The sequence below is a fragment of the Micromonospora sp. NPDC004540 genome (assembly GCF_040610095.1).
Classification (GTDB): domain Bacteria; phylum Actinomycetota; class Actinomycetes; order Mycobacteriales; family Micromonosporaceae; genus Micromonospora.
In genome coordinates, this window is sequence record NZ_JBEXLR010000037.1 from 1 (window position 1) to 51,996 (window position 51,996).

General features: G+C 74.4%; 53 protein-coding genes and 1 pseudogene. 23 read left to right on the forward strand and 31 right to left on the reverse strand.

The features are described from left to right. Positions 1-1,504: cation:dicarboxylase symporter family transporter (locus tag ABZV78_RS14925; RefSeq protein ID WP_355638808.1), on the reverse strand; the 1,504-nt coding region annotated here is incomplete at its 3' end. A gap of 138 nt (positions 1,505-1,642) precedes the next feature. Between ABZV78_RS14925 and ABZV78_RS14930 the strand changes: the two genes are divergently transcribed. The 3 genes from ABZV78_RS14930 to ABZV78_RS14940 all read left to right on the forward strand — a co-directional run bounded on the left by ABZV78_RS14930 (position 1,643) and on the right by ABZV78_RS14940 (position 4,316). Beyond that, positions 1,643-3,229 carry a sensor histidine kinase gene (locus tag ABZV78_RS14930; RefSeq protein WP_355638810.1) on the forward strand — a complete coding sequence of 529 codons (1,587 nt, stop codon included), beginning with the start codon at positions 1,643-1,645 and terminating at the stop codon, positions 3,227-3,229. Continuing rightward, positions 3,226-3,906: a response regulator gene (locus tag ABZV78_RS14935; protein WP_355638812.1), complete on the forward strand. Its 681-nt coding sequence runs from the start codon at positions 3,226-3,228 to the stop codon at positions 3,904-3,906. The genes ABZV78_RS14930 and ABZV78_RS14935 overlap by 4 nt, the downstream gene beginning before the upstream one ends. 68 nt (positions 3,907-3,974) lie before the next feature. Further along, positions 3,975-4,316, forward strand: coding sequence for an NIPSNAP family protein (locus ABZV78_RS14940; protein WP_355638814.1), 342 nt, complete (start codon positions 3,975-3,977; stop codon positions 4,314-4,316). Positions 4,317-4,333: 17 nt separating this feature from the next. On the opposite strand, the gene dnaE is transcribed toward ABZV78_RS14940, so the two are convergent. Beyond that, complete coding sequence (gene dnaE / locus ABZV78_RS14945) at positions 4,334-7,867, reverse strand: DNA polymerase III subunit alpha (RefSeq protein WP_355638816.1); 3,534 nt, start codon at positions 7,865-7,867, stop codon at positions 4,334-4,336. Between the two features lie 186 nt (positions 7,868-8,053). Here dnaE and ABZV78_RS14950 point away from each other — a divergent pair, with 186 nt between their 5' ends. Next, positions 8,054-8,395, forward strand: coding sequence for a PadR family transcriptional regulator (locus tag ABZV78_RS14950; protein ID WP_355638818.1), 342 nt, complete (start codon positions 8,054-8,056; stop codon positions 8,393-8,395). Next, a complete protein-coding gene (locus ABZV78_RS14955; protein ID WP_355638820.1) occupies positions 8,392-9,336 on the forward strand; it encodes a permease prefix domain 1-containing protein in 945 nt (314 codons plus the stop codon). Before ABZV78_RS14950 ends, ABZV78_RS14955 begins: the two co-directional genes overlap by 4 nt. 61 nt (positions 9,337-9,397) lie before the next feature. Here ABZV78_RS14955 and ABZV78_RS14960 read toward each other — a convergent pair whose 3' ends face one another. Continuing rightward, a complete protein-coding gene (locus ABZV78_RS14960) occupies positions 9,398-9,967 on the reverse strand; it encodes a GNAT family protein (protein ID WP_355638822.1) in 570 nt (189 codons plus the stop codon). Positions 9,968-10,130: 163 nt separating this feature from the next. Here ABZV78_RS14960 and ABZV78_RS14965 point away from each other — a divergent pair, with 163 nt between their 5' ends. Together ABZV78_RS14965 and ABZV78_RS14970 are read left to right on the forward strand one after the other, a co-directional pair. Beyond that, positions 10,131-10,670 (forward strand): RNA polymerase sigma factor, encoded by a 540-nt coding sequence (locus ABZV78_RS14965; protein ID WP_355638824.1) that lies wholly within the window; start codon positions 10,131-10,133, stop codon positions 10,668-10,670. Further along, on the forward strand, positions 10,663-11,208 hold the full coding sequence (locus tag ABZV78_RS14970) for a hypothetical protein (RefSeq protein ID WP_355638826.1): 546 nt from the start codon (positions 10,663-10,665) through the stop codon (positions 11,206-11,208). The genes ABZV78_RS14965 and ABZV78_RS14970 overlap by 8 nt, the downstream gene beginning before the upstream one ends. An 8-nt stretch (positions 11,209-11,216) precedes the next feature. On the opposite strand, the gene ABZV78_RS14975 is transcribed toward ABZV78_RS14970, so the two are convergent. Beyond that, positions 11,217-12,626, reverse strand: a complete 1,410-nt coding sequence (locus ABZV78_RS14975) for a serine/threonine-protein kinase (protein WP_355638828.1) — start codon at positions 12,624-12,626, stop codon at positions 11,217-11,219. 186 nt (positions 12,627-12,812) lie between these two features. On the opposite strand from ABZV78_RS14975, the gene ABZV78_RS14980 reads away from it, so the two are divergent. Both ABZV78_RS14980 and ABZV78_RS14985 read left to right on the forward strand, forming a co-directional pair. Continuing rightward, positions 12,813-13,379: a hypothetical protein gene (locus tag ABZV78_RS14980; protein ID WP_355638830.1), complete on the forward strand. Its 567-nt coding sequence runs from the start codon at positions 12,813-12,815 to the stop codon at positions 13,377-13,379. A gap of 134 nt (positions 13,380-13,513) precedes the next feature. Next, positions 13,514-14,107 carry a hypothetical protein gene (locus tag ABZV78_RS14985; protein ID WP_355638832.1) on the forward strand — a complete coding sequence of 198 codons (594 nt, stop codon included), beginning with the start codon at positions 13,514-13,516 and terminating at the stop codon, positions 14,105-14,107. A gap of 61 nt (positions 14,108-14,168) precedes the next feature. On the opposite strand, the gene ABZV78_RS14990 is transcribed toward ABZV78_RS14985, so the two are convergent. From ABZV78_RS14990 to pgsA, 7 genes are all read right to left on the reverse strand, one after another. Continuing rightward, the gene (locus ABZV78_RS14990; protein ID WP_355638833.1) at positions 14,169-14,918 is read right to left on the reverse strand and encodes a YebC/PmpR family DNA-binding transcriptional regulator; all 750 of its coding nucleotides are present in this window, start codon (positions 14,916-14,918) and stop codon (positions 14,169-14,171) included. A gap of 261 nt (positions 14,919-15,179) precedes the next feature. Further along, positions 15,180-15,785, reverse strand: a complete 606-nt coding sequence (pdxT, locus tag ABZV78_RS14995) for a pyridoxal 5'-phosphate synthase glutaminase subunit PdxT (protein WP_355638835.1) — start codon at positions 15,783-15,785, stop codon at positions 15,180-15,182. A gap of 56 nt (positions 15,786-15,841) precedes the next feature. Next, positions 15,842-16,759 carry a pyridoxal 5'-phosphate synthase lyase subunit PdxS gene (gene pdxS, locus ABZV78_RS15000; RefSeq protein ID WP_355638837.1) on the reverse strand — a complete coding sequence of 306 codons (918 nt, stop codon included), beginning with the start codon at positions 16,757-16,759 and terminating at the stop codon, positions 15,842-15,844. Between the two features lie 136 nt (positions 16,760-16,895). Then, complete coding sequence (locus tag ABZV78_RS15005) at positions 16,896-17,399, reverse strand: hypothetical protein (RefSeq protein ID WP_355638902.1); 504 nt, start codon at positions 17,397-17,399, stop codon at positions 16,896-16,898. Positions 17,400-17,481: 82 nt separating this feature from the next. Beyond that, positions 17,482-18,642, reverse strand: a complete 1,161-nt coding sequence (locus ABZV78_RS15010; RefSeq protein WP_355638839.1) for a glycosyltransferase family 4 protein — start codon at positions 18,640-18,642, stop codon at positions 17,482-17,484. 14 nt (positions 18,643-18,656) lie between these two features. Next, a complete protein-coding gene (locus tag ABZV78_RS15015; RefSeq protein ID WP_355638841.1) occupies positions 18,657-19,583 on the reverse strand; it encodes a phosphatidylinositol mannoside acyltransferase in 927 nt (308 codons plus the stop codon). Next, entirely contained in the window at positions 19,580-20,200 is a 621-nt protein-coding gene (gene pgsA, locus ABZV78_RS15020; RefSeq protein WP_355638843.1) for a phosphatidylinositol phosphate synthase, read from the reverse strand. Before pgsA ends, ABZV78_RS15015 begins: the two co-directional genes overlap by 4 nt. Before the next feature lie 252 nt (positions 20,201-20,452). Here pgsA and ABZV78_RS15025 point away from each other — a divergent pair, with 252 nt between their 5' ends. Beyond that, complete coding sequence (locus ABZV78_RS15025) at positions 20,453-22,615, forward strand: elongation factor G-like protein EF-G2 (RefSeq protein WP_355638845.1); 2,163 nt, start codon at positions 20,453-20,455, stop codon at positions 22,613-22,615. A gap of 150 nt (positions 22,616-22,765) precedes the next feature. On the opposite strand, the gene ABZV78_RS15030 is transcribed toward ABZV78_RS15025, so the two are convergent. The 4 genes from ABZV78_RS15030 to thrS all read right to left on the reverse strand — a co-directional run bounded on the left by ABZV78_RS15030 (position 22,766) and on the right by thrS (position 27,222). Then, complete coding sequence (locus ABZV78_RS15030) at positions 22,766-23,824, reverse strand: aldo/keto reductase (protein WP_355638847.1); 1,059 nt, start codon at positions 23,822-23,824, stop codon at positions 22,766-22,768. A 74-nt stretch (positions 23,825-23,898) separates the two neighbouring features. Further along, positions 23,899-24,519 (reverse strand): hypothetical protein, encoded by a 621-nt coding sequence (locus ABZV78_RS15035; protein WP_355638849.1) that lies wholly within the window; start codon positions 24,517-24,519, stop codon positions 23,899-23,901. A gap of 47 nt (positions 24,520-24,566) precedes the next feature. Continuing rightward, a complete protein-coding gene (locus ABZV78_RS15040; RefSeq protein ID WP_355638904.1) occupies positions 24,567-25,079 on the reverse strand; it encodes an HIT domain-containing protein in 513 nt (170 codons plus the stop codon). Between the two features lie 118 nt (positions 25,080-25,197). Beyond that, a complete protein-coding gene (gene thrS / locus ABZV78_RS15045) occupies positions 25,198-27,222 on the reverse strand; it encodes a threonine--tRNA ligase (protein WP_355638850.1) in 2,025 nt (674 codons plus the stop codon). A gap of 205 nt (positions 27,223-27,427) precedes the next feature. On the opposite strand from thrS, the gene ABZV78_RS15050 reads away from it, so the two are divergent. Further along, entirely contained in the window at positions 27,428-28,264 is an 837-nt protein-coding gene (locus tag ABZV78_RS15050) for a DUF1775 domain-containing protein (protein ID WP_355638852.1), read from the forward strand. Positions 28,265-28,296: 32 nt separating this feature from the next. Here ABZV78_RS15050 and ABZV78_RS15055 read toward each other — a convergent pair whose 3' ends face one another. After that, complete coding sequence (locus tag ABZV78_RS15055; protein ID WP_355638854.1) at positions 28,297-29,226, reverse strand: ADP-ribosylglycohydrolase family protein; 930 nt, start codon at positions 29,224-29,226, stop codon at positions 28,297-28,299. Positions 29,227-29,299: 73 nt separating this feature from the next. Here ABZV78_RS15055 and ABZV78_RS15060 point away from each other — a divergent pair, with 73 nt between their 5' ends. The 3 genes from ABZV78_RS15060 to ABZV78_RS15070 all read left to right on the forward strand — a co-directional run bounded on the left by ABZV78_RS15060 (position 29,300) and on the right by ABZV78_RS15070 (position 31,918). Beyond that, a complete protein-coding gene (locus ABZV78_RS15060) occupies positions 29,300-29,989 on the forward strand; it encodes a response regulator transcription factor (protein WP_107160748.1) in 690 nt (229 codons plus the stop codon). 29 nt (positions 29,990-30,018) lie between these two features. Then, entirely contained in the window at positions 30,019-31,407 is a 1,389-nt protein-coding gene (locus tag ABZV78_RS15065; RefSeq protein WP_355638856.1) for a HAMP domain-containing sensor histidine kinase, read from the forward strand. 235 nt (positions 31,408-31,642) lie between these two features. Further along, entirely contained in the window at positions 31,643-31,918 is a 276-nt protein-coding gene (locus tag ABZV78_RS15070; protein ID WP_355638858.1) for a hypothetical protein, read from the forward strand. On the opposite strand, the gene ABZV78_RS15075 is transcribed toward ABZV78_RS15070, so the two are convergent. Continuing rightward, positions 31,875-32,900, reverse strand: a complete 1,026-nt coding sequence (locus ABZV78_RS15075) for an adenosine deaminase (RefSeq protein ID WP_355638860.1) — start codon at positions 32,898-32,900, stop codon at positions 31,875-31,877. The two genes, ABZV78_RS15070 and ABZV78_RS15075, sit on opposite strands and share 44 nt — an antisense overlap. After that, positions 32,897-33,724 (reverse strand): trans-aconitate 2-methyltransferase, encoded by an 828-nt coding sequence (locus tag ABZV78_RS15080; RefSeq protein WP_355638862.1) that lies wholly within the window; start codon positions 33,722-33,724, stop codon positions 32,897-32,899. Before ABZV78_RS15080 ends, ABZV78_RS15075 begins: the two co-directional genes overlap by 4 nt. Positions 33,725-33,808: 84 nt before the next feature. Here ABZV78_RS15080 and ABZV78_RS15085 point away from each other — a divergent pair, with 84 nt between their 5' ends. Then, positions 33,809-34,792 carry an aldo/keto reductase gene (locus ABZV78_RS15085; RefSeq protein ID WP_355638864.1) on the forward strand — a complete coding sequence of 328 codons (984 nt, stop codon included), beginning with the start codon at positions 33,809-33,811 and terminating at the stop codon, positions 34,790-34,792. 91 nt (positions 34,793-34,883) lie between these two features. Further along, a complete protein-coding gene (locus ABZV78_RS15090) occupies positions 34,884-35,081 on the forward strand; it encodes a hypothetical protein (RefSeq protein WP_355638866.1) in 198 nt (65 codons plus the stop codon). A gap of 92 nt (positions 35,082-35,173) precedes the next feature. Here ABZV78_RS15090 and ABZV78_RS15095 read toward each other — a convergent pair whose 3' ends face one another. The 7 genes from ABZV78_RS15095 to ABZV78_RS15125 form a co-directional block, all read right to left on the reverse strand. Further along, complete coding sequence (locus ABZV78_RS15095) at positions 35,174-35,377, reverse strand: cold-shock protein (protein ID WP_091424054.1); 204 nt, start codon at positions 35,375-35,377, stop codon at positions 35,174-35,176. A gap of 288 nt (positions 35,378-35,665) precedes the next feature. Beyond that, the gene (locus ABZV78_RS15100) at positions 35,666-35,938 is read right to left on the reverse strand and encodes a DUF4235 domain-containing protein (RefSeq protein ID WP_355638868.1); all 273 of its coding nucleotides are present in this window, start codon (positions 35,936-35,938) and stop codon (positions 35,666-35,668) included. Next, positions 35,935-36,276, reverse strand: a complete 342-nt coding sequence (locus ABZV78_RS15105; protein ID WP_355638870.1) for a DUF3618 domain-containing protein — start codon at positions 36,274-36,276, stop codon at positions 35,935-35,937. The genes ABZV78_RS15100 and ABZV78_RS15105 overlap by 4 nt, the downstream gene beginning before the upstream one ends. Continuing rightward, the gene (locus tag ABZV78_RS15110; protein ID WP_355638872.1) at positions 36,273-36,707 is read right to left on the reverse strand and encodes a phage holin family protein; all 435 of its coding nucleotides are present in this window, start codon (positions 36,705-36,707) and stop codon (positions 36,273-36,275) included. The genes ABZV78_RS15105 and ABZV78_RS15110 overlap by 4 nt, the downstream gene beginning before the upstream one ends. A 306-nt stretch (positions 36,708-37,013) precedes the next feature. Further along, positions 37,014-38,210 carry a mechanosensitive ion channel domain-containing protein gene (locus ABZV78_RS15115; RefSeq protein WP_355638874.1) on the reverse strand — a complete coding sequence of 399 codons (1,197 nt, stop codon included), beginning with the start codon at positions 38,208-38,210 and terminating at the stop codon, positions 37,014-37,016. A gap of 76 nt (positions 38,211-38,286) precedes the next feature. Next, positions 38,287-39,108 (reverse strand): DUF1206 domain-containing protein, encoded by an 822-nt coding sequence (locus ABZV78_RS15120; RefSeq protein ID WP_355638876.1) that lies wholly within the window; start codon positions 39,106-39,108, stop codon positions 38,287-38,289. A gap of 60 nt (positions 39,109-39,168) precedes the next feature. Beyond that, the gene (locus tag ABZV78_RS15125; protein ID WP_355638878.1) at positions 39,169-39,534 is read right to left on the reverse strand and encodes a hypothetical protein; all 366 of its coding nucleotides are present in this window, start codon (positions 39,532-39,534) and stop codon (positions 39,169-39,171) included. A 74-nt stretch (positions 39,535-39,608) separates the two neighbouring features. On the opposite strand from ABZV78_RS15125, the gene ABZV78_RS15130 reads away from it, so the two are divergent. Together ABZV78_RS15130 and ABZV78_RS15135 are read left to right on the forward strand one after the other, a co-directional pair. Further along, positions 39,609-40,835 carry a cysteine desulfurase-like protein gene (locus tag ABZV78_RS15130; RefSeq protein WP_355638880.1) on the forward strand — a complete coding sequence of 409 codons (1,227 nt, stop codon included), beginning with the start codon at positions 39,609-39,611 and terminating at the stop codon, positions 40,833-40,835. After that, positions 40,832-41,119: a GNAT family N-acetyltransferase gene (locus ABZV78_RS15135; RefSeq protein WP_355638882.1), complete on the forward strand. Its 288-nt coding sequence runs from the start codon at positions 40,832-40,834 to the stop codon at positions 41,117-41,119. The genes ABZV78_RS15130 and ABZV78_RS15135 overlap by 4 nt, the downstream gene beginning before the upstream one ends. 37 nt (positions 41,120-41,156) lie before the next feature. Here ABZV78_RS15135 and ABZV78_RS15140 read toward each other — a convergent pair whose 3' ends face one another. Then, positions 41,157-42,659, reverse strand: coding sequence for a glycoside hydrolase family 3 protein (locus tag ABZV78_RS15140; RefSeq protein ID WP_355638884.1), 1,503 nt, complete (start codon positions 42,657-42,659; stop codon positions 41,157-41,159). Positions 42,660-42,794: 135 nt separating this feature from the next. Here ABZV78_RS15140 and ABZV78_RS15145 point away from each other — a divergent pair, with 135 nt between their 5' ends. From ABZV78_RS15145 to ABZV78_RS15165, 5 genes are all read left to right on the forward strand, one after another. Further along, complete coding sequence (locus ABZV78_RS15145; protein ID WP_256566104.1) at positions 42,795-42,917, forward strand: hypothetical protein; 123 nt, start codon at positions 42,795-42,797, stop codon at positions 42,915-42,917. A gap of 88 nt (positions 42,918-43,005) precedes the next feature. Beyond that, positions 43,006-43,956, forward strand: a complete 951-nt coding sequence (locus ABZV78_RS15150) for a TIGR03557 family F420-dependent LLM class oxidoreductase (protein ID WP_355638886.1) — start codon at positions 43,006-43,008, stop codon at positions 43,954-43,956. Positions 43,957-44,009: 53 nt separating this feature from the next. Further along, positions 44,010-45,641 (forward strand): RecQ family ATP-dependent DNA helicase, encoded by a 1,632-nt coding sequence (locus ABZV78_RS15155; RefSeq protein ID WP_355638888.1) that lies wholly within the window; start codon positions 44,010-44,012, stop codon positions 45,639-45,641. Between the two features lie 65 nt (positions 45,642-45,706). Next, a complete protein-coding gene (locus ABZV78_RS15160) occupies positions 45,707-46,210 on the forward strand; it encodes a hypothetical protein (RefSeq protein ID WP_355638890.1) in 504 nt (167 codons plus the stop codon). 124 nt (positions 46,211-46,334) lie between these two features. Beyond that, on the forward strand, positions 46,335-47,375 hold the full coding sequence (locus ABZV78_RS15165) for a helix-turn-helix domain-containing protein (RefSeq protein ID WP_355638892.1): 1,041 nt from the start codon (positions 46,335-46,337) through the stop codon (positions 47,373-47,375). A 182-nt stretch (positions 47,376-47,557) separates the two neighbouring features. Here ABZV78_RS15165 and ABZV78_RS15170 read toward each other — a convergent pair whose 3' ends face one another. From ABZV78_RS15170 to ABZV78_RS15190, 5 genes and pseudogenes are all read right to left on the reverse strand, one after another. Then, positions 47,558-48,547, reverse strand: a complete 990-nt coding sequence (locus ABZV78_RS15170) for a DNA topoisomerase IB (RefSeq protein ID WP_355638894.1) — start codon at positions 48,545-48,547, stop codon at positions 47,558-47,560. Further along, on the reverse strand, positions 48,531-49,502 hold the full coding sequence (locus ABZV78_RS15175) for a glycosyltransferase family 9 protein (protein ID WP_355638896.1): 972 nt from the start codon (positions 49,500-49,502) through the stop codon (positions 48,531-48,533). Before ABZV78_RS15175 ends, ABZV78_RS15170 begins: the two co-directional genes overlap by 17 nt. Next, on the reverse strand, positions 49,499-50,200 hold the full coding sequence (locus tag ABZV78_RS15180) for an SDR family oxidoreductase (protein WP_355638898.1): 702 nt from the start codon (positions 50,198-50,200) through the stop codon (positions 49,499-49,501). Before ABZV78_RS15180 ends, ABZV78_RS15175 begins: the two co-directional genes overlap by 4 nt. Beyond that, on the reverse strand, positions 50,197-51,672 hold the full coding sequence (locus ABZV78_RS15185) for a PfkB family carbohydrate kinase (protein ID WP_355638900.1): 1,476 nt from the start codon (positions 51,670-51,672) through the stop codon (positions 50,197-50,199). Before ABZV78_RS15185 ends, ABZV78_RS15180 begins: the two co-directional genes overlap by 4 nt. A gap of 11 nt (positions 51,673-51,683) precedes the next feature. After that, positions 51,684-51,996: pseudogene (locus ABZV78_RS15190) on the reverse strand (phosphoheptose isomerase); the annotation flags it as partial.

A 51,996-nucleotide genomic window follows, 5' to 3' on the forward strand; every position in this document is an offset into this window, starting at 1 on the left:
CGCTGGCGGAGGACGCGATGGAGGCGGCCGCCCCGCAGGACGACGCCGACGACGAGGACTGGGAGTAGTTCCGCTCCGTCCGTGTTCGGGACGTTGGCCGGAAACCGCAGGCCGGTGCGTCGGCCAGCCTGGCGGGCTGGTGCGCCGGCGCCTCCGCGGTGTCCCCGCCGGCCGGCGGCTCGTCCTCGTCCAGCATGGTCGCCTCGTCGAACGGGCGCTGCCCGCTGAGCACGGCCTGGGCCTGGTCCCGGTCGAACTCGCCGGTCCAGGTGCCGACCAGCACGGTGGCCACCGCGTTGCCGGCGAAGTTGGTCAGCGCGCGGGCCTCGGACATGAACCGGTCGATGCCGACGATCAGCCCGACGCCGTCGACCAGGTCCGGGCGGTGCGACTGGAGACCGCCGGCCAGGGTGGCCAGGCCGGCGCCGGTGACCCCGGCCGCGCCCTTCGAGGCGATGATCATGAAGGCCAGCAGGCCGATCTGCTCGCCGATCGCCATCGGCTTGCCCAGCGCGTCGGCGATGAACAGCGCGGCCATGGTCAGGTAGATCGCCGTGCCGTCGAGGTTGAAGGAGTAGCCGGTGGGCACCGTGATGCCGACCACCGGCTTGCTCACGCCGAAGTGCTCCATCTTGGCGATCAGCCGGGGCAGCGCCGACTCCGACGACGAGGTGGACAGGATCAGCAGGAACTCCCGGCCCAGGTAGCGCAGCAGGGAGAAGATCGAGATCCCCGACACCAGCCGCAGCAGCGCGCCGAGCACCACGATCACGAAGATCAGGCAGGTGGCGTAGAAGCCGAGCATGATCTGCGCCAGGCTGGTCAGCGCGTCCACGCCGGTCGCGCCGACCACCGCGGCCATCGCGCCGAAGGCGCCGATCGGCGCCACCCACATGATCATCGAGAGCACCTTGAAGACGAGGCGCTGGATCACCTCCACGGCCCGCAGCACCGGCTCACCGCGCCGGCCCATGGCCTGGACGGCGAAGCCGACCAGCAGGGCGACGAGCAGCGTCTGGAGCACCGAGCCCTCGGTCAGCGCCGAGAGGAGCGAGGTCGGAATGACGCCGAGCAGGAACTCGACCGTGTCGCCGCTCTCGCCACCGGCCGCGGACTTGCCCGCGTCGGCCACCTCCGGGCCGAGGTTCAGGCCCGAGCCGGGGTGGATGATGTTGCCGACCACCAGGCCGATGGCGAGCGCCACCGTGGACATGATCAGGAAGTAGCCGAGCGCGAGGCCACCGACCTTGCCGACCCGGGCCGCCTGCCGGACGGAGCCGACGCCGAGGACGATCGTGCAGAAGATGACCGGGCTGATCATCATCTTGATCAGGTTCACGAAGCCGGTGCCCAGCGGCTTCAACTCCTTGCCGACCTCGGGCGCGACGAGGCCGACCACGATGCCGGCGACGACGGCCACGATGACCGCCAGGTAGAGGTACCGGGTCCGGTCCCGGCGGGCGGGCCGGGCGGCCTCGGGGGTGGGTGTGGTGGTGGTGTCCATGCCCACAATGTGAAGCGGGTCTCAGCGAACGGCACGCTTGCGTTCATTCTGTTCACCCCCGGGACTCGTGGCCGAAACCGGACCGGGCGGGTGCGCCAGACTTGCGGGACGACCGGGGCGAGAGGAGGGGATGGATCCGTGGCCCGACGGCAGTGGAGCATCGCGGGGCAGCTCTTCGCCCTCCAGGCGGTGGTGGTGACGCTGCTCGTGCTGGCCGGCGCGGCCGGCGCCGTCTGGCTGGCCCGCAGCGACTCCCACCAGGCCGCCAAGGACGAGGTGCTGGCCGTGGCGCAGGCCGTCGCCGGCTCCCCCAACGTCCGCGCGGGCCTCACCGCCGCCGACCCGTCGGCCACCCTCCAGCCGTACGCGGAGGCCACCCGGGTCGCCACCGGAACGGACTTCGTGGTGGTGATGGCCCCGGACCGGACCCGCTACTCGCACCCCAGCCCGGAACTCATCGGGCAGCCGTTCATCGGCGACATCGGCCCGGCGCTCTCCGGCGACCCGTTCACCGTCACCAACGTCGGCACGCTAGGCGAGTCGGTGCGCGCGGTCGTCCCGGTCTACGACGACGAGCACCGCATCATCGGGCTGGTCTCGGTGGGCATCACCACCCGGGCGATCAACCGGAAGCTGCTCGCCCAGGTGCCGGTGCTGCTCGGCGCCGCCGCACCCGCCCTGGCCCTCGCGGCCACCGGGTCCTGGCTGCTCAGCCGCCGGCTCCGCCGGCAGACCCACGGCCTCGGGCCGAGCGAGATGACCCGGATGTACGAGTACTACGACGCGGTCCTGCACTCCGTCCGCGAAGGGCTGCTGGTGCTGACCCGGGACCGCCGGGTGGCGCTGGTCAACGACGAGGGCCGGCGCCTGCTCGGGCTGGCCGACGACACCCCGGTGACCGACCGGCCGGTCACCGGGATCGACCTGCCCCCGGCGGTGGCCGAGCTGCTCGCCTCCGGCCGGGACGCGCACGACGAGCCGGTCCTGGCCGGCGACCGGGTGCTGGTCGCCAACCAGCGGACCACCCGCTTCGAGGGAGCGGCGCTCGGCACCGTGCTGACCCTGCGCGACCAGACCGACCTGCGCAACCTGGCCAGCGAACTGGACTCGGTCCGCGCCCTCACCGAGGCACTGCAGGCGCAGACCCACGAGTCGGCGAACCGGCTGCACACGGTGCTCACCCTGGTGGAGCTGGGCCGCTCCGACGAGGCGGTCCGCCTGGCCACCCGCGACCTGGCGCTCGCCCAGCAGCTCACCGACCGGGTGGTCGGGGCGGTGACCGAACCGGCGCTGGCCGCCCTGCTGCTCGGCAAGTCGGCGCGGGCCGGCGAGCGCGGCGTGGACCTGGTGATCGAGCCGGACTGCCGGCTCGACGACAGCCCGCTGCCCACCGACGACCTGCTCACCGTGGTCGGCAACCTGGTCGACAACGCCCTCGAGGCGGTCGCCGGCGCCCCGCTGCCGCGCCGCGTCCGGGTCTTCGTCGGCGCGTCCGAGGACGAGTTGGTGGTCCGGGTCGGCGACAGCGGTCCCGGGCTGGACGCGGACCGGGTGGCGGACGCGTTCCGGCGCGGCTGGTCCACCAAGAGCGCCGGCCGGGGGCTCGGCCTGGCACTGGTCGGGCAGGTGGTCCGGCGGCACGGCGGCGCCTCGGAGGTCGCCCGCACCGACGACGGGGAGACCGTGTTCACCGTCCGGCTGCCGGTCCAGCGGGTGGCCCGATGAGCGACGTCCGGGTGCTGGTGGTCGAGGACGAGCCGCTGCTGGCCGAGGCGCACAAGGCGTACACCGAACGGGTGCCCGGGTTCGTGGTGGTCGGGGTGGTGCACACCGCGCGGGACGCGATGGCGGCGCTGCGCCAGCGCGGCGGCGCGGACGTCGACCTGGTCCTGCTCGACTTCCGCCTCCCCGACCTGCACGGCCTGGACGTGTGCCGGGCCCTGCGGGCGGCGGGCAGCAGCGTGGACGTGCTGGCGGTGACCTCGGCCCGGGACCTCGCGGTGGTCCGCACCGCGGTGTCCCTCGGGGTGACCCACTACCTGCTCAAGCCGTTCACCTTCGCCGCCTTCCGCGACAAGCTCGAGCGGTACGCCGAGTACCGGCGGCAGGCTCTCGCCGACGGCGAGGTGGCCGCCCAGCACGAGGTGGACCGCATGTTCGCCACCCTGCGCGGGGCGGCCCGGCACACCCTGCCCAAGGGCCTGGACGAGCAGACCCTGCACACCGTGCTGGCCGCCCTGGGCGACGGCGGGCTCTCCGCCACCGAGGTCGGCCGGCGCACCGGCATCTCCCGGGTGACCGCCCGGCGCTACCTGGAATACCTGGTCTCCGCCGACCGCGCGGTCCGCGCGCCCCGCTACGGCACACCCGGCCGCCCCGAGGTCGAATACCGGCCGGTCTGACGATCGGGGTGGATCCGGCGGGGCGGGGACGGATAGCGTCAGCCTCGCAGCCACACCGGAGGTCGTCGATGATTCTCGAGATCCGCACCTATCGCCTGAAGCCCGGGACGGTCGACGAGTTCGTCCGGGTGATGCGGGAGGAGGCCGGGCCGCTGCTCGGCCGCTTCGGCATCCGGGTGGTGGCCGCCGGGGCGTCCCTGGCCCGGGAGGACGGCCACGAGGAGGCGTACCTGATCCGGGGTTTCCCGTCCCTGGCGGTGCGGGACGAGCAGGAGGCGGCCTTCTACGGCAGCGACGCCTGGCGGGACGGCCCCCGCGACGCGATCCTGTCGCGCATCGAGAGCTACCACACCGTGGTGCTGGAGACCTCCGACGCCGCCGCCGACGTCCTGGGCGGGCACCGGCTATGAGCTGAGCCGCCGGCGGCTCAGCTCACGTTGGCCGGGCCGAGGACGCTCTTCAGGTCGCCCATCAGCGCGGTGGTGGCCGCCACCCGGAACGGGCCGAGGCGCAGTGTGGTGACCTTGCCGCCGTTGAGCAGCTTGACGTGCACCTCGGTGTCGCCCGGGTGCAGCACCAGGGTCTCCTTGAGCTTCTCCACCAGTGGCGGCGTGCAGCGGTGCACCGGGATGGTGAGGGTGACCGGCTTGTTCGCCGGGTTGCTGCTGATGTCAGGCATCTGCATGTCCATGGCCATGATGCGCGGCGTGTCGTCGCGGCGGTCCACCCGCCCCTTCACCACCACGATGGCGTCCTCGGCGATGTACTGCCCGATCACCTCGTAGGTGTTGGGGAAGAAGAGCGTCTCCACCCCACCGGCCAGGTCCTCCAGGGTGGCCGAGGCCCAGGCCCGGCCCTGCTTGGTGACCCGGCGCTGCACGCCGGAGAGGATGCCGGCCAGGGTGACCACCGCGCCGTCGGGCACGGTGCCCTCCTCGGAGAGCGCCGGGATGGTGCAGTCGGCGGCCGCGCCGAGCACGTGCTCCAGGCCGAAGAGCGGGTGGTCGGAGACGTACAGGCCGAGCATCTCGCGCTCGAAGGCGAGCTTGTCCCGCTTGTCCCACTCCCCCTCGGCGATGACCGGCATCACCGTGGTGCTGCCGCCGGTGTCCACGTCACCGAAGCCGGCGCCGAACAGGTCGTACTGGCCGACGGCCTCCTTGCGCTTGACGTCGGCGTAGGCGTCGATGGCGTCGGCGTGCACGGCGAGCAGGCCCTTGCGACTGTGCCGCAGCGAGTCGAAGGCGCCCGCCTTGATGAGCGATTCGATGGTCTTCTTGTTGCAGGCCACCGCGTCCACCTTGGACAGGAAGTCGTAGAAGTCGGCGTACTCGCCCTTCTCCTCCCGGCACCGCATGATCGCCGCCACCACGTTCGCGCCGACGTTGCGCACCGCGGCCAGGCCGAACCGGATGTCCTCGCCGACCGGCGTGAACGGCCCGGCCGAGGTGTTGACGTCCGGCGGGAGGACCTGGATGCGCATCCGGCGGCACTCGGAGAGGTAGAGCGCCATCTTGTCCTTGTCGTCGCCCACCGAGGTGAGCAGCGCCGCCATGTACTCGGCCGGGTAGTGCGCCTTGAGGTACGCGGTCCAGTACGACACCAGGCCGTACGCGGCGGAGTGCGCCTTGTTGAACGCATAGCCGGCGAACGGGACGAGGACGTCCCACACCGCCTGGATGGCCTCGTCGGAGTAGCCGCGCTCGCGGCAGCCGTCGCGGAACGGGATGAACTCCTTGTCGAGGATCTCCTTCTTCTTCTTGCCCATCGCCCGGCGCAGCAGGTCGGCCTGGCCGAGCGTGTAGCCGGCGAGGATCTGCGCGGCGCGCTGCACCTGCTCCTGATAGACGATGAGGCCGTAGGTGGGCGCGAGGATCTCCCGCAGCGGCTCCTCCAACTCTGGGTGGATCGGGGTGATCTCCTGGAGGCCGTTCTTGCGCAGCGCGTAGTTGGTGTGCGAGTCCACGCCCATCGGGCCGGGCCGGTAGAGCGCCAGCACGGCGGAGATGTCCTCGAAGTTGTCCGGCTTCATGAGCCGCAGCAGCGAGCGCATCGGCCCGCCGTCGAGCTGGAACACGCCCAGCGTGTCGCCGCGGGCGAGCAGCTCGTAGGCCGCCTTGTCGTCCAGCGGCAGGCCCAGCAGGTCCAGCTCCTTGCTGTGGTTGAGCTGGATGTTCTTGACCGCGTCGTCGATGATCGTGAGGTTGCGCAGGCCGAGGAAGTCCATCTTCAGCAGCCCGAGCGACTCGCAGGTCGGGTAGTCGAACTGCGTGATGATGACGCCGTCGGAGTCCCGCCGCATCAGCGGGATGTGGTCGATGATCGGCTCGGCGGACATGATGACGCCGGCGGCGTGCACACCGGTCTGCCGGATCAGGCCCTCGATGCCCTTCGCGGTCTCGATGACCTTCTTGACGTCGGGGTCGGACTCGTAGAGGCCGCGGATCTCGCCCGCCTCGGCGTAGCGGGGGTGCTTCGGGTCGAAGATGCCGGAGAGCGGGATGTCCTTGCCCATCACCGCCGGCGGCATCGCCTTGGTGATCCGGTCGCCCACCGCGTACGGGTAGCCGAGCACCCGGGCCGAGTCCTTGATCGCGGCCTTCGCCTTGATGGTGCCGAAGGTGGCGATCTGCGCGACCTTGTCCTCGCCCCACTTGTCGGTGACGTAGCGGATCACCTCGCCGCGCCGGCGCTCGTCGAAGTCGATGTCGACGTCCGGCATCGAGATGCGCTCGGGGTTGAGGAACCGCTCGAAGATCAGGCCGTGCGGGATCGGGTCCAGGTCGGTGATGCCGAGGGCGTACGCGACCAGCGAGCCGGCGGCCGAGCCACGGCCCGGGCCGACCGCGATGCCCTGGCTCTTCGCCCACTGGATGAAGTCGGCGACCACGAGGAAGTAGGACGGGAAGCCCATCTGGATGATGACGCCCAGCTCGTACTCCGCCTGGACGACGTGCCCCTCCGGGATGCCGTTCGGGAAGCGGCGGGCCAGCCCGGCGAAGGCCTCCTTGCGGAACCAGGACTCCTCGGTCTCGCCCTCGGGGATCGGGAACCGCGGCATCAGGTTGTGGAACTCGAACATCCCGGCCGGGTCGACCTTCTCGGCGACCAGCAGGGTGTTGCGGCAACCCTGCTGCCAGAGCTCCGAGGTGTTGACCGCGCGCATCTGGTCGGCCGACTTGATGTAGTAGCCGCCGCCCTCGAGGCGGAACCGGTTGGGGTCGTCGATGTTGCTGGCGGTCTGCACGCAGAGCAGCACGTCGTGCGCCTCCGCCTGCTCCTCGCGCGTGTAGTGCGAGTCGTTGGTGACCACCGGCGGGATGGCGAGCTTCCGGCCGATCTCGGTCAGCCCGTCGCGGACCCGCTTCTCGATGTCGAGGCCGTGGTCCATCAGCTCGAGGAAGTAGTTCTCCCTGCCGAAGATGTCCTGGTACGCACCCGCGACCTTGAGCGCCTCGTCGAACTGGCCGAGCCGCAGCCGGGTCTGCACCGCGCCGGACGGGCAGCCCGTGGTCGCCATGATCCCCTCGGCGTACTCGGCGATCAGCTCCATGTCCATCCGGGGCCACTTGATGTAGTGACCCTCCATCGAGGCGCGGGAGTTGAGCTTGAAGAGGTTGTGCAGCCCGGCCTTGTTCTGCGCCCACATGGTCATGTGGGTGATCGCGCCGTTGCCGGAGACGTCGTCGCTCTTCTGCTCCGGGCGGCCCCACTTGACCCGCTGCTTGTGGAAGCGCGACTCCGGCGCCACGTACGCCTCGACGCCGAGGATCGGGGTGATCCCGACGGCCATCGCCTGCTTGTAGAAGTCGTTCGCGCCGTGCATGTTGCCGTGGTCGGTCATCGCCACCGCCGGCATGCCGAGCCGCTCCGCCTCGGCGAAGAGGTCCTTGAGCCGGGCCGCCCCGTCGAGCATCGAGTACTCGGTGTGTACGTGCAGATGCGCGAACGAATCGCCCATGCGTGGCGCCCCCCGGGGTGTGGATCAAGGCTGCGTCGGACTCGACCGACCCACCCTACCGAGGTGATCTGACCGGCTCCACCGTCCGCGCCGAGGGTGGCCGGGGTCTCTCCGCGCCGATGGTGCTGGCGCACACGATGCTGTGCGGCTTGCGTATAGTGTGTGGCACACAGTATCGTGTGATGCATGGTGAGCGAGGAGGTCCTGCGGACCCATCTCCAGGAGCTGCGGCGCGGCACGGTGGTGGTGGCCAGCCTGGTCGCCCTGCGCCGGCCCGACTACGGCTACGCGTTGCTGCAACGGCTGGCGGCGCACGGTTTTCCGGTCGACGCCAACACCCTCTATCCCCTGCTCCGGCGGCTGGAGGAACAGGGGCTGCTGACCAGCGAGTGGAACACCGAGGAGAGCCGGCCGCGCAAGTTCTACCGCACCAGTGACGAGGGCGAAGCGGTGCTGGGCCGCCTCCTCGACGACCTGACCGCGGTGCACACGTCCGTCACCCAGCTGATCGAAGGAGTGGGAAGATGAGCTCCCTGACCGACCGTTACCTCGCGGCCACCCTGCGGGCCGTGCCGACACAGCGCCGGACGGAGCTCGCCGACGAGCTGCGCGCCTCCATCGAGGACATGATCGACGACCGGGCCGGCGGCGGTCAGGACCGCGGCGCCGCCGAGCGGGAGGTGCTCACCGAGCTGGGCAACCCCGAGCAGCTCGCGGCCCGCTACACCGACCGCCGCCTCCAGCTCATCGGCCCGCGCTACTACCTGGTCTGGTGGCGGCTGCTGCGGGTGCTGCTCACCTTCATCCCGGCGATCGTCGGCGTGGTGACCGGCGTGGTCAAGGCGACGGTCGGCGGCGAGCCGGGCGCGGCGATCGGCGCGGGCGTCGCGAGCGGGTTGCAGACCGCGGTGCAGATCGCCTTCTGGGTCACCCTGTGCTTCGCCGTGCTGGAGCGCACCGACACCTCGCTGAACCTGCCCGCGTGGACGGTCGACCAGCTGCCCGAGGAGACCCGGGAGCGGCAGGTCACCCTGGTCGACAGCTGCGCCTCGATCGTGTTCCTGCTCATCGCCATCGCGTTCCTGCCCTGGCAGCACTTCCAGCCCTGGCTGTCCGGGGACGGCTCCCGGCTGGCGATGATCGACCCGGCGCTCTGGAACTTCTGGCTGCCGGCGCTGATCGTGGTGCTGGTCGCCACCATGGGGCTGGAGATCGCGAAGTACCGGGCCGGCCGGTGGACCTGGCCGCTGGTCGCGGTCAACGCCGTGCTCAACCTGTCGTTCGCGGTGCCGCTGGTCTGGCTGCTGCTCACCGACCGGCTGCTCAATCCGGCGCTGATCGAGCGCTTCGCCTGGCTGCGGGAGGGCGGTGCGGAGGACGTGGCCCAGATCGCCACCGTGGTGACCGCCGTGGTCGTGGTCTGGGACGTGATCGACAGCGCGGTCAAGGCCCGCAAGGCCGCCGACTGAACGCCGCCGGCCCGGCGCGCCCTCCCGACCGGGGGGCGCGCCGGCTGGCGTACGGCGGGGCTCAGACCCGCGCCACCAGGGCCCGCCACTCCCGGGCGAGCAGGGCGTACACGGCCTCGTCGGTCCACTCGCCCTTGACGAACTCGTTCTCCCGCAGGTGCGCCTCGCGGCGCATGCCGAGGCGCTCCAGCACCCGGGCCGAGGCGGCGTTGCGGGCGTCCAGCCGGCCGACGATCCGGTGCAGCCCGAGGCCGTCGAAGCCGAGCCGCAGCATCTCCCGGGCCGCCTCGGTGACGTAGCCCCGGCCGGTGTGGTCAGGGTGGGCGACATAGCCGATCTCGCCCTGCCGATGCTCGCCGCTGGTCCAGCTGAGCAGCACGTCGCCGACGAACTCACCGGTCTCCGGCAGCACCAGGGCCAGGTTGAGCACGTCACCCGGCGCGCGCAGCGCCGTCCGCCGCACCATCCGGTCCACGGCCGCCCGCGCGGCGGCGTCGTCGTAGGGCTCGTGGTAGAGGAACCGGCAGACCTCGGGCCGGCCGCGGTAGTCGCGGAGGACGGCCAGGTCGCCGGGGGTGAAGGCGCGCAGCAGCAGGCGTTCGGTGCGCAGCGGCAGGTCGGGGACGAGCATGCGGGCAGGGTACGGGCGCGGCGGCCGGCCGGTCAGCCCGGTTTCCCGGTGACAGGCGTCGAGCCAGGGTGGTCGGGTCGGCTGCCGGACTCGGCCGGTGCGTCCGGGCGGCGGCGGGCATAGCCTGGAATCCCGGCCCACCCGGCGAGCACTGGACGAGCTGATGCCTCTCCCGGACGGTACCGACGAGCTGGCCCGGTCGGCCGCGCGCGGCGATCGGGACGCCCTCGACGCGCTGCTGGTCGCCGTGCGGCCCGAGGTGCTGCGCCAGTGCGCCCGCCTGCTGCCCCACCGGCAGGACGCCGAGGACGCCTGCCAGGACGCGCTGCTGGCGCTGGCCCGGGGGATCACCCGGTTCGAGGAGCGGTCGTCGTTCCACACCTGGCTGTACCGGCTCACCGCGAACCGGGCGCGCTCCACCTACCGGGTGCTGCGCCGGCGCTGGCAGCTGGAGGCCGGCGGCGTGCCGCTGCCCGATCCGCCCGATCCCCGCCGGACCAGCGTGGTGGCCGGCACCCGGATCGACCTGCTCGACGCGCTCGACGCGGTCCCTCCCGACCTGGCCGAGGCGGTGACCCTGCGGGACGTGCTCGGGCTGAGCTATCGCGAGATCGCCGGCCTGCTCGACCTGCCGGAGGGGACCGTGAAGTCCCGGATCCACGAGGCCCGCCGGCAGGTCCGGCAGCGGATGTCCGATGGCTGACCCGCCCCGCCGGAGGCGTCGACGCGCCGCCCCCGCCCTCGCCGTCCTTGCCGTCCTGGCCGGGGCGTCGGCCTGCGCCGACCGCCCGGTCTCGCCGCTTCCGGTCCGGCCGCCGGCCCCGGCGGCCAGCACCGTCGGTGCCGCCGCGCCGCCCACCACCGCCACCGCCCCGGGGCCGTCGACGGCCACGCCGTCGAGCCGGAGCCCCGCGCCGCCCGCGCCGACCCGGAGCCGGACGGCCCGGCCCGCCGCGTCGGCGTCGACCGCGCTGCCGAGCGCCTGTCTCGGCGCGGTGCGCTACGACCTGGTCCTCGCCGAGACCGAGCTGGCCCTGGTGAAGTCGCTGTGTTTCGCCACCGGCGGCGTCCTGCGCATCCGGGGCATCGGGCCGGGCCTGGTCACCGTCGACCGGACGGACCTGGTCTCCCGCAGCTACGAGGCCGGCGTCGTGGACATCCGGTTCGTGCGGACCGGCACCGTCGTGGTGACGATCCCGCAGAACGGCCGGACCTACCCGATCACCGTGGTGGTGGTCTGACCGGGCGGCTACCGGACCCGCACCCCGGCGAGCAGGGCGTCGACGAAGTCCGGGCCGCTGCCCGGTGGCGGGGTGAGCTGCACGTAGAGCAGGCCGGCCGGGCCGGCGGCCCGCCCGGCGGCCTCGACGATCACCGGCCGGCCGCCGGGGCAGGCGAACGCGGCGACCACCCAGTCGACGCCGCCCTGCCGGGTGCGCCGCACCGGCGCCGCGGCGCAGTCCGCGTGCGGGCGTTCGGCGAGGAAGCCTTCCGGGGTGGTGCGGCGGGCTGTGCCGGCGGAGAGGCCGACGAAGGCGCCGGGCACGTCCGGGTCCGCCGCCCAGCGGCCCGGGTCCGGTGACACCACCAGCGCCGGCTCCAGCTCGCCGTCGTCGCCGTACTGCCCGGCCCAGCCGGTGCCGTCGGCCCGCCAGCCGGCCGGCAGAGCGACCGTGAGCGGGCCGCTGCGGCCCACCGCGCCGCTCGGGGAGCGGCCGGCCGCGTCGCCCGCGGTGGCGCCCAGGGCGACGAGCACCATCGCGACCGCCCCGGAGGCGGCGAGCCGCCGCCTCCGGGGCGGCTGCGAACCAGCGCCGCCGGGAGGCCCGGCGGGGGCAGTCGCCGCGTGCCCGGTGGCGGCCGTCGCGGCGTGCCGGAGGGCCGCCCGGAACGCCTCGGCGTCCGGGTAGCGGTCGGCCGGCCGGGCGGCGGTGGCCGTGCGGAGCACCGCGGCCACCCCGGGCGGCACGCCGGCCCGCAGCCGCGGCAGCGCCGGGCCGGCCCGTCGGTCCTCCCGGGCGCCGGCCGGCACCGTGGCGTCGCCGAGCAGCCGGAGGCCGAGGCGGCCCAGCCCGAACACGTCCGCGCGGGTGTCGACGACCGCGAGCGGGTCGTCCTGCTCCGGCGCCATGTAGCCGGGGGTCCCCGCCCGGGCGGTCAGCCCGGAGGCGGCGGCGAGCGCCTTGGCCAGCCCCAGGTCGGCGACGAGCACGCGCTCGGTGCCCGGCCCGGACCGGAAGAGGATGTTGCCGGGCGTCAGGTCGCGGTGCACCACCCCGTGCCGGTGCAGCACCGCGACCCCCGCCGCGATCTCGTCGAGCAGCGTCACGGCCGCGGCCGCCGGCAGCGGACCCCGCGCCAGCCGGTCCCGCAGGCTGCCGCCGTCCGCCCAGGCCAGCACGGCGTACGGGCGACCGTCGGGCAGTTCGCCCACGGTGTGCACCCGGACCAGGCGGTCGTGGTCCAGCCGGCGCAGCAGACGCGCCTCGTCCAGGAAGCGTTCCCGCACCCGCAGGTCGTGGCTCCAGTTCTCGGCCAGCACCTTGATCGCCACCCGGCCGTCGAGCACCGGGTCGTACGCGAGCCAGACCGTGGCGAAGGAGCCCGCCCCGAGCAGCCGCTCCACCCGGTAGGCCCCGATCCGAGTCGGCGCGGTCATCCCATCACCACCGCCGATCGTCACCCGGCCGCCCTTCCCTCGACGGTAGACGCCGCACCCGGCCGGCGGCTGTCCCGACGGCGTCGCCCCCTGGTCGCCCGGCCGGACGGTCGGCAATCCGACGAACCGAACCGGCCCGGCCGGAGACCAACAGGGCACGAGAAAGTTCACAGAAGGAGACTCGCCATGAACCGTCTCTCGTCCACCGCCCGCACCGGGCTGTGGCCGATGGGTGAGCCGCCCCACTGGAGCCGCCGGCGCGCCGCCGCCCTGACCACCCTCGCCGTCCTGGCCGTCCTGATCGGGGTGCCGGCCTGCGTCGATCGTCCGCTCTCGCCGCTGCCGGTCCGGCCGCCGAGCCCGGCGGCCAGCACCGTCGCCACCGCGCCGCCCACCACGGCCCCTGGGCCGTCGACGGCCACGCCGCCGAGCCGGAGTTCCGCGCCGTCCGCGTCCACGCGGAGCCGGACGGCCCGGCCCACCCCGCCGAGCGCGTGCCTCGGCCCGGTGCGCTACGACCTGGTCCTCGCCGAGACCGAACTGGCGCTGCTGAAGTCGCTGTGTCTCGCCACCGGCGGCGTCCTGCGCATCCGGGGCATCGGGCCGGGCCTGGTCACCGTCGACCGGACGGACCTGGTCTCCCGCAGCTACGAGGCCGGCGTCGTGGACATCCGGTTCGTGCGGACCGGCACCGTCGTGGTGACCATCCCGCAGAACGGCCGGACGTACCCGATCACCGTGGTGGTGGTCTGACCGGGCCTCCTACCGGCCCCCCGCATCCCGGCGTCGCCTCCGGTCGCCCGGCCGGACGGTCGGCAACCCGACGAACCGAACCGGCCCGGCCGGAGACCAACAGGGCAGGAAGAGCCCACGGAAGGAGATCCGCCATGAACCGTCTCTCGTCCACCATCCTCGCCGGACTGCTGGCCCTCACCGCCGCCGTCCCGATGACCGTGGCCGCCCCGGCCTCGGCCGGCGCCCCGGCGGCCCGGGCGACCGCCGACCGCGCGCCGTTGGGCGGCCCATCGGCCGCCACGCAGGTCGAGGTGCTCAGCGTCCGGGGCACCGGCCCGTACCGGATCGGCGCACGGCTGGACCGGCTCGCGGCGGCCGGCCTGATCGACTGGACCGTGCCGGGCTGCGCCGGGGTGCGGCACGCCGGCGCGACCGGGGCCTGGGCCGGGGTGATCCTCCTGGCCTTCCGGAACGGCCGGCTGGTGTCGGTGGGCACGGCCACCGTCCCGCCGCGCTCCCCGGCCGGCGCGTCGGTCGGCATGTCCTTCGCCGAACTGGAGCGCGTCTACGGGCGGCGCGGGGCGCTGATCCGCAACGACGCGGGCGACGCCGAGGCGTACCTCGTGCGGTACGGGTCCCGGGTCGAACTGTTCACCGGCCACCCGATCCGCCCCGGTGCCGGCTACTTCGAGGTCGGGCCGGCGTCCTTCGTCGAGCGGAACTTCCGGCAGGGCACCTCCTGCTGACCCGGAGACGACGTCGCGCCGGGCGACCAGGTCGCCCGGCGCGAAGCGCGTACGGTCGAGGTCAGCCGACGGCGGCCATGACCTCGTCGGAGACGTCGAAGTTGGCGTAGACGTTCTGCACGTCGTCGCAGTCCTCGAGCACGTCGATCAGCTTGAAGATCTTGCGCGCGCCCTCCTCGTCCAGCGGCACGTTGACGCTGGGGACGAGGGAGGACTCGGCCGACTCGTACTCGATGCCGGCGTCCTGCAGGGCGGTGCGGACCGGGATCAGGTCGGTCGGCTCGGAGACCACCTCGAACGCCTCGCCGAGGTCGTTGACCTCCTCGGCGCCCGCGTCGAGCACGGCCATCATCACGTCGTCCTCGGTGGTGCCGGCCTTGGGGACGATCACCACGCCCTTGCGGGAGAACATGTACGACACCGAGCCGGCGTCGGCGAACGAGCCGCCGTTGCGGGTGAGCGCGGTGCGCACCTCGGTGGCGGCGCGGTTGCGGTTGTCGGTGAGGCACTCGATGAGCAGCGCGACGCCGTTCGGGCCGTAGCCCTCGTACATGATCGTCTGGTAGTCGGCGCCGCCGGCCTCCAGCCCGGAGCCGCGCTTGACGGCGCGGTCGATGTTGTCGTTCGGGACGGAGTTCTTCTTCGCCTTCTGGATGGCGTCGTAGAGGGTCGGGTTACCTGCGGGGTCCCCGCCGCCGGTCCGGGCCGCCACCTCGACGTTCTTGATCAGCTTGGCGAACATCTTGCCGCGCTTGGCGTCGATGACGGCCTTCTTGTGCTTGGTGGTCGCCCACTTTGAGTGGCCGGACATCTCATACCTCCGTCTGTTGACTCACGCCTGCGTCGACTGTCCGCGCCCGCGCCGAACCGGGACCGCCGGGCGGTCGGCTGGGGGGCGGCGGCGGGCGGTGAGCCCTGCCGAACCGCGGCAATCCTACCGAGGTCGCGTCCCCGCATGTCACACCCGGCACCGTGACGGGGCCGGCCGAGTGACCGGGGGCCGCACCGGAGGGCGACCGACCGGCCCCCGGGAGACACGCCCCGTCGGCGTCGCAACCAGGAGGAAAGCGCCTCAGGCGGCGGCCCGGACCAGGTCCACGAAGTAGCGGTGCAGCCGCAGGTCGCCGGTGAGTTCCGGGTGGAACGAGGTGGCCAGCAGGTGGCCCTGCCGGACCGCGACGATCCGGCCGGCGGCCGGCCCCTCAGTGACCCGGCCGAGCACCTCGACGCCCGCGCCGACCCGCTCGACCCAGGGGGCCCGGATGAAGACCGCGTGGAAGGGCTCGCCCTCGACCCCGGTGATCTCCACCGGCGCCTCGAACGAGTCGACCTGCCGGCCGAACGCGTTGCGCCGGACGGTCATCTCGATGCCGGCGAAGCCGCGCTGGTCGGGGCGGCCGTCGAGCACCTCGGTGGCCAGCATGATCATGCCGGCGCAGGACCCGTACACCGGCATGCCGCCGGCGATCCGCTTGTCGATCGGCTCGCGCATCTCGAAGATGTCGGCGAGCTTGCTCATGGTGGTCGACTCCCCGCCCGGGATCACCAGGCCGTCGACCGCGTCCAGCTCGGCCGGGCGGCGCACCGGACGGGCGTCCGCGCCGGCCCCGGCCAGGGCGGCGATGTGCTCGCGCACGTCGCCTTGGAGGGCGAGCACACCGATGACGGGTGCGGTCACTCCTCGCTCCTCTCGCTCGTCGGACGGGGCCCGGGCCGGGCCCCGTCCGGTCGCCGTCACCAGCCGCGCTCGGCCAGCCGGTGCGGCTGCGGGATCTCGTCGACGTTGATGCCGACCATCGCCTCGCCCAGGCCGCGGGAGACCTTGGCCAGCACGTCCGGGTCGTCGTGGAAGGTGGTGGCCTTCACGATGGCGGCGGCGCGCTGGGCCGGGTTGCCCGACTTGAAGATGCCCGAGCCGACGAAGACGCCCTCGGCGCCGAGCTGCATCATCATGGCCGCGTCCGCCGGGGTGGCGATGCCGCCCGCGGTGAACAGCACGACCGGCAGCTTGCCGGTCTCGGCGACCTCCTTGACCAGCTCGTACGGCGCCTGCAGCTCCTTGGCCGCGACGAACAGCTCGTCGGCCGGCAGCGACTGGAGTCGGCGGAGCTCCTTGCGGATCTTGCGCATGTGGGTGGTGGCGTTGGAGACGTCACCGGTGCCGGCCTCGCCCTTCGAGCGGATCATGGCGGCGCCCTCGGTGATCCGGCGCAGCGCCTCGCCCAGGTTGGTCGCGCCGCAGACGAAGGGGACGGTGAACGCCCACTTGTCGATGTGGTTCTCGTAGTCGGCCGGGGTCAGCACCTCGGACTCGTCGACGTAGTCGACACCGAGGGACTGGAGGACCTGCGCCTCGACGAAGTGGCCGATCCGGGCCTTGGCCATCACCGGGATGGAGACCGCGTTGATGATGCCGTCGATCATGTCCGGGTCGCTCATCCGGGAGACGCCGCCCTGGGCGCGGATGTCGGCGGGCACCCGCTCCAGCGCCATGACGGCGACCGCGCCCGCGTCCTCGGCGATCTTGGCCTGCTCGGGGGTGACCACGTCCATGATCACGCCGCCCTTGAGCATCTCGGCCATTCCCCGCTTGACGCGGGCGGTGCCGACGACCGGGTTGGCGTTGCTGTTCGGGGAGGTGGATTCGGGCACGGGTCATCGCTCCTTGGACGTGCTCTGGGGGTGGCTGCCAGAAGGCTACGACGGGGTCAACGCCGGGCCGACAGCCAATCAGACCCCCGGTGGCCTGCTCTGTGGCCGGCGTCACCGGCGTCGGGCCACCGCCCGCTCAGCCGGTGGGGACGTCCGCCCGCGGGGTGAGCGTGGGGTCGTCGACGTCGAAGTAGCGGGGCCACTCCCGCCCGCGTCCCATCCGGAACAGGCGTACCAGGGGGCGGCCGCGGGCCGACCGGGCGTCCCGGACCAGGTCGGTGTGCACCTGCCGGGCCAGGGCCAGCCGCCGGCTGGCCGCGATCACCGCCTCGCAGGCCGGGTCCGCCGGGTCCAGCTCCACGGTGCGCAGCTGCCGGGTGAGGTCGTTCTCCGCGGCCTCCCGCTCGTCGGGGACGGCGTCCAGGGCGATCCGGGCGGCCGCGTAGAGCTCCACGCCGTAGCGCTGTTCGGCCAGGACCGCGGCGGCGGCCGCGCGGCGCAGCAGGTGCGCGTCGAGCGCCCGGGCCGCCGACTCCGCGCGGGTCTGCAGCCGCTCGACCCGGCCGGCGGTCCAGATCAGGTACGCCGAGGCCAGCCCGAGCACCAGGACTCCGCCCACCACCCACCACATGCCCGGCATCGTAGTGCTGCTCCTCATCCCGCCCGGTCCGCGCGGGCACCGGTCGACGCGCTCGTCACAGCGGCCCCACCGGCCACCGGGTTCAGCCCAGCCCCGCCCATTCCTGGTCCATGACCCGGCCGTCGGTGGCCTCGATCGCCGCTGCGTATACCTCCAGAACCCGGCGGGCAACCACGGGCCAGTCGAAATTCGCCACCACCTGGTCGCCGCAGGCGGTCAGCGCGGCCCGCTGCTCGGCGTCGTCCAGCAGGTCGGCCAGGGCGGTACGCAGCGCCGCCGCGTCGCCGGTCGGGAAGAGCCGGCCGGCCCGCCCGCCGTCCAGCACCCGGCGGAACGCGTCCAGGTCGCTGGCCACCACGGTGGTGCCGGCGGCCAGCGCCTCGGTGAGGATCATCCCGAAGGACTCCCCGCCGGTGTTCGGCGCGACGTACAGGTGCAGGCTGCGCAGCATGCGAGGTTTGTCCGCCTCGGAGACCATGCCGAGGAAGGTGACCCGGTCCCGCAGCGCGGCCGGGAACTGCCCGTAGAGGTCGTCGGCGTCGCCGGGCCCGGCCACCAGCAGGCGCAGGCCGGGGCGGTGCGGGGCGAGCGCGACGAAGGCGTCCCGCAGGATCGGGAAGCCCTTGCGGGGCTCGGTGAACCGGCCCAGGAAACCGAGCGTCCCGCCGGAGCCCGGCGCACACTCCCCCGGCCAGCCGGGCAGCGGCTCGACGCCGGCGAACTTCGCCACCGCCACCCCGTTGGGGATCTCCACGGCGCCGCCGTCCATGTGCTCGACCTGCACCTTGCGGGCCAGGGCGCTCACCGCGATCCGGGCGGTGATCCGTTCGAGGAGGATCTGGAGCACCCCCTGCGCGGCGGAGAGCACCCGGGACCGGGTCATCGCGGTGTGGAAGGTGGCCACCACCGGACCCCGGGCGCAGAGCACGGCGAGCATCGACAGGCTGGGGGTGAGCGGCTCGTGGACGTGCAGCACGTCGAAGTCGCCGCGGGTGATCCAGCGCCGCACCCGGGCCGTGGAGACCGGGCCGAAGGCGATCCGGGCCACCGAGCCGTTGTACGGCAGCGGCACCGCCCGGCCGGCCGACACCACGTACGGCGGCAGCGGCGAGTCCTCGTCGGCCGGGGCCAGCACGCTCACCTCGTGGCCGAGCCCGAGCAGCGCCTCGGCCAGGTCCATGACGTGGTTCTGCACCCCGCCCGGGACGTCGAAGGAGTACGGGCACACGATGCCGATCCGCATTGCGCCCCGCTCCCTCAGATCGTCCCGCTGATGGCCGGCGGCTGTGCCGGCGTGCCGTCCGTGCGCTGGTCCAGCCACATCCGCTGCAACATGTGCCAGTCTTCCGGATGCCGGGCGATGCCCGCCGCCAGACCGTCGGCAATCCGCTGCGTCACCGCGCGCACCCGGGCGTCCAGCGGGGCGCTGTCCTCCTCGGGCAGCTCCAGCGGGCCCTCGAGGGCGGCCCGGGCCCCGTCCGGCTCGTACCACAGCGAGGCCACGTAGAGCGGCGCGCCGGTGCGCAGCGCCAGCAGGGCCGGACCGGGCGGCATCCGGGTGCGGCCGCCGAAGAACTCCACCTCGACGCCCCGCGCGGAGAGGTCCCGGTCGGCGAGCAGCGGCACCACGGCGCCGGCCCGCAGCCGGTCCACCAGCACGTCGAACGCCGGCCGGTCGCCGCCGGAGGTGGGCAGGATCTCCATGCCGAGGCCCTGCCGGAAGGCGAGGAAGCGTTCGTAGACGCCCTCCGCGAGCCGTTCGGCGACCGTGGTGATCGGCCAGCCGTTGGCGGCCACCCAGGCGCCGGCGGCGTCCCAGTTGCCGGCGTGCGGCAGCGCGACCACCGCGCCCCGGCCGGCCGCCACGTCGGCGGCGAGCTTCTCCTGGCCGTCGAGGTGGAACCCGGCGAGGATCTGCTGCCGGCTCAGGCTGGGCAGCCGGAACGCCTCCAGCCAGTACCGGGCGTACGACCGCAGGCCGGCGCGGACCAGCTCGTCCAGCTCCGCCTCGGGCAGCTCGGGGCCGACCACCCGGCGCAGGTTGGCACGCAGCCGGGACGTACCCTTGCCGCCCCTGCGGTGGGCGCGGTCGGCGCCCGCCCGGAAGGCGGCGGCGACCACGGGCCGGGGCAGCGCGCGGACCAGGCGCCAGCCGGCGACGTAGCCCGCCTCGGTGAGGTTCACTCCCGGCCGACCAGCTGCGCCTGCCGGTACACATGGGCCATCCGCTGCCCGACCGTGAAGATGGAGACGGCGGCGAGCAGCCAGAGCGCGATCTCCAGGGCCGGGTCGACGCCGAGGCCGGTGAGCAGGCCGCCCACTCCGACGATCAGCAGCCGCTCGGTGCGCTCGGCGATGCCCACGTTGGCGGTCATCCCGAGCCCTTCGGCGCGGGCCTTGACGTAGGAGACCAGCCCGCCGGCGGCCAGGCAGAGCAGCGCGGCGGCCACGCCGGAATACTCGTGCTCGGTGGCCAGCCAGTAGGCGACCGCGCCGAAGACCGCGCTGTCGGCGATCCGGTCCATGCTCGAGTCGAGGAAGGCACCGAACCGGGTGGAGCCGCCGCTCATCCGGGCCATCGTGCCGTCGAGCAGGTCGGTGAGCGCGAAGACCGTGACGATCAGCGCGCCGGCGACCAGATGGCCGCGGGCGCCGAAGCCGAGCGCGCCGACGAGCACGCCGACGGTGCCGGTCACGGTGACCGCGTTGGGGGACACGCCGGCGCGGAGCAGGCCGCGCGCGACCGGCTCCACGACGCGGGTCATGCCCGCGCGGGCCGTCACTTGGAAGATCTTCGCCATGGCGGTCCCACGATAACGGCCGGCAGCCGGCGGGAACACAGCCGGTCGTCCCGACCCGCCAGGCACACTTGTGCCGGCCCGGTTACGGGTGTGAGATCGAGCGTGGGAGGTGAGCCAGTTCACCGGGTCACCCGTCCGCGTACCCGTCGTCCAGGAGATCACCGGAAGATATCGCCGCGGTGCCCGCCCGGGGCCGCTTCCCCGTCGCGCGCGGCGGTCGCCACCACCACCGGTTGAGGGAGGTGCGCCGCGATGGCGCAGAAGAATCAGGAGAAGGGTGTCACCGGCGGCGCGCCGGTGGTGACCGAGCCCGGCAGGGTTCGCAACGTGGTGCTCGTCGGGCACTCCGGAGCGGGCAAGACGACCCTGGTCGAGGCGCTGCTCGCGGCCAGCGGCACGATCGGCCGGGCCGGCAGCGTCACCGACGGCACCACGGTCTGCGACCACGACCCCGCCGCCGTACGCCAGCAGCGCTCGGTGAGCCTGGCCTGCGCCCCGCTGCTGCACCACGACGTCAAGGTCAACCTTCTGGACACGCCCGGGTACGGCGACTTCGTCGGCGAGTTGCGGGCCGGGCTGCGGGCCGCCGACGCGGCGCTGTTCGTGGTCTCCGCCGTCGACGGCATGGACGCGGCCACCGCCGCGCTCTGGGAGGAGTGCGCCGCGGTGGACATGCCCCGCGCCGTCGCGGTGACCCGGCTGGACCACCCGCGCGGCGACTTCGACGAGGCGGTGGCGCTCTGCCAGCGGGTCTTCGGCGACAACGTGCTCCCGCTCTACCTGCCGATGCTGGGCGACGACGGCGAGTCGGTCGCCGGCCTGATGGGGCTGATCACCCGGCGGGTCTTCGACTACTCCCAGGGCCTGCCGGCGGCCGTGCGCGAGCCGGACCCGGAGCACCTGCCCGCCATCCTGGAGTCCCGCAACGAGCTGATCGAGGGGATCATCGCGGAGAGCGAGGACGAGACCCTCATGGACCGCTACCTCGGCGGCGAGGAGATCGACACCGAGGTGCTCATCACCGACCTGGAGACGGCGGTCGCCCGCGGCCACTTCTACCCGGTGGTGCCGGTCTGCGCGGAGACCGGCGTCGGCCTGGACGTGCTGCTGGACGGCCTGGTGGCGGCGTTCCCGTCGCCGCTGGAGCACGAACTGCCCGCGGTCACCGGGGTGGACGGCTCGCCCCGGCCGCCGCTGGCCTGCGACCCCGACGGGCCGCTGGTCGCCGAGGTGGTCAAGACGACAGTGGACCGGCACGTCGGTCGGGTCTCCCTGGTCCGGGTCTTCTCCGGCACCCTCCGCCCCGACCAGGTCATCCACGTGTCCGGCCACGGCATGGCCGAGCGCGGCCACCCCGACCACGACGCCGACGAGCGGGTCGGCCACATCTACAGCCCGCTCGGCGCGACGCTGCGCGAGGTGACCACCGCGGTGGCCGGCGACATCTGCGCGATCACCAAGTCGGGCAGCGCGGAGACCGGCGACACCATCTCCGCCAAGGAGGACCCGCTGCTCATCGCCCCGTGGGAGATGCCGGAGCCGCTGCTGCCGGTGGCCATCGTGGCGAAGAGCCGGGCCGACGAGGACGCCCTGGCCCGCAACCTGGGCAGGCTGGTCGCCGGTGACCCGACGCTGCGGCTGGACCGCAACGCCGAGACCCACCAGCTGGTGCTCTGGTGCATGGGCGAGGCGCACGCCGACGTGGTGCTCGACCGGCTGCGCGCCGGCGGGGTGGAGCTGGAGACCGAGCCGGTCCGGGTGGCGCTGCGCGAGACGTTCACGGCCGCCGCCAAGGGCCACGGCCGGCACGTCAAGCAGTCCGGCGGCCACGGCCAGTACGCGGTCTGCGACATCGAGGTCACGCCGCTGCCCCGGGGCACCGGCTTCGAGTTCGTTGACAAGGTGGTGGGCGGCGCGGTCCCCCACAACTACATCCCGTCGGTGGAGAAGGGCGTCCGGGCGCAGATGGAGCGCGGCCTGGTCGGCGGCTACCCGGTGGTGGACCTGCGGGTCACCCTCTTCGACGGCAAGGCGCACAGCGTGGACTCCTCCGACGCGGCGTTCCAGACCGCGGGCGCGCTGGCCCTGCGGGACGCCGCCGAGAAGGGGCAGCCGACGCTGCTGGAGCCGGTCGACGAGGTGACCGTCCGGGTGTCCGACCAGTCGGTGGGCGCCGTGATGGGCGACCTGTCCGGCCGGCGCGGCCGGGTGCTCGGCACCGAGCCGGACCCGGACGCCGAGGGCCGCACCCTGGTCCGCGCCGAGGTCCCCGCCACCGAACTGCTGCGCTACGCCGTCGAGCTGCGCTCGATGACCGCCGGCACCGGCACCTTCCGCCGCGAGTTCGCCCGCTACGAGCCGATGCCGGCCCACCTCGCCGAGCAGGTCCGCAAGGAGGCCGGCGGCCGCTCCTGACGCGCGCCACGTCCCCCGCAACCGCCTGCGCCGATCATGGAGTTGTGGTTCCCCATTCATCCAATTGAGACCGATTTCGGCGGTGCCACAACTCCATGATCGCCGGAGCGGGGCGAGGGGGCGGGGCGAGGCGGCGGGGGGGTGGCGCGGTCAGGGGCGGGCGGCGGGGACGGGCGGCATGGGCCAGTGCGGGCGGTCGGCGTCGCGCAGGGCGGCCGCGCGCAGGGCGGCGAGCTGGCGCTCCACCTCGGCGAACTGGTCGGCAGCGAGCGGGCCCCGGGCCAGCGCGGCGGTGTTCTCCTCCACCTGGGCGACCGTGCGGGCGCCCGGGATCGGCACGGCCCGGCCGCTGCGCGCCCAGATCCACCCGAGCGCGCCCTGCGCGAGGGTCCGCCCGTCGGCGGTCAGGGCGCCGCGGACGGCGGCGACCCGGCGCAGCCACTCCGGGGCGGGCCGGCCGCTGCGGAACCACTCCAGCCAGTTCGGGGCGGTGCCGCGCACGTCGTCGCGGGGCAGCGTGGACTCCGGGGTGTACTTGCCCGTGAGCAGGCCCATCCCGAGCGGTCCCCGGGCCAGGCTGGCCAGGTCGTGCTTCTCGCAGGCGGCCAGCATGGCGGGGGCGTCCCGGAGCACCGACAGGCCGTGCTGCACGGCGGCGGCGCCCCGGGCGACCTGGGCGAAGGCGGCCGCCCGGTCGGCCCGGTCGGTGCTCCAGCCGTACGCCCGGATCAGGCCGTCGGCCACCAGGTCCTCCAGGGTGCCGATCAGCGCCTCGGCCCGGGGCACCGGCAGGTCGGCCAGGTGCAGCTGGTAGAGGTCGATCCGGTCGGTGTCCAGCCGGCGCAACGAGTCCACGACCGCCCGCCGCAGGTACTCCGGCGAGGCGTCCTCCCCGGTGGCCTGCCGGGTCCGCTCGTCGAAGGTGTAGCCCCACTTGGTGGCGATCACCGCCTCGTCGCGACGGCCCGCGAGGGCCCGGCCGAGGATCCGCTCGCCGTGCCCGGCGCCGTAGGTGTCGGCCGTGTCGAAGAGGGTCACCCCGAGGTCGAGGGCGCGGCGGACCGCCCGGATCGACTCGTCGTCGTCCACGACACCCCAGCCCAGCGGTCGGGAGCCCTCGGCCCACGGGCCGCCGATCGCCCAGCAGCCCATGCCAAGGGCGCTGACCGCGATGCCGCTGCGGCCCAACGGCCGCGTGCTGACTGCCATCGCCGCATCCTGCCACCTTCCCGCGACCGGTGGGCGGCATCCTCACCCCGGGTCCCGGGCCGACCGGCGGACGGTCAGCGGGCGTACGCCAGCAGCACCGGGTCGGCCTGCCCTGCCCAGGAGCCCGTCAGCCGGGCCGGCGCCGGGGCGTCGGCGGGGGCCGGCCGGCGGACCAGGGCCAGCTCCGCGTCGCCGGCGCGGATCAGCGTCGGGTCACCGTCAACCACCTCGTCGACCAGGTCGAACGCCGGCGGGTTGCCGGTCCGGGCGCCGGTCAGGGTCATGCTCGGCGCACGCACCTCGCGGCGGCCGTCGACCTCGAAGTACTCCTCCGCCTGCCCGGCGTCGGCGAGGACGGCGGCGGCCAGGGCGGGCGGGTAGACCGGGTCACCGCAGGCGTCGTAGACCCAGCGCGGGCCGAGCACGGAGTGCTCGGTGGTGCCGACCAGCCAGCGGTCGGCGCCGGCCAGCGGGGCGGCGCGGTAGGTGAGCGGCACCTGGAGGACGGGCCCGTCCCCGGACCGGACCAGCATGGTCTCGATGCCGACCTCGCCGGCCGGGTCGTCGAACCGGTAGGCCGCCACCCGGGTGACCTCCGCGCCCGCGGCGCCGGCGAACCAGGGCCGGCCGGGCAGCCAGGCGGCGAGCAGGTCGAGCTTCGAGGGGCGCAGTTCCGCGCGGTGCAGCAGGGCCATGCGCAAGATCGTACTGTCGGGCGCGGGGCGGGGTGCGCCCGCGGCCGTCAGGCCGGCCAGGCCTTGGCGAGCAGGTCCCGGGTGTCGGCGAGCAGTTGCGGCAGCACCTTGGTGCGGCCGATCACCGGCATGAAGTTGGCGTCGCCGCCCCAGCGCGGCACCACGTGCTGGTGCAGGTGCGCGGCGATGCCCGCGCCGGCCACACCGCCCTGGTTCATGCCCAGGTTGAAGCCGTGCGCGTTGGAGACGTGCCGGACCACCCGCATGGCGTCCTTCGTGAAGACGGCCAGCTCGGCGGTCTCCGGCACGTCCAGCTCGGTGTAGTCCGCCACGTGCCGGTAGGGGCAGACCAGCAGGTGCCCCGGGTTGTAGGGGTAGAGGTTGAGCACCGCGAAGACGTGCTCGCCCCGGGCCACCACCAGACTCTGGTCCGGCGGCAGGCCGGGGGCGAGGCAGAACGGGCAGCCGGTCGGCTTCTCGTACCCGCCCTCGGGCCGGTCCTCGCCCGAGATGTAGGTCATCCGGTGCGGCGTCCAGAGCCGCTCCAGCCCGTCCGCCAGACCGTTGTCACCGCCGCCGCCGACGCCGTCGTCGAAGTGCCGTTCCGCCCCAGTCACACGCCGATCCTACGGTCACCGCGGCGGATCCCACCCGGCTGGCCGGGCCGGCGACGGTGGCTCAGGTGTTGGGCGTGCCCTCCGCCGACGGGCCGGAATTGGTCCGCGACTCGGCGACCTCCCGCACGTGGGCCACCGCCTCCTCGATCGGCACGCCGTTGCGCTGTGACCCGTCCCGGTAGCGGAAGGAGACCGTGCCGGCGGCAACGTCGTCGTCCCCGGCGATCACCATGAACGGGATCTTCTGCTGCTGGGCGTTGCGGATCTTCTTCTGCATCCGGTCGTCACCCGCGTCGACCTCGGCCCGGATGCCCTTCTTGCGCAGCGTGCTGACGAAGTCCTGGAGGTAGTCGGTGTGGTCCTCGCGGATCGGGATGCCGACCACCTGCACGGGGGCGAGCCAGGCGGGGAACGCGCCCGCGTAGTGCTCGGTGAGCACGCCGATGAACCGCTCGATCGAGCCGAACTTGGCGCAGTGGATCATGACGGGCTGCTGCCGCGTGCCGTCGGCCGCCTGGTACTCCAGCCCGAAGCCCTTCGGCTGGTTGAAGTCGTACTGGATGGTCGACAGCTGCCAGGTGCGGCCGATGGCGTCCTTGGCCTGCACGGAGATTTTCGGGCCGTAGAAGGCCGCGCCACCCGGATCCGGCACCAGGTCCAGCCCGGTCTCCCGGGCGCACTGCTCCAGCACCGCGGTGGCCGTCGCCCAGTCCTCGTCGGACCCGACGAACTTGTCGAGCCGGGCCTCGTCGCGGGTCGACAGCTCCAGGTAGAAGTCGTCGATGCCGAAGTCCTTGAGCAGGCTCAGCACGAAGTTCAGCAGGTGCTTGATCTCGGCCGGCGCCTGCTCCCGGGTGCAGTAGGAGTGCGAGTCGTCCTGGGTCAGGCCGCGCACCCGGGTCAGCCCGTGGACCACGCCCGACTTCTCGTAGCGGTAGACCGAGCCGAACTCGAACAGCCGCATCGGCAGCTCACGGTAGGACCGCCCGCGCGACCGGTAGATCAGGTTGTGCATCGGGCAGTTCATGGCCTTGAGGTAGTAGTCCGCGCCCTCGAGCTCCATGGGCGGGTACATGCCGTCGGCGTAGTAGGGCAGGTGGCCCGAGGTGTGGAAGAGCCCTTCCTTCGAGATGTGCGGGGTCCCGACGTACTGGAAGCCCTCCTCGATGTGGCGGGTCCGGACGTAGTCCTCCATGACCCGCTTGAGCACGCCACCCTTGGGGTGGAAGACCGCCAGGCCGGAGCCGATCTCGTCGGGGAAGCTGAACAGGTCCAGGTCCGCGCCGAGCTTGCGGTGGTCGCGCCGGGCGGCCTCCTCCAGCAGCCTCAGGTACGCCTTCAGCTCGTCCCGGGTCGGCCACGCGGTGCCGTAGACCCGCTGGAGCTGCGGGTTCTTCTCCGAGCCCCGCCAGTAGGCGGCGGCCGAGCGCATCAGCTTGAACGCGCCGATCAGCCGGGTGTTCGGCAGGTGCGGGCCGCGGCACAGGTCCGACCAGCAGACCTTGTCCTCGTTGGCGGCGAGGTTGTCGTAGATGGTCAGCTCGCCGCCGCCCACCTCCATCACCTCGGAGGAGTCCAGCCCCTCCCCCTTGACCTCGATCAGCTCCATCTTGAACGGCTCGGCGGCCAGCTCGCCGCGCGCCTCGTCCAGGCTGTTGAAGCGGCGCCGGCGGAACCGCTGCCCGGACTTGACGATCTCCTGCATCCGCTTCTCGAGCTTCGCCAGGTCGTCCGGCTGGAACGGCTTGGCCACCTGGAAGTCGTAGTAGAAGCCGTTCTCGATCGGCGGGCCGATGCCGAGCTTGGCCTCCGGGAACACGTCCTGCACGGCCTGGGCCAGCACGTGCGCGGTGGAGTGGCGCAGCACGTTCAGCCCGTCCGGGCTGTCGAGGGCGACCGGCTCGACCGCGACCTCCTCGGCCGGCTTCCAGTCCAGGTCGCGCAGCACGCCCTGCGGGTCGCGGACCACCACGATCGCCTTCGGGCCGCTCATCGGCAGCCCGGCCGCGGCCACCGCGTCGGCCGCCGTCGTCCCGGCGGCGACGACGACGGGGTCGGCCACGATCGGGGTACGGGGTGCGGACACGGTGACTCCTGTCGTCGACGGGTTCGGATGTGCCGGGTACCGGCCCCTGCGATGCTATCGGTCGCCCCGACCCGCACCGTCGGGGACGCCGCGCTCCCCCGACCGATCGATTCCGTCCCCCGTTGAACCTTTCCGCCCGCGCGCCCGAACTACCGGGTGAGGCCGGAGCCGGTTGCCGGCCGCGTCGACACGGATGGGGACGACCATGACGATGACCCGTCGGGGCCGGTGGTGGGCGACGGCGCTGCTGGCCGCCGCGCTCGGCGGCACGCTGGGCTGGCCCGCCGCCGCGAGCGCCGCCGAGGTGACCCTCACGACCTCCCCGGCCCAGGTGCACCAGGGCGACGCCATCGAACTGGCCGTGGTGCTGCCCGAGGAGCGGGCCGGCAGCCGGACCAGCCGGATCGAGCTGCGGATGCCCGCGGACGCCCCGATCGGCGAGGTCTATCCGCTCTCCGTGCCGGACTGGGCGCCGACCATCACCACCCGCACCCTCGACCGCCCGGTCGCCGGGATCCACGCCCCCGAGCTGGACCAGGTGACCGACGCGGTGACCTGGATCCGGATGCCGGGCACCACCGGACCGGCCCGGCTCTCGCTCGGCATGGGCCCGATGCCGGCCACCGACCGGCTGACCTTTTCGGTGATCCAGACGTACGCCGACGGCACCGTGGTCCGCTGGACCGACCCGCCCGGCGGCGCGCATCCCGCCCCGACGGTGACCCTGCTGCCTCCGCCGCCGGGCGCCGCCGCGCACGCCGGCCACGGCGAGCCGGTCGCCGAGGCGCCGGCCGAGGCGGCCGCACCGGTCCGGGCCGACGACGACGGACCGAGCGCGGACCTGCTGCTGGGCGGCGGGCTGCTGGCCGGGCTGGGCGGCGGCGTGGCGCTCGGCTGGCTGCTCAGCCGCCGCCGGCGCGACACCCTCGCCCTCCCACCGGACTCTTCCGCCGGCGACGATCCCCGCCAGCCGGCAGCGGAAGCCGAGGACTGCCCCACGGCCGACCGCACCGCACCCCTGACCTCCACGTCGGCCCGCTGAGGGCGCCGGCGGCCTGCCGGGAGCGGTGGTGGTCAGGCGGGGGCGGCGAGCCAGGCCGGGAGGGGTTCGCGGGCGGCGAGCCAGCCGTCCGGGACGCCGCCCGGGGTGCCGACCCCGGTGTGGGCGGCCACCACGCCGCCGACGATCGCCGCCGTGGTGTCCACGTCGCCGCCCGCCTCGACACAGGCGCGGATCGCGGCCGGGTAGTCGTGCAGGTGGGTGGCGGCGACCCAGAGGCAGAACGGCACGGTGTCCTGGGCGGTCACCCGGGAGCCGTTGCCCAGCGCCTCGGCCACCTCGCCCGCCGGGTGGCCGAGCAGCGCGACGGCCCGGCGTACGCCCCGGTGCACGTCGCCGGCGGGGTCCAGGGCGCCGGTCACCGCGGTGAGCAGCCGGGCCGGCTCGGGCCGGTCCCCGTTCAGCCGGGCCCGGGCGGCCAGCGAGGCGCCGACCGCCACCCCGACCGCCCCGGCGATCCCCTCCGGATGGGCGTGGGTCACCTCGGCGGAGGCGCGGGCCTGGTCGGCGGCGCGCCGGGTGGAGTCTGCGTACCAGGCGCCGAGCGGGGCCACCCGCATGGCCGCGCCGTTGCCGCAGGAGCCCTGCCCGTCGAACGCGGACGCGGCCGCCACCGGCCACGGCGTGCCGGTCCGGATGAGGCGCAGGATGGTGACCGCCCCCGGGCCGTAGCCCCGGTAGGGCTCGCACCGCTGCGCGAAGGCGAGAGCCAGGGCGTCCCGGTCGATCCGGCCGGCCTCGCTCAGCGCGGCCAGCACCGAGCAGGCCATCTCGGTGTCGTCGGTCCACTGCCAGGGCGGCGCGGGCAGCCGTCCGGCGGCGAGGTCGTTCGGGTGTCGGCCGGGCACGAAGAACTGGGAGCCGAGGGCGTCGCCGACCGAGAGGCCGGCCAGCGAGTCGCGGGCGAGCGTGAGGCGGGTGTCGGGGAAGAGAGTGAACGTCATCGTCGTCCCAGCTTGCCCGGTTCCCAGGAGCGCCGCAACGCGATCAACTTGCCACGGCGAGTACGGTGCTGACGTGGCAACCGTCCTCCTGGTCGAAGACGATCACGTCGTCCGCGGCGCGATGCTGCGGTCCCTCACCGACCGGGGACACGCGGTGCACGCCGTCGGCACGGCGCTGGACGCGCTGCGCCGGGTGGCCGCCGAGACGCCCGACCTGGTGGTGCTCGACCTCGGCCTGCCCGACCTGGACGGCTCCGACGCGCTGCGGATGCTGCGCGGGATCACCGACGTGCCGATCATCATCGCCACCGCCCGGGACGACGAGCAGTCGGTGGTCCGGCTGCTCCGCGCGGGCGCCGACGACTACATGGTCAAGCCGTTCACCGGCGCCCACCTGGACGCCCGGATCACCACGGTGCTGCGCCGCGCCGGCCGGGCCAGCCGGACCGTCCAGCCGGCCGTGCACACGGTCGGCGGCCTGCGGGTCGACGTGGGCGAGCGCAGCGCGGTGCTGGACGGCGAGGCACTGGCCCTGACCCGCAAGGAATTCGACCTGCTGGCGTATCTCGCCGCACGTCCCGGCCGGGTAGTGTCCCGGCGGGAACTCTTGGAGGAGGTATGGCGGCAGCCCTCGGTCGGCGAGGACCAGACCATCGACGTTCACCTCTACTGGCTGCGCCGCAAAATGGGCGAGTCCGCGGCGAAGCCGCGCTACCTGCGCACCGTGCGGGGGGTCGGCTTCCGGCTGGTGGCGCCGGACTGAGGCCCGCGCTGGCCTGGCTCACGGCCGGCATGGGCAGCCTCGTCGCGCTCGCCTTCCTCATTCCGCTCGGGATCACCCTGTCCGACCAGGCGCGGGAGGAGACGCTGGCCGACGCGGCCCGGCGCAGCGCGCTGGTCACCGGGGCGCTCGCGGTCAGCACCGACCCGGAGATCGTCCGGCGGGCCGTCGCGGCCAGCGGCGACGACCCGGCGCTGCGGCCCGTCGTACACGGGATCGGGGCCGACGAGGGCGCGGGCCGCGCCGACGCGGCGGCGCTGGACCGGGCCGCCGCCGAGCGGCGCTCGGTGGTCACCGACGTGCCCGGCGGCGTGCTCCGGCTGGACCCGGTGGTGCTCGGCGACCGGGTCGCCGTGGTGGAGGTCTTCGTCCCCGACGACGTGCTCGACGAGGGTGCCGGCGGGCGGTGGCTGCTGCTGCTCGCCGTGGCGGTGGCGCTGGTCGGGGCCTCGGTGATCGTGGTCGACCGGGTGGCCGCCCGGGCCGTCGACGCCACCGGCGAGCTGGTGAAGGCGGCCCTCGCGGTGGGCGACGGCGAGCTGGGCGTCCGGGTCGAGCCGACCGGGCCGCGCGAGCTGGCCGAGGCCGGGCACGCGTTCAACCGGATGGCGGAGCGGCTGGTCGCGCTCCGCGCCGACGAGCGGGAACTCGTCGCCGACCTGTCGCACCGGCTGCGGACCCCGCTGACCGCGCTACGGCTGGACGCCGAGGCGCTGGAGTCCGACGACACCAGCATCGGCACGTTCAGCGAGGCGGAGCTGGACCGCCGCCGCGGCATCCGGCGGATCCGGCAGGCCATCGTCACCCTGGAGGGCGAGGTCGACCAGCTGATCACGACCACCCGCAAGGCGGTCAGCCAGGAGACCGGCCCGGCGACCTGCGACGTCAGCGAGGTGGTCCGGGACCGGTTGGTCTTCTGGTCGGCCCTCGCCGGCGACCAGAACCGGCCGCACCGGGTGGTCGGGGCGCAGTTGCGGATCCCGGCGCCGGTGCCCCGGGCCGAGCTGGCCGCCGCGCTGGACGCGGTGATCGGCAACGTCTTCCGCTACACCCCGCAGGGCACCGCGTTCGAGGTCGCGGTGAGCCGGCGGGACGGCTGGGTGGCGATCCGGATCGACGACGCCGGCCCCGGCATCACCGACCCGGACCGGGCGCTGCGCCGGGGCGCCAGCGACCAGGGCTCCACCGGGCTGGGGCTGGACATCGCCAAGCGGGTCGCGTTGCAGGCCAACGGCTCGGTGAGCATCGACCGGGCCCGGCTCGGCGGGGCCAGCGTGGTGATGCTGCTGGCCGACCCGGAGGCGATTCCCCGGCAGGTCAACCGGTTCGGCCTGGTCGGCCGGATGGCGCGGGACGCCCGGGAGCCGCGGGCCGGCCGGCGCTGGCCGCGCCCGCGCTGAGCCGTGGCTGTGGGCCGCCGCAAGTCTTCCTTAGGAGTGGGTTAACGAGGGCCACGGCGCCGGGCCGAACTGTCAGGATCAGGACGGAACCCATCAGTTCCGTCGGCCGGGACGCCCCGTAACACCTCCGGTCGGCGGAGCCGTGCGCGCGGCGGGAGTTCGGTCCCCCCACACCTCGCTCCCGCCGCGCGCCACTTCTCCCGTCGAGCCGCACCCCGGGCGTGAGGTGACCGTGATGACGCCGACCGTCAGCCGCCTGCTCCGCTGGGCCGCCGTCATCGGCCTCGGCGTCGCCCTCACGCTCGCCGCCTGGCAGGACCCGGTGCTCGCGGACGGCCCCGGCCGGCCCGCCGACGGCCGGCCCGGTGCCGCCGTCGCGGTGGCCGCGGTGGTCGGCTTCGGGCTGGCCCTCGCCGGACGGCGCCGGCCGCTGCGGGTGTCCCGGCGGCCGGTGCCGTCCCGTCCGCTCAGCGTGTCGCGGCCGCCAGGTAAGCGTCGATCTCGCCGCTGATCCGGGCCTGCTCCCCCGGCTCCAGGAACGCGGCGGTGACCGCGTCGCGGGCCAGCGCGGCCACCCCGGCCGGGTCGAGGCGCAGCAGCCGGGCCGCCACCGCGTACTCGTCGTTGAGCGTGGTGCCGAACATCGGCGGGTCGTCGGAGTTGATGCTGACCAGCACGCCGGCCTCGACGAGCTGCGGCAGCGGGTGTTCCTCGATGCTCGCCACCGCCCGGGTCCGGACGTTGGAGGTGGGGCAGACCTCCAGCGGGATCCGCCGCTCGGCCAGGTGGGCGAGGAGCGCGGGGTCGAGGGCGGCGGAAATGCCGTGCCCGACCCGCTCGGCGCCCAGCTCGCGCAGCGCGTCCCAGATCGTCTCCGGGCCGGTGGTCTCGCCGGCGTGCGGCACCGAGCGCAGCCCGGCCGCGCGAGCCTGGTCGAAGTACGGCTTGAACTGCGGCCGCGGCACCCCGATCTCCGGGCCGCCCAGGCCGAAGCTGATCAGCCCGTCCGGCCGCTCGTCCAGGGCGATCCGCAGGGTCTCCTCGGCGGACGGCAGGCCGGCCTCGCCGGGGATGTCGAAGCACCAGCGCAGCGCGATGCCGAAGTCGGCCTCGGCCCGCTTGCGGGCGTCCTCGATCGCCTCGCAGAACGCCGGCGCCGGGATCCCCCGGTGCACGTGGGAGTAGGGCGTGACCGTCAGCTCGGCGTACCGGACCTGCTGGCGGGCCAGCTCCCGGGCCACCTCGTGGGTGAGCAGCCAGACGTCGTCGGCGTCCCGGATCAGGTCCACCACGCTCAGGTAGACCTCGATGAAGTGGGCGAAGTCGCGGAACGCGAAGTAGTCGGCGAGCGCCTCCGGGTCGGCCGGGACGGGGCTGCGCCCCTCGTGCCGGGCGGCCAGCTCGGCCACGATCCGGGGCGAGGCGGAGCCGACGTGGTGCACGTGCAGCTCCACCTTGGGCAGTCCGGCGATGAAGGTGGGCAGGTCGATCACAGGTTCTCCTCTGCGCGGGCGCCGGTGCGGGCCACCACGAAGATCCGGCGGAACGGGAAGTACACCTGACCCTGCCGCACCGGGTACGCCTCGGCGAGGCGTACCCCCAGCTCGGTGCGGAAGTCGGCCCAGCCGGCGGCGTCGAGCGCGGCGCGGACCGGGCGCAGCGCCGTCCCCTCCATCCAGGCCAGCACCGGATGGTCCGCGCCGGCGGCCGGGAGCAGGTGCACGTAGGTAGTCTCCCAGGCGTCGACGGCGCAGCCGGCACCGACCAGCAGCGCGGCGTAGTCGACCGGGTCGTCGACGGGCGCCTCGCGCAGCAGCGGGGCGAGGGTGTCCCGCCACCGGTCGCGCCCGGCGACCTCGCGCAGCGCCCGGTGCGACGGCGCGGCGAAGTTCCCCGGCACCTGGAACGCCAGCCAGGCGCCGGCCGGCAGCGCGGCGGCCCAGCGGGTGAGCAGTTCCTGATGGCCGGGCACCCACTGGAGGACCGCGTTGCAGACGACCACGTCGACGTCGGGCTCCGGACGCCAGTCGCGCACGTCCCCGACCGAGAAGGAGACCGGCTCGGCCAGGACGCCGGTCCGGGCCAGGCTGCGGACCCGTGCCATGGCGCGGGCCTGCGCGATCATCTCGGCGGAGGAGTCCAGGCCGGCGATCCGGCTGTCCGGCCAGCGGCCGGCGAGGGTCGCGGTCAAGGTGCCGGGGCCGCAGCCGAGGTCGACGACCGCGCGAGGCCGCTCCGCCGCGACCCGGGCGAGCAGGTCGTGGAAGGGCCGGGAGCGCTCGTCGCCGTAGCGCAGGTAGGTGCTCGGGTCCCACATGACAGCCTCCAAACCGTACGTACGTCTTGCTAGACGGTACGGCCCGACGGGCGTCCCGGCAAGCGGCTCACTAGGCTCGACCGGGTGGAACAGCGCAGCTTCGACCGGCTCGGCCGGCACGTCGGCATCATCGGACTCGGCGCCTGGCAGCTCGGCGCGGACTGGGGCGAGGTCAGCGAGGGCGCGGCGCTCGACGTGCTGAGCGCCGCGGTCGACGCCGGGGTCGACTTCCTGGACACCGCCGACGTCTACGGCGACGGCCGCAGCGAGCGGCTGATCGGCCGGTTCCTGCGGGAGCACCCCGGGCACGGGCTGACCGTGGCCACCAAGATGGGCCGGCGGGTGCCGCAGACGCCCGAGGCGTACACCCTGGACAACTTCCGGGCCTGGACCGACCGGTCCCGGGCCAACCTCGGCGTGGACACGCTCGACCTGGTGCAGCTGCACTGCCCGCCGACCGCGGTCTTCGCCGACGACCGGGTCTTCGACGCCCTGGACACCCTGGTCGCCGAGGAGCGGATCGCCGGGTACGGGGTCAGCGTCGAGACCTGCGACCAGGCGCTCACCGCGATCGCCCGCCCGGGTGTGGCCAGCGTGCAGATCATCCTCAACGCGGTGCGGCACAAGCCCCTGGAGCGGGTGCTGCCCGAGGCCGCGAAGGCCGGGGTCGGCATCATCGCCCGGGTGCCCCTCGCGAGCGGCCTGCTCTCCGGCCGCTACGACGAGCACACCACCTTCCCGGCCGACGACCACCGCACCTTCAACCGGCACGGCGAGTCCTTCGACGTCGGCGAGACCTTCTCCGGTGTCGACTACGACCTCGGCCTGTCCGCCGTGCGCCGGCTCGCGCCGCTGGTCGGCGAGGGCCGGACGATGGCCCAGTTCGCGCTCCGCTGGATCCTCGACCAGCCCGGGGTCACCGTGGTCATCCCCGGCGCCCGCACCGCGGAGCAGGCCCGGCGCAACGCCACCGCGGCCGGCCTGGCGCCGCTGTCCGAGGTGGAGGTGGCCGCCGTCCGCGCCACCTACGACGAGCTGATCCGGCCGCAGGTGCACGACCGGTGGTGACCCCGGACCGGCGGCCCGTCGGCGCGGCGTCGCCGCGGGCCGGCGCCCGCGGGCATGCTGGAGCGGGGCGTGCGTCGTCGGAGGGGGAACGATGAGGGGCTGGTTCCGGCTCACCGTGGGGCTGCTGGCCGTCGTGCTCGGTGCCCTGTGGACCGTGACGGGGCTGGGCTACGTCGACGGCAGCGTGCTGACCGACCAGCGGGCCTGGGCGGCCGCCGGCCCGGTGCTCGTCCTCATCGGACTCGTCGCGCTCTGGTTCGGCATGCGGGCCCGCCGCCGGCGCGGCTGAACACCGGGAGTCCACAGTGCGGAAAAGCCCCGCCTCCCGGAAGGGACGCGGGGCTTCTGCGCACCGGCCGGCGCGGCCGGTGCTCCGACAGCTCAGATGGGGCGGACCTGCTCGGCCTGCGGACCCTTCTGACCCTGGGCGATCTCGAACTCCACCCGCTGGTTCTCCTCCAGCGTGCGGTAGCCGCTGGACTGGATGGCCGAGAAGTGGACGAACACGTCAGCACCCCCGCCGTCGACGGTGATGAAGCCGAAGCCCTTGTCAGCGTTGAACCACTTCACGGTTCCCTGCGCCATGTGTATCTCCTTCTAAAACTGGCGGCCGAGCACGCCGTGCGGCCGATTGGCCGTTTTCGAGCAGCGGCGCCTGAGGCGGCCCCCGGTGAAGGAGACTTCTCTCAACCCACGCGTCTCTCAACAGCGTGAGACAGCAAACCACGTACGCAAAAACTTCGCACAGCCTACCCGACGAAATTCTCCGACATGTGACCTGACGGTTGCGGCAGATCCACTGGCCGGGCGGGTCGGGCCATGCGAAAGGCCCCTGTCCACGGAGGCGGAAAGGGGCCTTTCGTGCGTATGGAATCAGTCGGGCCAGCGGCCGGTGAGCCGGCGTACGCCGACCGCCCCGCCACGGTCCACGGCGGCACGGACGACCGCGAAGATCGCCCCCTGCAACGCCGCCGCAGCGAGGATCTCGCCCCAGCGGCGGTCCTCGTCGGTGGCGCTGGGCGCCTCGCCGTCGCCGGCCGTGACCTTCCAGACCTGCCGGAAGATGACCCCGGCGACGGTGCCTGCGGCCAGACCGAGCAGCACCCCGACGGGCTTGTACGCGGCCTTGCCGATCCTGTTGCTCACCTGCGCCTCCCCCGGACGATCAGCAGCACCACCGCGGTGGCCACGGCGCCGGCCGCGACGGCCGCCCACGGCATCGGGTTGCGCCCGACCGCCCCGCTCTTCTCGTACGCCTGCGCCCGGACCAGCCGGGCCCTCTCCGCCGCCTGCCCGCGCACCCGGGCCACGGTCAGCGCCGCCTGCTGGCGCATCCGCGCCTTCGCCTGGTCGGCGGAGTGCCGGACCAGGGCCTTCACATCGGCCCGGGCGGCCAGCAGCTCCATCGTCTCACCCAGCTCCACCCGGGTCCGGCGGATCTCCTCCCGGAGCGCCGCCACGTCCCCGGTCCCGTTGCCGGTCATGCCCGCCTCCCGTCCTTCACCGCGGCGGTGACGGTGTCGACGTCCGCCCGGACGCTGCGGACCGTCGCCTCCGGCACCGGTGGGACGGCACGGCTGACCTGCTTCTTGCCGATGAGCGCCAGGATCCCGGCGAGCAGGAAGAGCGCCACCGCCACGATCAGCGCGGCCAGCCAGGCCGGCATGACCAGGTCCAGCAGCAGGATCACCGTGGCGACCAGCGCACCGGCGCCGTAGAGGGCCATCACCCCGCCGCCGCCGAACAGACCGATCCCGATCCCGGCGTGCTTGCCCTTCTGGGTCAGTTCCGCCCGGGCCAGCGCCAACTCGTCCCGCACCAGGCGGGTGACCTGTTCGGTGGCCCGCTGCACCAGTTCCGCGGTGGACGGCTCGTGCCCGGTCCGGGACGTGCTGCGACTCGCGACGTCAGCCATGCTGTCCTCCTTTCATCATCACCGCGCTGTATGCCCGGAGTCGCCGCCCGTCAATCCTGCGCGGAGCGGCCGGTGGCCCGGCCGCGCACCATCTCCTGCCCGGCCGCCGGACGGCGGCCGGAACCGGGGCGTGCGCAGCAGGTCCCCCGGAACGGCCCGATCAAACGCAGCCGGCCCGAGATGCCGCGAATCCACCGGCATCCGGCAGGTGCAACGGGCCGGCCGGGGCCGAGGTCACGAGGGGCCGGCCGACGCGCGGAACCCCCGGCGCCGCGGGGGCGCCGGGGGCTCCGGACGGGTACGGGGTCAGCGGCGCGCGTCGGCGTGCTCCTCCCGGCCGACGAACACCTCGCTGCGGGCCTCGCCGTCGTCGCTGCCCCCGAAGACCCGCGCGTCGTCGGGGACCTCGGTGTCGGGCAGCCGGCGGACCGGCCGGCGCGGCTGCACCGCCTGCCAGGGCGGCGGACCGGCGGTGTCGCCCACCTCGGCGCGCAGCCGGGGCAGGGCGGTCGGGCGCTGGTCGCGCACCCAGGCGACCAGGTGCTCGCGGACCAGGCAGCGCAGGTCCCACAGGCTGCCGGCGTCGGCGGCGCTGACCAGGGCCCGGACCTTGACCAGGCCGCCGGTGGCGTCGGTCACCTGGAGCACGCAGACCCGGCCGTCCCAGAGCTCGGTGCCCTCGCAGAGCCGGCGCAGTTCCTCCCGCATGGCCTGCACCGGGATGGCCCAGTCCAGGTCGAACTCGGCGGTGCCGAGCACGGCCGCCTCGGTCCGGGTCCAGTTCTGGAACGGGGTGCTGGTGAAGTAGGAGGTGGGCAGGATCAGCCGGCGGTCGTCCCAGATCTGCACCACCACGTAGCTGAGGGTCAGCTCCTCGATCCGGCCCCACTCCCCCTCGACCACCACCACGTCGTCGAGGCGTACCGCGTCGCTGAAGGCGAGCTGGAGGCCGGCGAAGACGTTGCCCAGCAGGCTCTGCGCGGCCAGCGCGGCGACCACACCGACCACACCTGCGCTGGTCAGCACCCCGGCGCCGATGCCGCGGACGGCGGGGAAGGTCATCAGCATCACGCCGAGGGTGAGCACCACGATCACCGCGATGGTCAGCCGGCGCAGCAGCACCACCTGGGTACGCACCCGCCGCGCGTGGCGGTTGTTCGGCACGTCCACCCGGAACCGGGCCAGCGCGGTGTCCTCGGCCACCACCAGCAGCGAGGCCACCAGCCAGGCGGTGGCGGCGATCAGGGCGAGCACCAGGGCGTGCAGGAGGACCTGCCGCCAGGGTCTGCCCACCGCGTACAGGGTGGTGAACCGGACCGCGAGCTGCACGGCGAGCACGGTCGCGGCCACCTGGAAGGAGCGGTGCGAGTGCTCGGTCAGCTCGGTCATCAGCACCGAGCGGCGGCCGAGCCGGCGGATGACCCGGTGCACCACCTCGACCAGCAACAACGCGACCGCCGCCGCGGCGAGCGCGGCGACGGCCGTCACGAGGTAGGTACGCACGAGATGTTTCTCCCTCCGGCGGGGCGGAATCGGGCAAAGGCCCAATGGTGCCCCGCGGTTCGGGTATCGACCAGGATCAGACCTTGCGGTACCGGGACTGGAGGAAGCAGAAGGCGCCGAAGGCGGCGATGCCGAGGGCGATCAGGAGCAGCAGCACCTGGCCGTAGGACTGGTCCCGCAGGGTCCGCAGCGCGGCGTCCAGGCCGCGGGCCTTTTCCGGGTCGTACTTGACCGCGGCCACCACGATCAGCACGCCCGCGATGCCGTACGCGATGCCCTTGGCCACGTAGCCGGCAATGCCGAGCCGGCGGGCCAGCGTGCGCGTCCCCGGGCTCATCTCGCCGGTCTTCAGGTGCTTCTCGAAACGCTTGACCAGGCCGTAGATGACCAGCCCGACCCCGATCCCGGCGAGGACGAGGCCGGCCAGGCCGACCACCAGGCGCCCGCCGCCGGAGGTCATCAGCCGGCCGGTCAGCGCCTCCTGCTGGTCGGCGCTCTTCGAGCCGGCGTCCTTGAAGACCTTGAAGGCGGTCCAGGCGAAGTAGAGGTAGACCAGCGTCCGGCCGGCCGAGGCGAGCCGTTCCCAGACCCGCTCCCGGCCCTGCTCGACGCGATGGCCGACGGCCGCTTCGAGGCCCTGCCAGATGGCCATGGCCAGCAGGCCGACCGCGATGAGGATGACCAGCGTCTTGCCCAACGGCTGGGCGGCGATGGTCCGCAGCGCACCCGACTGGTCACCGTCCTCGCCGCCCTTGCCGAAGGCGATCTGGAGGGCGAGCCAGGCGAACAGCAGGTGCACGACCCCGTAGCCGATGAAGCCGGCCCGGGCGAGGATTTCCAGCCAGCGGCTGTCCGCGGTGCGGGCGGCGGTGGCTTCGGCGTTCCGGGTGAGTGACATGGCGCCTCAATCTCCCGGTGCGAAGATTTCCAAACGTCGGCCGCCGCCCGGCCCCGCCGATCAGGTGTTCGGGTCGCGTGCCACCCGGATCACGACCTGCTGGTCGGTGACGCTGTCCAGGGTCACCGAGAAGCCGCCGGCCTGGGCGGCCTGCTGGCCGACGGTGAGCGAGAGCTGCTCCCCGGCCACCTCCACGGTGACCTGGTCGCCCTCGGCCCCGACCAGCTTCGCCTCGACGCCGAGGATGGTGGCGCTGGCCTCGACGCCACGGTCGAAGGTGACCGTGCAGGCGTCCAGGCCGCAGTCGGTGGAGGCGTTCTCCGAGCTGCAGCCGGCCAGCAGCGCGACGCCGAGGGCGAGGCCGGCCAGCAGGCCGGCGGCCCGGCGGATGGGGGTCAGCGAGGGGGAAACGCGTCGGTTCGTCACCCGGCCAAGGGTACGAGACGACGGCCACACCGCCACCCACCGGTGATCGTGCCGGGGCGGGTTAGGGTCCCGGCATGCCCTTCGACATCGCCCGCACCCGGGCTGCCTACCCCGCCCTGACCGAGGGCTTCGCCCACTTCGACGGCGCCGGCGGGACCCAGACCGCCCGACCGGTGATCGAGGCGGTCAGCGCCGCCATGACGGCCGCCACCGGCAACCGGAGCACCGCGTTCGTCCCGGGCCGGCGGTCGCTGGACGTGGTCGCCGCGGCCCGCGCCGCGGTGGGCGACCTGCTCGGCGCGGAACCCGGCGGGGTGGTGCTCGGGCCGAGCGCCACGGCGCTGACGTACACCCTGGCCCGGACGCTCGGCGCCGGCTGGCGGCCGGGCGACGAGGTGGTGGTCTCCCGGCTGGACCACGACGCGAACGTCCGGCCGTGGGTGCAGGCGGCCGAGGCCGCCGGGGCGACGGTGCGCTGGGCCGAGTTCGACCCGGCGACCGGCGAACTGCCCGCCGGCCAGTACGCCGACCTGGTCACCGAGCGCACCCGGCTGGTGGCGGTGACCGCCGGGAGCAACGCCATCGGCACCGCGCCGGACGTGGCGTCGATCGCCAAGACCGCGCACGCGGCCGGCGCGCTGGTCTGCGTGGACGGGGTCCACGCCGTGCCGCACGGCCCCACCGACCTGGCCTCGCTCGGCGCGGACTTCCTGGTGACCAGCGCCTACAAGTGGTCCGGGCCGCACCTGGCGGCGATGGCCGCCGACCCGGCCCGGTGGGCGTCGCTGCGCCCGGCGAAGCTGCTCCCCTCCTCGGACGCGGTCCCGGACCGGTTCGAGTACGGCACCCCGAGCTTCCCGCTGCTGGCCGGGGTGGTTGCGGCGGTGGACCACCTGGCCACGCTCGACCCGACCGCGACCGGCAGCCGCCGGGACCGGGTCCGGGCCGGGCTGGCCGCCGCCCAGGCGCACGAGGAGGCCGTCTTCGAGCGGCTGCTCGCCGGGCTGGCGGCCCGCCCCTTCGTCACCGTCTACGGCTCGCCGGCCCGGCGGTGCCCCACGGTGTCGTTCCGGGTGGCCGGGTCGACGCCGGCGGAGACCGCGGCGGCGCTGGGCGCGGCCGGTGTCTGCCTCTCCTCCGGCGACTACTACGCCTACGAGTACTTCCGGACCATGGGCCTGCGGGACAGCGGCGGCGCGGTCCGGGCCAGCGTCTACCACTACAACACCGTCGAGGAGGTGGACCGCTTGCTGGCCGAACTGGACCGGCTGGCCGCCGCCGGGGAGAGAATGGCCCGGTGAGCTTCCTGGTCGAGGAGAACCCCGCGAAGCACCGCTTCGAGATCCTGGTCGACGACGCGCTGGCCGGGTTCACCGCGTACGTGCCGCGCGGGGAGGTGCTGGTCTTCACGCACACCCAGGTGGACGACCGCTACCAGAACATGGGGGTCGGCTCGGCGCTGATCCGGGGCACCCTGGATCAGATCCGCGAGCGCGGCGGCCGGATCGTGGCGAAGTGCCCGTTCATGGCGGCGTTCATCCAGCGCCACCCCGACTACGCCGACCTGGTGCTCCCCGAGGCCTGACCCGGGCAGGCGCCGGCCCGGCCCGGTTCGGGTCGGGTCAGCGGGCGCCGGCGAGCAGTTCGGCGGCGGCGACGGCGGCGGCCCGGGTCGCCCCGTGGGTGGCCACGTGCACCGCGCCGGTGACCAGCTCGGGCACGCCCAGCTCGACCACCACGGCGTCCGGCCGGGTGGCCAGGGCGCGGGACACCGCGTCCCGCATCCAGTCGTGCCGGTGCAGGTCCCGCACCACCAGCACCAGCGGGCGGCCGGCCGTGCCGGCGGCCGGGTCGGCGGGGACCTCGTCCCGGGCGTACCGGGCGGTCGTCGTGCCGGGCGCCAGGTCGGTCAGGGGCGCGGCGATCCCCCACGGGGTCTCGTCGCCGATGGCCATGTTGTGCGGCGGGGCGAACTCCACCACGTGCGCCGGGGCGGCCAGCGGCAGCAGCCCGCCCGTGGTGGCGACCACCCGCAGCGCCCGGCGGGCGGCGGCCAGCCCGATCGCCGAGCCGGCGTCGCCGGGCCGGGCGCCGGACCGGCCGGCCCGGGCGGCGACGGTCCAGGCGGCCAGCTGCCCGACCCGCTTCGCCGCCTCGGCCAGCCGCTCCTCCGGCAGCTCGCCGGCGACCACCGCGGCCACGATGGCGTCCCGCAGCTCGCGGGCGTCGGCCTCGGTGGCCCGCTCCCCGCCCACGCAGATCGCGTCCGCACCGGCGGCCAGCGCGCGGACCGCCGCACCGGCGAAGCCGTACCGGTCGGCGACCGCCCCCATCTCCACGGCGTCGGTCACCACCACGCCGCCGAAGCCCAGCTCCTCACGGAGCAGGCGGCCCAGGATGCGCGGGCTCAGCGTGGCCGGCAGCTCCGGATCCAGCGCCGGCACCAGCAGGTGCCCGGTCATGATCGCCTGCGCCCCGGCCTTGACCGCGGCCCGGAACGGGGCCAGCTCGACCTCGTCCAGCCGGGCCCGGTCGCCGCCGATGCGGGGCAGGTCGTGGTGGGAGTCGACCCGGGTGTCGCCGTGCCCGGGGAAGTGCTTGGCGCAGGCGGCGACGCCACCGGCCTGCAGGCCGCGGACCCAGGCGGCGGTGTGCCGGGCGACCAGGGCCGGGTCGGCGCCGAACGAGCGGACCCCGATCACCGGGTTCTCCGGGTTCGAGTTGACGTCGGCGTCCGGGGCGTAGTTGAGCGTCACGCCCACCGCGGCCAGCTCGGCGCCCAGGTCCCGGGCCACCTCCTCGGTCAGGTCAGCGTCGTCGACCGCGCCGAGGGCGAGGTTGCCGGGCCGGGAACTGCCGCGTACGGACTCGATCCGGGTGACGTCGCCGGCCTCCTCGTCGATGGCCACGATCACGTCGGGCCGCTCGGCGCGCAGGTTCGCGGTCAGCGTGGCGACCTGCTCGTGGTCGACGACGTTGCGGGCGAAGAGCACCACCGAGCCGAGCCCCTCGCCGAGCCAGCGGCAGACCCACGGCGGCGGTGTGGTGCCGACGAACCCGGGTTGCAGGACGGCGGCCGCCAGGGCCGCCAGGTCTCCGGTCGCTCCCACGATCCGCTCGCTCATGCGCTGTCGAACCCCCGTCTTCCCCACGCCCGCCGCCCCGGCGGTGCTGCCATGGTCACACCGAGTCCCGAAATAGTCAACAATCCTTACTGTTAGCGGCTGGTACCGCCGGCCGGCCCGTGGGAGAGTGCGAGCATGCATCCCGCGCTGCTCGCCGACGCCACCAGCGCCGCCGACATCCCCGGCGTACGCCTGCTCGGCCTGGTCGTCGGCGGCCTGTTCCTGCTGATCGCCATCCGGGCCATGTTCCGGCGCTAGGCGCCCCGCGTTCGGATCCCGTCTCCCAGGGGTAGGGCTGTCGTTGTCCGTGCGTGCGCCCGGCACCCGGACGCGGCGAGGGGGAACGATGAGGATCGGCTACTTCCTGTCCAGCGAGGAGTACACCCCGGCGGAGCTGCTGGAGCAGGCGCGCGGCGCCGAGCGGGCCGGCTTCGAGGCACTGTGGATCTCCGACCACTACCACCCCTGGGTCGACGCGCAGGGCCAGAGCCCCTTCGTCTGGTCGACCATCGGGGCTCTCAGCCAGGTCTGCCGGCTGCCGGTGACCACCGCGGTCACCTGCCCGACCGTCCGCATCCACCCCGCGGTGATCGCCCAGGCCGCGGCGACCAGCGCGGTGCTGCACTCCGGCCGGTTCGTGCTCGGGGTGGGCAGCGGCGAGGCGCTGAACGAGCACATCCTCGGCGACGCGTGGCCGCAGACCGACGTCCGGCTGGAGATGCTCGAGGAGGCGGTCGAGGTGATCCGGGCGCTGTGGACCGGCGACTTCGTCAACCACCACGGCCGGCACTACACGGTGGAGCACGCCCGGATCTACACCCGGCCCGACACTCCCCCGCCGATCTACGTCTCCGGCTTCGGCCCGAAGTCGATCGAGCTGGCCGGCCGGATCGGCGACGGCTACATCAACACCCGGCCCGACGCCGACATGGTCCGGCGGTTCCGCGACTCCGGCGGCGGCGACAGGCCCTGCCAGGCCGGCTTCAAGGCGGCGTACGCCGACAGCGAGGACGAGGGCGCGCGGATCGCGTACGAGCGGTGGCCCAACGCCGGCGTGCCGGGCGAGCTGTCCCAGGTGCTCCCGTCGCCGCGCCACTTCGAGCAGGCCGCGCAGCTGGTCAAGCCGGAGATGATGAAGGAGTCGTTCGTCTGCGGCCGGGACGCCGACGCCCACCTGGAGATGATCGACAAGTACGCCAAGGCCGGCTTCGACGAGATCTACGTGGCCAACACCGGCCCGCACTGGCAGGGCCTGTTCGACCTCTACGAGCGCGAGGTGCTGCCCCGGCTGCGCTGAGGCCGACCCAGCCCGGTTTCGGCGGTGATCGGCAGGGGTACCTGCGGCCACTGATGAGACTGACCACGCACTCCACGACCCTGCGCCGCGCGGCCAAGAGCCTCTTCGGCTGGACCGCCCTCCGGCCCAACCAGCTGGCCGCCATGCGCGCGGTCATGAAGCGCCGCGACGCCCTGGTGGTGCTCCCCACCGGCGCCGGCAAGTCGGCGATCTACCAGATCCCGGCCAGCCTGATCCCCGGCCCCACGGTGGTCATCTCCCCGTTGCTCGCCCTCCAGCAGGACCAGATCGCCGCGCTCAACGAGCGGCAGCGCCCCGAGCTGCGGGCGGTCCGGATCAGCTCCGACGAGAGCGCGGCACAGCAGGCCGAGGCCATCGAGGAGGTCCGGGCGGGGAAGGCCGAGTTCCTGTTCATCACCCCGGAGGCGCTGAGCAACCCCGACCGGCTGGCCGAGGTCCGCGCGCTCCGGCCGGCGCTGGTGGCGATCGACGAGGCGCACTGCATCTCCGCCTGGGGGCACGACTTCCGCCCGGACTACCTGGCGCTCGGCCACCTGATCGAGGGCATCGGCCGGCCGCCCGTGGTGGCGCTGACCGCCACCGCCTCCCCGCCGGTGCGCGACGACATCGTCGCGCGGCTGCGGCTGCGCGACCCCGAGGTGGTGGTGTCGGGGCTGGACCGGCCGAACCTCTTCCTCGAGGTGGCCTACTGCCCCACGGACGACTACCGGTGGCGGCGCCTGATCGCGCTGCTCCGCGACGACGAGCGGCCCGGCATCATCTACGTGCCGACCCGGCGGGCGGCCGAGGAGCTGGCCCAGCGGCTCACCGACGCCGGCTTCCCGGCGCAGTACTACCACGGCGGGATGCCGACGGGCGCGCGCAACGACCTGCACGAGGCCTTCCTCGCCGACCAGGTGCCGATCATGGTGGCCACCTCGGCGTTCGGCATGGGCATCGACAAGCCGAACATCGCCTGGGTCGTGCACATGGCGCTGCCCGACTCGCCGGACAGCTACTTCCAGGAGATCGGCCGGGCCGGCCGGGACGGCGCGCCCGCCCGGGTGCTGCTGCTCTGGCGCGCCGAGGACGTCGGTCTCCAGCGCTACTTCAGCGGCGGCCTGCCCGACGAGAAGGAACTGGCGGAACTCGCCGCCGTGCTGCGCAAGCAGGCCCGCACCAAGAAGGAGTTGCGCGAGCTGACCGGCCTGGGGCCGCGCAAGCTCGGCCAGTACCTCTCCCTGCTGGAGCAGGTGGGGGCCGCCGAACCCCGCGCCCGGCAACGCATCGTCGCCCCCCGGTACGCCCCGGCGGCCGCCGAGTCCGGCCGGGCCGCGCTCGCCGAGGCGGAGCGGCAGCAGACCGTCACCCGGTCGCGCACCGACATGATGCGCGCCTTCGCGGAGACCACCGGCTGCCGGGGGCAGGCGCTGCTGGCGTACTTCGGCGAGCAGATGAGCGAGGTCTGCGGGCACTGCGACAACTGCCACGCCGGCACCAGCGTGGCCGGTGACGGCGCGGTCGGTCCGTTCCCGGTGCACAGCCAGGTGCGGCACCCGGAGTGGGGCGCCGGCCTGGTGCTCAGCTACGAGGAGGACCGGATGACGGTGCTCTTCGACGAGGTGGGGTACAAGACGCTGTCCGTCCGCGTGGTGTCCGAACAGGGCCTGCTGGAGCTGGACTAGCCTGACCCGGGTGCCGCGGCGGCGGTGCCCGTCGACAACGACGACCACGCGAGAGGGGCTTGATCGTGATCGAGCAGCCGGCGTACACCGGGTTCGGTTTCTCCGACGAGGAGTGGGGTCTGCTGGTCGGGCTGCCGCAGGCGGTCCTGACCGCGGCGGCCGCGGCCGAGTCCGACGGCACCCGGCGCACCATGGCCGAGAACGCCGCCGGGCTGGAGACCATCTCGGCGGGCCGCGAGTCGGCCAGCCCGCTGGTGGCCGCCGTCGCCGGGGAGGTCGTCTCCCGGGTGGGCGACCCGGAGGCCGGCGCCGAGCTGCCGGTCATCAGCCCCGACGACCCGCAGGCCAAGATCGAGGACGTGCTCAGCCGGGCCGGGCAGGCGTCTGCGCTGCTGGCCCGCAAGGTCGACGAGGGGCAGGCCGGCGCCTACCGGCACTGGCTGGTGGAGATCGCCGAGCAGGTGGTGGGCGCCGCCGCCACCGGCGGCATCCTGGGCCTCGGCGGCGACGTGGTGAGCGACTCGGAGCGGCGGTTCCGCGACCGGCTCGCGCACGTGCTCAACGACTGACCGGACTGTTAACAGATATTTCAACGCCCGTCAATGACGGCAATGTCACGCCCCACGAGTGCCAACTCCCGGCCTCGTGGGGCGTCGTGCTTCATGGAAGGGTGACGAACCACGGGGGTCATGCATGGACACAGAGCTGAAGCGGCAGGTCTTCGACACGGAGCAGGTGCCCGCCGCCCACCGCTTCGGGCTGTGGCTGGACATGCTCGCCGGCACGCCCGGCCTCATGCGGGTACGCACCGAGCACGCCGACAACTTCGTGGCGCGGTCGGAGTTCCTCGACCTGGGTCCGATGCAGCTGGTCCGCCACCGTTACCCCTCGCTGGACGGGGTCCGGACCCGGAAGCTGATCCAGCGCTCCGACGCGGACTACTACGTGCTCGCGCTGACCCTCGCCGGCACCGGCGTCGCGGACCAGGACGGGCAGCGCGGCGTCTGCCGCCCCGGCGACTTCACCTTCTACGACTGTGCCCGTCCACAGGAGCTCAGCCACCACGGCGACGACGGGCATCAGCCGGTCAGCTCGGTCGTGGCCTTCATCCCGTACGACGCGCTGCCCCTGACCCGTCGCCGGCTCGCCCCACTCTTCGCCGGCCGGATGTCCGGCACCGAGGGGGTGGGCGCACTGCTCGCCGACTACCTCATCCGGCTCAGCGCCCATCCCGAGCAGTACCACGCTGCGGACGCGGAGCGGCTGGCCGGCGTCGGGCTCGACCTGGTCTCCACCATGCTGGGCCGGCACCTGGTCTCCGAGGACGCGGTGCCCACCGAGGTGCGGCGGCGGGCGCTGCTGGCCCAGGTGCGCTCGCACGTCCGCCAGCAGCTCGGCGACGCCGCGCTGAGCCCGCAGTCCGTCGCCGACGCGCACCACGTCTCGCTGCGGTCGCTACACCGGCTCTTCGAGGCCGAGGAGACCACGGTCGCGGCGTACATCCGGGACGAGCGGCTGGAGCGGTGCCGCCGGGACCTCGCCGACCCGGCACTGGGCGACCGGCCGATCCAGGCCATCGCCGGCCGCTGGGGCTTCCGCGACAAGGCCCACTTCAGCCGGGCGTTCCGGACCGCGTACGGGGAGACGCCGCAGGCGTACCGGGCGCGCCACCTGGACCCGGCACGGATCGTCAACACGGCGGCGTCCGCAATCAACTCGGAGCAGACATACTGAGTGCGGGCCGGCGGCCGGGCAACCGGCGCGGCCCACTGGTATCGGGGGGCCGTGGCGAGGCGCCCGCGACAGCACAGTCGCGGGCGACCGCCCGGTGACGGCGCCCCGGCGCCACCGGCCCGACGGGCCGCACCGGTTCCCGGCCCCGTCGTGCTTCCCCCCAGGATCGACGGCGGGGCCGGTCAGGCCGCCTCCTCCTCCAGCAGCACCAGGACGGCCTTCTCCGCGGCCTCGCGCGGCATGTCCGGCTCCACCGGCGCCAGCACCCCGTCGTGGTAGAGGTCGACCACCCGCGGGTCCACGTAGGACGTCCGGGCCACCGTGGGGGTGTTGCCGAGCAGTTCGGCGACCGAGCGCATCACCGCCGCCACCGCCCGCTTGCGGGCCGTGTCCGAGCGCTGCGGGCCGACCGTGGCCAGCTCGGTGGCGGCCAGCACGGTGGCGTGCCAGGTGCGAAAGTCCTTGGCGGTCATCTCCCCGCCGCTGGCGTCGCGCAGGTAGTCGTTGACCTCGTCGCTGCGCACGTCCCGCCAGCTCCGGCCGTCCCAGTAGCCGAACAGGCGCTCCTCGGCCCGCCGCCGGCGGCGCAGGTTGGTCAGCACCCGGCACAGCTCCGGGTCCTCGATCCGGCGGACCTGTTCGATGCCACCCTTGGCCGGGAACTCGAAGACCACGCAGCCGCCGCGCGAGCGGGCGTGCTCCGGCCGCAGGGTGGAGACGCCGAAGGTGGCGTCCTCGCCGGTGGCGTACTGGTCGTTGCCGACCCGGAACGTGCCCATGTCGAGCAGCCGCGCGACGGTGGCCAGGATCCGCTCCCGCCGCAGGCCGCGCAGCGCCAGGTCGTGCCCGACCCGGTCGCGCAGCACGGGCAGCCGGTGGGCCACCTCCAGCACGTGGTCGAACTTGGCCTCGTCCCGCTTCTCCCGCCACGTCGGGTGGTAGAGGTACTGCTTGCGCCCGGCCGCGTCGACCCCGGTCGCCTGGATGTGCCCGTTCGGGTACGGCGAGATCCACACGTCCTGCCAGGCCGGGGGGATGACCAGCTCGCGCAGCCGGGACAGCTCGCCGGGGTCGCGCACCGGCTCGCCCTTCGGGTCGACGAAGAGCCAGCCCTTGCCACGCCGCCGGCGTCCGTAGCCCGGCCGCCCCGGATCACTACGCCGCAATCGCACCGGACACCCGCACCGCCCGTTCCGCCTGGTCCACGGCGCCCACCACCTCGTCGACCTGAATGCCCGCCAACGTCGGGTGGGTTCCTACCCCACCGGAACCGGCCCAATCCGCGTCGGTCCCGTCACGGTCAGTGGCCCCGAGCACCCGGTGCCGGGGCCGGTCGGGCGGCGGGCCCCAGCGCTCCGGCGGCACCGGCCCGAAGAGCACCACCGAGGCGGTGCCGTAGCCGGTGGCCAGGTGGGCCACCCCGGTGTCCCCGCTGACCACCAGCCGGGCGTCGGCCACCAGCGCGGCCAGCTCGGCCAGGCCGGTGCGGCCGGCGAGCACCGCGTCCGGGGGCAGCCCGGCGTCCCGGGCCACCCGGGCGGCCAGGTCCCGCTCGTCGGTCGAGCCGGTGAGCACCACCCGGTGCCCCCGGGCGGTGAGGGTCCGGGCCAGCGCGGCGAAGCGGCCGGCCGGCCAGCGCTTCGCCGGGATCTTGCTGCCGGGGTGCAGCACGGTGGCGCCGGCCGGGACGGCGGCGGCGGGCGGCCGGCGCAGCGCCAGGTCGCCGGGGTCGGCCGGCAGGCCGTACCAGTGCAGCAGCCGGCACCAGCGGCGCACCTCGTGCTCGTCGTCGTCCCAGTCCGGGCCGGCGAGGTGCCCGGCCTCGGCGTTGCGGTGGGCGAGCAGCCGGACCGGCCGGGCGGCGATCAGCATCCGGTGCGAACCCGGACCCCGCCCGTGCAGGTTCACCGCCACCTCCGGCGGCGGGCCGGGCCACGCCGGCCGGTCGGCCAGCCCGGCGGTGGGCAGCACCCGGTCGACCGCCCCGGTCAGCTCGGCCAGCGGCGCCAGCCAGGCCGGCGCGGCGAGCACCAGCTCCCGGCCCGGGAGGCCGGCGCGCAGGCCGCGCAGCGCCGGGACGGCGGTGGCCAGGTCGCCGACGCCGAGCGCCCGCAGCACCAGGATCACGGGTACGAGGACTCCTGCTCGGCGCAGACCACCATCTCGCGTACCGCGCAGCCGGCCGGCTGGGAGAGGGCGAACATGACTGCGGCGGCGGTGTCGGCCGGCTCGTTGAGCACCGCGTCCGGGCCGGGGCGGTACTGGGCGTCCCGCTGGTCGAAGAAGGCGGTGCGCATGCCGCCGGGGATGAGCAGGGTGACCCCGACCGCGCCGGCCAGCTCGGCGGCGAGCGCCCGGGTGAAGCCGACCACCCCGAACTTCGCCGCGCAGTAGGCGGTCGCGTCGCTGACCGCCTTCACTCCGAGGGTGGAGGCGATGGTGACGATGCTGCCCCGGGACGCCTCCAGGAAGGGCAGCGCGGCCCGGATCACCGCGGCGGTGGCGAGCAGATCCACCGTGACGATCCGTTCCCAGGTCTCCGCCGGCACGTCGATCAGCTTCCCCGGCACGTCCATGCCGGCCGCCGTGACCACGGCGTCCAGCCCGCCGGAGCGTTCCGCGAGGTCCCGGGTGGCGGTCTCGGCGGCCCGGGTGTCGGCCAGGTCGCACTCGGCCCAGGGGACCCCGTCGGCGGGGCGCTGCCGGTCCAGCACCAGGGGACGGCCGCCGGCCCGGGCCACCGCGGCGACCACCGCCGCGCCGAGCCCGCTCGACCCGCCGGTGACCAGGACGGTGGGGCCGGCCCCGAGTCGGCTGCTGCTCATCGCGCTCCCTCCGCGGTGGACGGGACGACCGCGGAGACCGCCGCGGCGGGCCAGCCCGCCGTGCCGCGCCCGGCGCGGGCCGCCGCGATCATGTCGGTGGTGGAGCGGCCGTCCAGGTACGGCACGACCACCGTGTGCCCGCCCCAGCGGGCCAGGATCTCCGCCTCGGGCAGCGTCTCCGCGCCGCCGCCGCTGGCGTAGTCGCCGCCCTTCACCCAGATGTCCGGGCGCAGCCAGGAGAGCGCGGCGCGCGGGGTGGGCTCATCGAAGATCAACACCGCGTCGACGCAGCCCAGCGCGGCCAGCAGCCGCCCGCGGTCGCCCTGCGGCACGACCGGCCGCTCCGGGCCCTTCAGCCCGGCCACGCTGGCGTCGGAGTTGAGGCAGACCACCAGGCAGTCGCCGAGCTGCCGGGCCGCCTGGAGGGTCGCCACGTGCCCGGCGTGCAGCAGGTCGAAACAACCGCCGGTGGCCACCACCGTGCCGCCGGCCGCGCGTACCCGGGCCACCACCTCACCGGCCGCGGTGGCGCCGATCCGGTCCCCACCGCCGACGACCACGGCCGGGGCGGCGGTCCGGACCGGGGCGGGGAGTGCCGTCGCCACTCCCCCGCCGGCCACGTACGCGGACGCCTCGGCGACCGCCTCCTGCACCGCCTCGGAGACCAGCGCGCCCCGGGCCAGGGCCAGGGTGGCCGCGGCGGCGAACCGGTCCCCCGCACCGCAGGTGTCCCCGTCGGCGGCCGGGGCGGGCACCACGAGCGGGGTGGACCCGGCGTGGCAGAGCAACGCGCCGTCCCCGCCCAGGGTCACCGCCACCGCGCCGGCCTGCCAGCGCCGGCGCAGCGCCTGGGCGCCCCGGGACGCGGTGACCAGCCGGGACGCCCCCGGCGGCGCCTTGGCCAGCTCGCGCGCCTCGGACTCGTTCGGGGTGGCCAGGCTCACCCCGGGCACCGCGGCCGGGCCGCGCGGGTGCGGGTCCCAGACCACCGGCGCCCGGGTCGCGGCGAGCGCGGCGCGCAGCGCCGGGTGCCGGGCGACGCCCCGGCCGTAGTCGCTGACCAGCACGGCGGAGGCGGTGGCGATCAGGCGCAGCACCGCCTCGCTCGGCTCGCCCGGATCGCCGGCCGGCCCGCCCCGGTCGTGGCGCAGCAGCACCCGGCCCCGGGCCCGCAGCCGGACCTTCTCCGGGGTGGCCCCGGCCAGCGGCAGCGCGTACAGCTCCACGCCGGCCGCCGCGAGCAGGGTGCCGAGCCGGGCCCCGCCGGCGTCGTCGGCGACCGCGGTGACCAGCGCGACCTCGGTGTCCTGCGCGGCGGCGAAGACGGCGGCGAGGCCGGCGCCGCCGGGACGGTCGGCGTACGTGGTCTCCTCGAGCACCGGCACCGGCGAGTCCGGGCAGAGCCGGTTCACCACCCCCTCGACGTCCCGGTCCAGCAGCGTGTCACCGAGCACCACCACCGGTCCCGTCATGCTCGACCTCCTCATCGGGCCTGCACCTTCCCGTCCGGGCCGTCACCGAGCACCACCTCGACACCGGTCCGCACCGAGTCGGCCGGCGTCCGGTCCGCCGCGCGGGCGGCCAGCGCCGCGGGCAGCGCCCGGTCGACGTACTCGCAGAGCACGTGCGTGGCGACCAGGTGCAGCTCCTGCACCACCTGGCTGTCCGGCGAGTCGATGGCGAGGGCCTCCTGGCAGGACCCGGCGAGCGGGTTGGGGGCGGGGCCGGTGAAGGCCCAGCAGCGCAGGCCGGTGTCGTGTCCGGCGCGGGCGGCGGTGAGGAGGTTGGTGCTGGTG

What these genes read in the sequence shown, in the direction of transcription:
- ABZV78_RS14935 (WP_355638812.1), top strand. Translation starts at nt 3,226, where the DNA reads ATGAGCGACGTCCGGGTGCTGGTGGTCGAGGACGAGCCGCTGCTGGCC.
- ABZV78_RS14940 (WP_355638814.1), top strand. Translation starts at nt 3,975, where the DNA reads ATGATTCTCGAGATCCGCACCTATCGCCTGAAGCCCGGGACGGTCGAC.
- dnaE (WP_355638816.1), bottom strand. Translation starts at nt 7,867, where the DNA reads ATGGGCGATTCGTTCGCGCATCTGCACGTACACACCGAGTACTCGATG.
- ABZV78_RS14950 (WP_355638818.1), top strand. Translation starts at nt 8,054, where the DNA reads ATGGTGAGCGAGGAGGTCCTGCGGACCCATCTCCAGGAGCTGCGGCGC.
- ABZV78_RS14955 (WP_355638820.1), top strand. Translation starts at nt 8,392, where the DNA reads ATGAGCTCCCTGACCGACCGTTACCTCGCGGCCACCCTGCGGGCCGTG.
- ABZV78_RS14960 (WP_355638822.1), bottom strand. Translation starts at nt 9,967, where the DNA reads ATGCTCGTCCCCGACCTGCCGCTGCGCACCGAACGCCTGCTGCTGCGC.
- ABZV78_RS14965 (WP_355638824.1), top strand. Translation starts at nt 10,131, where the DNA reads ATGCCTCTCCCGGACGGTACCGACGAGCTGGCCCGGTCGGCCGCGCGC.
- ABZV78_RS14970 (WP_355638826.1), top strand. Translation starts at nt 10,663, where the DNA reads ATGGCTGACCCGCCCCGCCGGAGGCGTCGACGCGCCGCCCCCGCCCTC.
- ABZV78_RS14975 (WP_355638828.1), bottom strand. Translation starts at nt 12,626, where the DNA reads ATGACCGCGCCGACTCGGATCGGGGCCTACCGGGTGGAGCGGCTGCTC.
- ABZV78_RS14980 (WP_355638830.1), top strand. Translation starts at nt 12,813, where the DNA reads ATGAACCGTCTCTCGTCCACCGCCCGCACCGGGCTGTGGCCGATGGGT.
- ABZV78_RS14985 (WP_355638832.1), top strand. Translation starts at nt 13,514, where the DNA reads ATGAACCGTCTCTCGTCCACCATCCTCGCCGGACTGCTGGCCCTCACC.
- ABZV78_RS14990 (WP_355638833.1), bottom strand. Translation starts at nt 14,918, where the DNA reads ATGTCCGGCCACTCAAAGTGGGCGACCACCAAGCACAAGAAGGCCGTC.
- ABZV78_RS15005 (WP_355638902.1), bottom strand. Translation starts at nt 17,399, where the DNA reads ATGCCGGGCATGTGGTGGGTGGTGGGCGGAGTCCTGGTGCTCGGGCTG.
- ABZV78_RS15010 (WP_355638839.1), bottom strand. Translation starts at nt 18,642, where the DNA reads ATGCGGATCGGCATCGTGTGCCCGTACTCCTTCGACGTCCCGGGCGGG.
- pgsA (WP_355638843.1), bottom strand. Translation starts at nt 20,200, where the DNA reads ATGGCGAAGATCTTCCAAGTGACGGCCCGCGCGGGCATGACCCGCGTC.
- ABZV78_RS15025 (WP_355638845.1), top strand. Translation starts at nt 20,453, where the DNA reads ATGGCGCAGAAGAATCAGGAGAAGGGTGTCACCGGCGGCGCGCCGGTG.
- ABZV78_RS15030 (WP_355638847.1), bottom strand. Translation starts at nt 23,824, where the DNA reads ATGGCAGTCAGCACGCGGCCGTTGGGCCGCAGCGGCATCGCGGTCAGC.
- ABZV78_RS15035 (WP_355638849.1), bottom strand. Translation starts at nt 24,519, where the DNA reads ATGGCCCTGCTGCACCGCGCGGAACTGCGCCCCTCGAAGCTCGACCTG.
- ABZV78_RS15050 (WP_355638852.1), top strand. Translation starts at nt 27,428, where the DNA reads ATGACGATGACCCGTCGGGGCCGGTGGTGGGCGACGGCGCTGCTGGCC.
- ABZV78_RS15055 (WP_355638854.1), bottom strand. Translation starts at nt 29,226, where the DNA reads ATGACGTTCACTCTCTTCCCCGACACCCGCCTCACGCTCGCCCGCGAC.
- ABZV78_RS15065 (WP_355638856.1), top strand. Translation starts at nt 30,019, where the DNA reads ATGGGCAGCCTCGTCGCGCTCGCCTTCCTCATTCCGCTCGGGATCACC.
- ABZV78_RS15070 (WP_355638858.1), top strand. Translation starts at nt 31,643, where the DNA reads ATGACGCCGACCGTCAGCCGCCTGCTCCGCTGGGCCGCCGTCATCGGC.
- ABZV78_RS15080 (WP_355638862.1), bottom strand. Translation starts at nt 33,724, where the DNA reads ATGTGGGACCCGAGCACCTACCTGCGCTACGGCGACGAGCGCTCCCGG.
- ABZV78_RS15090 (WP_355638866.1), top strand. Translation starts at nt 34,884, where the DNA reads ATGAGGGGCTGGTTCCGGCTCACCGTGGGGCTGCTGGCCGTCGTGCTC.
- ABZV78_RS15095 (WP_091424054.1), bottom strand. Translation starts at nt 35,377, where the DNA reads ATGGCGCAGGGAACCGTGAAGTGGTTCAACGCTGACAAGGGCTTCGGC.
- ABZV78_RS15105 (WP_355638870.1), bottom strand. Translation starts at nt 36,276, where the DNA reads ATGACCGGCAACGGGACCGGGGACGTGGCGGCGCTCCGGGAGGAGATC.
- ABZV78_RS15110 (WP_355638872.1), bottom strand. Translation starts at nt 36,707, where the DNA reads ATGGCTGACGTCGCGAGTCGCAGCACGTCCCGGACCGGGCACGAGCCG.
- ABZV78_RS15120 (WP_355638876.1), bottom strand. Translation starts at nt 39,108, where the DNA reads ATGTCACTCACCCGGAACGCCGAAGCCACCGCCGCCCGCACCGCGGAC.
- ABZV78_RS15130 (WP_355638880.1), top strand. Translation starts at nt 39,609, where the DNA reads ATGCCCTTCGACATCGCCCGCACCCGGGCTGCCTACCCCGCCCTGACC.
- ABZV78_RS15140 (WP_355638884.1), bottom strand. Translation starts at nt 42,659, where the DNA reads ATGAGCGAGCGGATCGTGGGAGCGACCGGAGACCTGGCGGCCCTGGCG.
- ABZV78_RS15145 (WP_256566104.1), top strand. Translation starts at nt 42,795, where the DNA reads ATGCATCCCGCGCTGCTCGCCGACGCCACCAGCGCCGCCGACATCCCC.
- ABZV78_RS15150 (WP_355638886.1), top strand. Translation starts at nt 43,006, where the DNA reads ATGAGGATCGGCTACTTCCTGTCCAGCGAGGAGTACACCCCGGCGGAG.
- ABZV78_RS15155 (WP_355638888.1), top strand. Translation starts at nt 44,010, where the DNA reads ATGAGACTGACCACGCACTCCACGACCCTGCGCCGCGCGGCCAAGAGC.
- ABZV78_RS15165 (WP_355638892.1), top strand. Translation starts at nt 46,335, where the DNA reads ATGGACACAGAGCTGAAGCGGCAGGTCTTCGACACGGAGCAGGTGCCC.
- ABZV78_RS15180 (WP_355638898.1), bottom strand. Translation starts at nt 50,200, where the DNA reads ATGAGCAGCAGCCGACTCGGGGCCGGCCCCACCGTCCTGGTCACCGGC.
- ABZV78_RS15185 (WP_355638900.1), bottom strand. Translation starts at nt 51,672, where the DNA reads ATGACGGGACCGGTGGTGGTGCTCGGTGACACGCTGCTGGACCGGGAC.